This window comes from Streptomyces sp. NPDC049585 (assembly GCF_040675615.1).
GTDB classification, from domain to species: Bacteria; Actinomycetota; Actinomycetes; order Streptomycetales; family Streptomycetaceae; genus Streptomyces; species Streptomyces luteosporeus.
This window is the reverse complement of record NZ_JBFAPE010000010.1, coordinates 1-57,671: the sequence shown is the minus strand read 5'-3', so window position 1 is coordinate 57,671 and position 57,671 is coordinate 1. Positions and strand designations below refer to the sequence as shown.

Sequence of the window (57,671 nt, the reverse complement as noted above, 5' to 3'; positions counted from 1 at the left end):
GTCAGCCGTGACTGATGGCGGTCAGGACGTTCAGCCGGGCCCCGCGGCGGGCGGGCGCGATGGAGGCGATGACGCCGACCACGGCGGCTCCGACGAGGTAGGCGATCATCTGGCCCCAGGGCAGTGCGAGCTCGGTGACGCCCTGGTCCTTCATCGCGTGGGCGACCGCGAGTCCGAGGGCTGCGCCGACGACGACACCGAGGACGGCGCCGAAGAGCGAGATCACGACCGACTCCGTCATGATCATGCGGACGGTCTGGCCGCGGCTGAGGCCGATGGCCCGCAGCATGCCCATTTCCTTGGTGCGTTCGAGGATGGACAGGGCCAGGGTGTTGACGATGCCGAGGACCGCGATCAGCATCGCGACGCCCAGCAGCGCCTGGACGATGGTGAGCATCATGGCGAATCCGCTGCTGAACCTCTCGATGACCTGGCCCTTGGTCTGCACGGAGACCTCGGGACTGTCCTTGAGCAGCTGCTCGATCTTCGGCTGGACCTCGGAGACGTCGGCGTTGCCGGCGAGCTCGAAGAACGCCTGCGAGGGCAGCTTGGCCTTGAAGCCGGCCTGGGCGTCGGTGAAGGGCACGACCACGCTGTTGGCGAGGCCGGAGTCGTGGAAGGTGCCGGCGAGGCGGTAGGTGTGCGCCTCTCCGCGCTGCAGCTGCACGGTGATGCGGTCACCGACCTTGACGCCGTGGTCCTCGGCGGATTTGGCGTTCATCACGACCGTTCCCGCGGCCAGGGTGTCGATGTTGCCGTCCTGGGTGCGCAGGCCGAGGACCTTACGGGCGCTGGCCCAGTCCTGCCAGCCGGCGACCGTGGCGGTGTCCTTGCCCACGGTGGCCGTGTCGAACATCGCCGCGGCCACGGTCGTGACGCCCGGCACCTGGGCCGCGCGGGTGAGCGCGCCCGGGTCGATGGCCGCCGAGCCGGCGGATCCGCCGTCGCCCATGGCCACCAGGTCGGCCTTGAGGTCCTGGGAGATGTCCTTGGAGATGCTGCTCTCGGAGGAGGCCGCGACCGTGCTGATGGCCGTGACCAGGGCCACGCCGATCATCATCGCCGAGGCGGTGACCGCGGTGCGGCGCGGGTTGCGGGCGGAGTTGGCGCGGCCGAGCTCGCCCGGCACCGACCGGGCGAACAGCGATCCGAGCGCCCACACCGTGGGCCGGCTGATCAGCGGGGTGAGCAGGGCGATGCCGACAAAGGCGAGGAGCACCCCGGTGAGGATGGTGCCGATACCGCTGGAGCCGAAGAGGCCGAGGGCGAGCAGGAGCACGCCGAGGCCGAGGAGGATCGCGCCGGTCCAGGTCTGCTTGCGATGCTTGCCGTCGGGCACGGCCGCGGCGCGGATCACCGCGATGGGCGGGACCTTGGAGGCGCGCAGGGCCGGGAAGAGGGCGGAGAGCACGGTGACGACGATGCCGACCGCGAAGGCGGTGACCACGGCACCGGTGGGCACCCCGAGGGAGGCGACCTTCAGCCCGTCGGTCGTACCGGCCAGCATGTCCGCGCCGGCCGCGCCGATGCCGATGCCGGCGGCGAGGCCCACGGCGGAGGCGACCAGGCCCACGACGAAGGATTCGAGCAGCACCGAGCCGATCATCTGCTTGCGGCTGGCGCCGATGGCCCGCAGGAGGGCGAGTTCGCGCAGGCGCTGGGCGATGATGATGGAGAAGGTGTTGACGATGAGGAAGATGCCCACCAGGACCGCCACGCCGGCGAAGCCGAGCAGCAGCGTGTTCATCATGTCCAGGATGCCGCGGGACTTCTCCGAGTCCTTCTTGGCCAGCTCCTCGGCGGTGACGACCTGGTAGTCGTCGCCGAGTTGCTTGTCCAGCGCCTCCTTGACGCCGTCGGCGGAGGTGCCGCGGGCGATGTCGACGGCTATGCCGGAGAAGCCGCCGGCCTTGCCGAGCACCAGGCGCTGGGCGACCGGTTCGGTGAAGGCCACGGTCTGCTCGCCGCCGATGGAGTCGCGCTCCCCTGAGTAGCCGAAGATGCCGGCGACGGTGAAGGACTGGCGGGGCTCGCTGGTGAGCACCCCGATCCGGTCGCCGACGCGGTAGCCGGCCTTCTTCGCCAGTGCCGCGTTGACGGCGACCTCGTCCTCGGTGCGCGGGGCGCGGCCCTCGCGCAGTTTCAGCAGCGAGCTCTCCCCGCGCCAGGCCTCGCCGTAGCGGGGGCCGCCGGTGGAGGGCACGAGCTTGCCGTCCTTGCCCAGGGCCCGGGCGCCCTCGGCCTTGACCAGGCCGTAGGCCTTGCCGACGCCGCCGACGGCCGCCACGCGGGCGACGGTGGCCGCGTCCGCCGGGGGGATGACCGCGGCATCGTCGGCGGCCCCCGCCTCGATCTTGGGCTTGTGCGCGACGTGCAGGTCCATGTCGTCGTACGCGCCGGCGAACTGGGCGTCGATGGAGCGGCCGAGGGTGTCCTTGATGACCATGGCGCCGGAGACGAACATCACCGCGAGCACCACGGCCAGGCCCGACAGCAGCAGCCGCAGCTTGCGGGAGAGCAGGCTCTTGAGTGTTGCGCTCAGCACGCCGGTCACCGGCCCTTGACGTCGAGGGTGCGCATCATGTCCAGGACGGCGTCGGCCGTGGGCTCCCGCAGCTCGTCCACGATCCGGCCGTCGGCCAGGAAAATGACGCGGTCGGCGTAGGAGGCAGCGACGGGGTCGTGGGTGACCATGACGATGGTCTGTCCCAGCGTGCGCACCGAGTGCTGCAGGAACTTCAGCACCTCGGCACCGGAGGTGGAGTCCAGGTTGCCGGTCGGCTCGTCGGCGAAGATGACCTCCGGCTGGCCGACCAGGGCGCGGGCGCAGGCGACGCGCTGCTGCTGGCCGCCGGAGAGTTCGGTGGGCCGGTGGCCCAGGCGCTGGCCGAGGCCGACGGTCTCCACGACCCGGTCGAACCAGTCGGGCGAGGGCTTGCGGCCGGCGATCTTCAGCGGCAGCAGGATGTTCTCCTCGGCCGTGAGCGTGGGCAGCAGGTTGAACTGCTGGAAGATGAAGCCGATACGGCCGCGGCGCAGCTTGGTGAGCTCCTTGTCGGACATCCCGCTGAGCTCGGCGTCGCCGATGTAGACCGCGCCTTCGGTGATGGTGTCGAGGCCGGCCAGGCTGTGCATCAGCGTCGACTTGCCGGACCCGGAGGGGCCCATGACCGCGGTGAATTCACCGGCGGTGATGTCGACGCTCACCCCTCGCAGGGCGGCCACCTGTGCCTCTCCCTCTCCGTACAGCTTCGTTACGCCGACTGCTCGGGCGGCGATCGCGCGCTTGGTGGAAACAGTCGCGGTCACACGACTCACACTCCCCACGGTGTTCGACCTCGGACGGTGAAATGGAGACTAGAAGCGGGCCGATGGAGCCACATCTGCCAAACGGCAGAGATTGTTCCGGGTAGGCGAGCGGCGCCCCCAGCGCGCATCGAACTTTTCGATGCGCGCCTGCACCGATCGGCAGAGCGCGCCTAGCGTTCCGGCGATGGGACACGTCCCGTGGCGACGCTCGGAAGGACGCGCATGACAGGCACCCGGACCCTCTCCAAATACTGGATGCTGACGAACGAGTTCACCCAGAATCCGTATCCGGTCCTGGAATACGTGCGCCGCGAGAGCCCCGTGCGCGAGCTGTCCCTTCCGGACGGCAGCCGGGCCTTCGTGGTCACGCGGTACGACGACGCCAAGGCCGCCCTCGCCGACCCGCGGCTCAGCCGTGACATCCATGTGCACTACCGGCTGATGTCGCAGCGCACCGGGCGGACGATGACGCCGCCGCCGGAGGAGGCCAACCACCTGGCCAACCTGGAGCCGCCGCGCCACACCCCGCTGCGCCGGGCGATCAGCTTCGCCTTCACGCCACGCCGGGCGGAGGCGCTGCGGCCGCGCGTCGAGGAAATCGCCGACGACCTGCTGGAGAAGCTGGCCGGCCGGCCCCGGGCGGATCTGATCGGCGGGTACGCCGATCCGCTGCCGGTGATCACCATCGCCGAGCTGATGGGCGTGCCGGCGGACGCCTGGCCGGATTTCCTGCGCTGGTCGGCGGCGCTGCGCACGTACTCCCCCACCGACGGCTCGGGGGCGCTGGACCGCAACATCCAGGAACTGTCGCGGTACATGTCCGAGCTGATCGCCCGCAAGGAGCGCGAGCCGGGCGAGGACCTGCTCTCGGCGCTCATCCACGCGGACGAGGAGCGGCGGCTGACCCCCACCGAGATCCTCTCCACCGGCTTCGCGCTGATGACCGGTGGCAACGACACCACCGCCAGCCTGGTGGGCGGGGTGCTGGCCGCGCTGCTGACCCATCCGGCGGAGCGCACGCGGCTGCTGGCCGAGCCCGGCCGCTGGGGCGCCTCGATGGACGAGCTGATCCGGTACGTGAGCCCGATCGGCAACGCCCTGCAGCGGGTGACCACCGAGCCGGTGGAGCTGGGCGGGGTGACGATCCCGGCCGGCGAGGTCGTGGTGATCTGCGTGATGTCGACCAACCGTGACACCGCGCAGTTCCCCCACCACCCGGACCGCCTCGACCTGGACCGGCCCAAGCCGGCCCACCTGAGCTTCGGCTTCGGCATCCACTACTGCTCCGGCGCGCACCTGGCCAAGGTGATCACCGAGATCGCCGCCCGGCGGCTCTTCGAGCGCTTCCCGGACGTGCGGCTGGCCGTGGACCCGGCCGAGCTGCGCTACCAGCAGAACGTGGTCGTACGCCCGCTGGTGGAGCTGCCGGTGACGTGGTGAGGACCGCGGGGCGAGGGGCGGCGGCACCGGTCAGGCGGGCCGCCGCATCGCCGTGTACAGCGCCCTGAGCATGAGGATCGCGCTGACCGCGAGCATGTGGTAGCCGAGGACGGGGAAGAGCTCCAGCTCCTTGGTCAGGCGCGGGCCGCGGCCGGTGCCGAAGACGGTCAGGACCACCCCCATCAGCCCGGTGCAGGCGGCGACCAGGGTGATGGTCACCTGGTGGATCAGGCCGGAGACGAAGCGCCGTTCCCGCTCGTCGGCGAGCACCCGCACCCGTACGCCCAGCCGCCCCTCCTCCAAGGAGGCGCTGATCCGCTCCGCCCGCCGGGGCAGCCGGCGCAGCATGGGCAGGACGGAGAGGAACTCCTGCGCGGCGCCCTGCGCGAGCGAGGAGAAGGCCGGCGGGACGAACCCGGCCGCCCGCTCGGCGCCCGGCCCGCCCGGGGTGCCGCGCCGGCCGCCGAGCCCGAGGCGGTCGGTGAGCATCGCCATGGCGAAGGAACGGGCCTCCTCGAGCATGTTGAAGCCGGGGGCGAGCCGGGTGAGGGTGCCCTCGACGGTGGCCAGGGCCCGGAAGACGGCCGCCACCTCGGGCGGCACCGCGAGGCCGAACCGCGCGAGCATCCGGAACAGCGCCGTGAACATCTCGGTGTCGGGCTGGGCCCCGGCGCTCAGGTGCCGGGCCATGAAGCGCCCCAGCTCCCGCTCCAGCAGCAGCGGGTCGGGCATGAGTTCGTCGTCGGTGGTGGCCCGGGTGCCCAGGAGGCTGAGCAGGGCGTCGTGCAACCCGGCCGGGTCGCCGCGGTCGACGGCGATCAGCAGTTCCTGGATGGCCAGCCGCACGGAGGGGTCGATCCGGCCGACGGAGCCGAAGTCCAGCATGCCGATGTGCCCGCTGGTCAGCAGCAGCAGGTTGCCCGGGTGCGGATCGGCGTGGAAGGTGCCCACGCGCAAAATCTGGTGGAGCATGGCGTCGAAGGCGCTGCGGGCCAGCTTCTCGCGGTCCCAGCCCTCCCGGTCGGCCAGCTTGCCGGCCCGGTCGAGGGTGACGCCGTCCAGCCACTCCTGCACCAGGACGCGGGCCGAGGTGTACTCGTAGTAGACGCGCGGGATGCGCACCGGCGCCTCGGGGGCATGGCCGTCGCAGGCGTCCGCCACCGCGCTGGCGTTGCGGGCCTCGACGCGGAAGTCCAGCTCCTCGCGCACCGATTCGGCGAAACCGTCGCCCAGCTCCCGCAGGCCCATGGCCTGGGCCGCGCGGGCCCGGGCGGCCAGGCCCCGGCTGACGGTCAGCACGATGTCGAGGTCGCGCTCGACCGTCTCGCGGATGCCGGGACGCTGCACCTTGACGGCGACGGTGGGCCCGCCGGCCAGCCGGGCGCGGTGCACCTGGGCGATGGAGGCGGCGGCCAGCGGCACGTGCTCGATCCACTCGAAGACCTCGTCGACGGGCTTGCCCAGCTCCTTGCGGAGCACGGCCTCCACCTCCGGCCAGGGCGCGGCCGGCACGTCGGACTGCAGCCGGCTGAGCTCGTCGATGAAGTGCGGCGGCAGCAGGTCGCGCCGGGTGGACAGGACCTGGCCGAGCTTGATGAGCGCACCGCCGCACTCCTCCAGCGCCAGCCGCAGCGAGCGGGCGGAGCGCTCGCCGAACTCGCCCGGTTCCAGGGCGCGTTCCCAGCCGGAGCGGCCGCGCGCCAGCCGGCCGAGCCCGTGCCGGACGAAGATCCGGCTGATCTGCGAGTAGCGGCGCACCCGGGCCAGGCGGTCGCCCAGGCCCCGGACCGCCTGCAGTGGGCGGGCCCAGCTGCCGTGCGGCACGAAGACCTCGGCGAGCACGAGCGCGGCCATGGCGGCGAAGAGGGACAGGGCGAACTGCAGGAAGGTCAGCACGCCGCGGTTGTCCTCGCCGCGGATCACCTCCCCGGAGACGGTGAGCATGGCCAGCCCCACCAGACCGGCCGACAAGGCGCGCAGCGGCCCCACTCTGATGCCCAGCAGCCGGCGCGAGGCGGCGGAGACACCGAGCACGATGACGCCGAGGGCGACGCCGGCCGCCAGGACGAGGAGGAAGGTCACGGATATGTCGTCCGTCGCAGCGGCGGCCAGTCGGGTCATCACGGCTCCCTCGAGGTAGGTCGCCGGTCAGGCTAGGGCGAAGCCACCGCCGGAACCGAGCATCGTGGCAGCTTCATGCAGCAGCGGGAATTGCCGGGAGGGCAGGCCGTGCAGCCGTCGCAGGTAGGCGTCGGCGGACGGCAGGGTCTCCAGCAGGATGCGCTGCTGGCGCCGGACGCGGCTGAAGTGCTCCTGCGCGGCGCGGCGGGAGTCGGGGCGGTGGGCGAGCGGGGGGCAGGGGGCCGGGCGGCTCGTGGCCGCGGCGGCGAGCAGGGCGTAGTACGGGAGTTCGTCGGGCGCGGGCGTCAGACCGGCGCGGTAGGCGGCCGTGCTCCCGGCCAGGGCGGCCGAGGGCGGCAGGGCCTGCTGGGCGCGCCACAGGGGTGCGTCGGTGCGGGGGCCGGTGGCGTAGTGCAGGCGGGCCAGGTCGCGGGCGCGGGCGAAGCGTTCGGCGAGGGCCTGCTCGAAGCGGGCGGCCGGGGCCTCGCGGCCGGCCATGGCCGGGAAGTCGCGCACCAGCAGGTCCACGGCGCCCAGGACGTCGGCCGGGCCGGCGCCGGGCAGCGGTTCCAGGGCGTACGAGGCGGCGCCCAGCGCGACGCAGTTCCCCACCCAGGAGCGGTGGCTGCGGCCGGTGGCCAGGCGCACGTGGCGCACGGTGGCGCGGGCCGGGTCGGGCCCCCACAGCGCGCACAGGCGCCGGGCGGCCCGGTCGGGTCCGGTGAGGTCCCCGGCGTGGACGAGTCCGGTGACGACGCGGCCGGCCAGCGGCGTGCGCCAGGCCCAGCCCTCGGGGACGGCGACGAGGGTGGTGTACGGCTCGATGCCGGCCGCGGGGTCATGGGGGGTGGTGACGACGACGGCGCTGTCGCACAGCAATGCGTCCTGTGCGGGAACGAAGGGTTCGTCGAGGATGCCGGACATCAGCAGGCGTTGTTCCCCGGTGCAGTCGAGGAAGAAATCCCCTTCGACGCGCAGGCCGTCCGTCGTGTGCAGTGCGGTCAGCATTCCCTGTGCGTCGCGTTCGGCGGACTGCGGCACGCCGGTGATGCGCCGCACGCCGAGGGTACGGGTCGCCAGTTTCCGTAGGAACGCGGTGAACAAATGGGCGTCGGCGTGCCAGCCGTAGGGAAGTGCGGCACGCCCGTCCAGCCAGCGCGGTGATTTCCGCGCGTCCATGAGCGGGGGCTCGCGGAAACACGCGTAGTCGAACGGTTCGAGCGTCTCGCCGTGATGGCGGCGCGTACGCCAGTGGTCGATCAGCGGAACGTCCTCGCACAGCGGCATTTCCGCGTACGGGCGGTAGAACTGGTCGGCCCATCCGCTGGCGAGCATGTGCGGCACGGCACTCGCCGCGTGCGGGGTGCGCCAATTGACGTACCGCGTGGCGACGTCGAACGAGGCGTCGCACGCGCGCATCCACTCGCGCTCCAGGACCCCGGTGCCGTCGAAGAGCGCCTGCTGGACGCCGGGGGCGAGCCGGGCCGCTTCGATTGCCTCGATTCCCGCAGGTCCGGGGCCCGGTGCCGGGTCGAGGACGGTGATGCGGACGGTGCCGCCCAGTGCGCCGGCCAGGCGGACGGCCGCGGTCCATGCGTCGCGCCCGCCGCCGGCCACGACGACGTTTTCGATGAGATCGCCCATGCGGGCAGGCTTTTCCAGCGGCCTGTACGAAAGCTGTATTCCTCCTCCACCCGGCTATGGAAAGCGGTACGGAAGGACGCCCGATCCCGTACAGGAGCGGGGCCGAATCTGTGGATGCGGGACCTGAGAGGGGCCCGGCCCCATACGGAGGAGGAGCAATGAACAACCCACAGAACGCCCCTGCCCAGGTTCAGCACCCGCTCGAGTTCCTCAAGGAGATCGAGCAGCAGGCGTCCCTGACCCAGGAGTCCCTGCTGCGTGACAATGCGGCGCCGTGGGCCGAACTGCTGGCCCAGTACGTCGACGCGCTCACCGAGCTCGCGGCGCAGGGGAAGTTCGACAATCCCCGCGAGTACTACGGGCTCGACGACTCCCACGCGGGTGGCTGCGGCTGAGCCGGGACCGCGGAAATGCCTTCGCGGGCCGGCGCCGAAAGGCGGCCGGCCCGCGAAAGGCGAGCGGGAAAAAGGGAGATCGTTCAGAAAGAGGCGAGGACCGGGGCGGAATGCTCCTCCTGCCCGAGAAGGCGGGCCAAAGGCGCGCAGCGGTACAGCGGCCAGCCGTCCAGCAGTGCCGCGTCGGCCAGTTCCTCCAGCAGCTCCTCGGCGTCGTCGGTGCCGGTGTCCAGCAGCGCGGCGGCATCGGCGGCGTCCAGCTGCTCCAGGCCGGCCGCCGCCAGCACGGCGAAGGCGCGCCTGGCGGGTGCGGGCAGCCGGTCGAGCTCGGTGCGCAGGGCGGCCCGTACGTCCAGGCTGCCCAGGCGCAGTTCGCCGAGCCGGCGCTGCTCGGGCGCGAGGAGGGCGGCGAGCCTCGCTGCCGGCCAGTGCGGCCGGGCGGCCAGGCGGGCTCCGGCGATGCGCAGGGCCAGGGGCAGCCGGTCGCAGTACTCGGCGATGCGCGCGGCCGCCTCGGGGTCCTGCGCGAGGCGGGCGGGCCCGGCGACGGCGGCGAGCAGCCCCACCGCCGCGGCGGGCTCCAGCGGGCCGAGGCGCACGAGGTGGGCGCCCTCCAGGGCGGCGAGCGAGGCACGCACGCCGGTCACCAGGGTGCGGCTCGGGCCGGCACCCGGAAGCAGCGGCCGGACCTGGGCGTCTTCGGCGGCGTTGTCGAGGACGACCAGGACGCGGCGGCCGGCCAGCAGCGTGCGGTAGAGCTGCCCGCGCTCGTCGGCGCCGGCGGGCAGCCGGTCGGGGGCGACGCCGAGGGCGCCGAGGAACAGGCCGAGGACCTCGGCGGGTTCGCGGGGCGTGCCCTGGGCGGTGCGCAGGTCCGCGTGCAGCCGGCCGTCGGGGAAGTCCCCGGCGAGGTGCGCGGCGACCCACAGCGCCAGCGCGGACTTCCCCGTACCGGGCGCTCCGGTGACGACGACGTCGTGCCCGGCGCGCAGGGCGGCGCCCACCTCTTCGACCTCCCCCTCCCGCCCGGTGAAATCGGCAGGTGGAGCAGGGCACGTCGCCGGTTGGTGGCCAGTCGTTCCTCCCCCGGCCACCGCCGGGAGGTGCCCCCAGCGGAACGGGTGGGAACCCACCGGCCCACCGGCCGGCACCGCCCCCTGCTCCGGGGACAACGTCCCCGTGAGCACCGCCTGGTGCAGCGCCCGCAGCTCGTCCCCGGGATCGATGCCCAGCTCCTCGGCCAGGACGGCCCGCCCCTGCTCGTACACGGCCAGCGCATCCGCCTGCCGCCCGCTGCGGAAGAGCGCGGTCATCAGATGGCACCGCAGCCGCTCGCGCACCGGGTGCTGGTGCACCAGCCGCGTCAGGGCAGGCACCATCTCTCCGTGCCGCCCCAGCGCCAGCGCAGCCTCCGCATGGTGCTCGAGTGCCGCAAGGCGCGCCTCCTCCAGGCGCGGCCCCTCCGCCTCGGCGAGGTGCTCGGTCACGCCGGTGAGCGCGGGCCCGCGCCACAGGGCGAGGGCGTCGGCCAGGTGCCGCGAGGCGTCCTCGTACCGCCCGGCGGCCAGGTCGGCGCGGCCGGCCTCGGCGAGCCGGCGGAAGGCGTCCCAGTCCAGGGGCGCGTCGCCGATGTCCAGCCGGTAGCCGGCGCCCACCCGCTCCAGGGCGACGTCCGCGCCCAGGCGGGTGCGCAGGCGGGAGACGTACGTGTAGAGCTGGTTGGTGCTCGTGGCCGGCGGCTCCCAGCCCCACACCAGGGTGGTGAGGCGCTCGTCGGGCATGACCTTGCCGTGGGCGAGGAGCAGGGCCGCGAGCACGGTGCGCTGCTTGGCGCCGTCGAGGGCCACCGCGCGGTCGCCGGCCGTGGCCGCGACCTGCCCCAGGATCTGGAAGTCCATGCGCGAAACGCTATTGACCTGCGCTTTTACGGGACTGTCGGGGCGATTTCGCGGTCGCGAAAGCGAGACGAAAGCGCCGGAAAAAGGGGTCTTCCTAACGTGGTGGGCACACCGGGGCGAGCGCTCCGGAAGCAGCCGAGACCACCGTCGCGTCCCAGGAGGAACCCGTGAAGCGCCTCTCCCCCACCCTCAAGGCCCTCGCCACGACCGGAGCGGTCCTGCTGCTGTCGGCGGCCGGCACCACCGCGGCCCAGGCGGCCCCGCACGACGACCCGTGGACGGTCGCCCCGGCCCGTGCGGTGGCGAAGGACGACCCGTGGACGGTCGCCCCCGCCGGCACCATGGACGACCCGTGGACCGTCGCCCCGGCCGCCGTCAAGGACGACCCCTGGACCTGAGGCGGCCCGACCGCCCGTCCCTCACGGCTGCACCAGCGCGAACAGATCCTGCGAGCCCGGCACCGCGCCGCCCCGCACCACCTCCCCCAGCTGCCGCGCCCGCTCCTGCCAGAACGACGTGCCGATCCCGGCGAAGAGCTCGTCCGCGGCCGTGAAGCACTCCGCCGCGCCGGCCGCGTCGCCGTGCAGCAGCACCAGGCTCCCCAGCACCACGCGGGCCCGGCCCTCCAGGTAGCGGTCCGGCACCTTGCCGGCGACCCGCAGCGCCTCGCGCACCGCCTCCTCGGCCTCCAGGGTGCGCCCCTGGCACCACAGCGCCTCGCCCAGCGCGCGCAGCGCGTGGGCCTCGCCCCGGCGGTCGCCGCCGGCCCGTACCAGGTCCAGGGCCCGCCGGCCGGCCTCCTCGGCCCGCTGCCCATCACCCTGGTGGAGCAGGGCCTCCGCGAGCCGGACGGTGCTCTGCGCCTCGCCGCGGGCCGTACCGAGCGCGCGGCTGCGGGCGACGGCCTCGGACGACAGCTGCAGGCTGGCCCGGGGGTCGCCGCGCTCCAGCTCGACCTGGGCGAGCATGCCGAGGACGTGGGCCTCGGCGTACCGGTCGCCCACGGCGCGGAAGATCTCCAGTGAACGGTGTCCGAGGTCCCGGGCGTGGTCGAGCTCGCCGTCGTGGCGGGCGCACAGCGCGAGGTTGCGCAGGACCAGGGCACGGCCCTGGTCCTGCCCGAGCTCCTCGAACAGGCGCAGGGCGTCGGTGAGGTGCTCGCCGGCGCGGTCGTAGGACCACTCCACGATCTCCAGCGTGCCGAGCGAGTGCAGCATGACGGCCTCGCCGAGCCGGTCCCCGGTCTGCCGGGCGGCGGCCAGGGCCGCCTCGCAGGAGTGCCGCCAGTCCTCCAGGTAGTTGCGGTTCTGGAAGAGGGTGACGCTGGTCATGGTCAGGTCCCAGGCGAAGGCGGACTCCGCGTCGCGGGCGGCCTGTTCGACCAGGCCGGTGATGGCGGTGCGCTCGCTCTCGAACCACTCCATGGGGTCCTGCAGCAGGCTGTCGGTGAGGTGCGCCGGCAGCGGGTGCAGGGGGGCCGGGCCGTGCAGGACGGTGTAGTCGCCGCCGTAGACCCGCCGGTGGGCCTCGGCGGCCAGGGCGAGCCAGGCGCCCAGCACGCGCCGTACGGCCCGGCGCAGGTCCGGCGCCGCGTCCTGGGCGAGGGCGCGTTCGCGGGCGAAGAGGCGCGGCAGGCCCTGGAAGCGGTAGCGCACGTGCCCGGTGGTGGTGCCGACGGGCACGACGAACTGGGCGTCGACGAGTTCCTCGATGAGGTCCTCGGCGTCCAGGGGGTCGATGTCGAGCAGCGCGGCCCCGGCCCAGGCGGCGAAGTCGGGGACGTTGACGGTGGCCAGCAGCCGGAACATCCGGGCGGTGGCCTCCGGCAGGTCGCGGTAGCTCAGCCGCAGGCCGGCCCGCACGCCGCGCTCGTCGGGGCTGAGCTCGTCCAGCCTGCGGTGCTGGTCCTCCAGCCGGGCGACCAGGGAGCGCACGGTCCAGTGGGGTTTGGCGGTGAGCCGGGCGGCGGCGATGCGCAGGGCCAGCGGCAGCCCGTCGCACAGTGCGGCGAGCCGGGCGGCGGCCACGGGGTCGCCGGTGAGCCGGTCGTCGCCGACGACGCGGGAGAGCAGCGCGATGGCCTCGTCCTGGCCGAGGGCGTCGAGGTGCAGGGGGACGAAGGCGTAGTCGCCGGCGAGGGCGCCGCCCATGGGGTCGCGGCTGGTGATCAGCACGCAGCAGCGGCCGGAGCCGGGCAGCAGGGGGCGTATCTGCTGGAAGGAGCGGGCGTTGTCCAGGACGATCAGGACACGGCGGCCGTCGAGGACGCTGCGGAAGAGGGCGGTGCGCTCGTTCTGGTCGGCGGGGATCTGCGGGGCCGGTACGCCCAGGGCGCGCAGGAAGCGGTCGAGGACCGCGCTCGGCCGGCGCGGCTCCTCCTCGTCGTAGCCGCGCAGGTCGGCGAAGAGCTGGCCGTCGGGGAAGCGGACGGCGACCTGGCGGGCCCAGTGGACGGCGAGGGCCGTCTTGCCGACGCCGCCGATGCCGGTCAAGGAGCCCACGGGCAGGGCGGGGCCGCCGAGGTGGTCCAGGAGGGTGTCGAGGGCGGCCAGTTCGCGCCGGCGGCCGGTGAAGGAGGCGACGGCGGAGGGCAGCTGCGCGGGCACGGTGGCGGAGGGCACGAGCGCGACCGGTTCGGCGGGCAGGGTCAGCCGGGGGGAGTCGGCGAGGATCTCCTCGTGCAGTTCCTGCAGGGCGGGGCCGGGGTCGATGCCGAGCTCCTCGGCCAGCAGCCGCTGGCCGTCGCGGTAGGTCTCCAGCGCCTCGGCGCGCCGGCCGGAGCGGTACTGGGCGAGCATGAGATGCGCCTTGGCCGTCTCGCGCAGGGGGTGCTCGCGGACGAAGGCGGTCAGCTCGCCGATGAGTTCGCGGTGGTGGCCCATCTCCAGGCGCAGCCCGGCGTGCTCCTCGTGGACGTCCAGACGCATCTCGTTCAGCCGGGTGGCCTCGGCCTGGGCACGCTCGGCGGTGATGCCCTCCAGGGCCGGACCGCGCCACATGGCGAGGGCTTCCTCGAAGTGGGCGCAGGCCTCCTCGGGGCGCCCGCTGCGGGCGGCCTCGCGGCCGAGGGCGGCGCGCTCCTCGAACTCGACGGCGTCGATGCGGTGTTCGCCGGCGAAGAGCATGTAGCCGGGGTGGCTGGTGACGAGGACGTCGTCGGCGCCGACGGTGGCCTTGAGGGTCTTGCGCAGGGCGGAGACGCAGATGGCGATCTGGTTGCGGGCGGTGGCGGGCGGGCGGCCGTTCCAAACGGCGTCGGCGAGGGTCTCGACGGAGACGACGCGGTTGGGGGCGAGCAGCAGCATCGACATGATGGTGCGCTGCCGGGCGCCGGTGAGCGTCACCGGCGCCCCACCGGCGCTGATGTCCAGCGGTCCCAGGATCCGGAACACCATCTGTAGCACGAGCTGCCTCCCATGTCGCGGCCGCACCCGGGCTCCGTGCGACCCGGTTCATGCCGCTTCAAGTGCTTAACAAGGCGCTGTGGGGCGAGCAACGACGCTGGCAGCTTGCTGCCGTGCCGGCCCCCTCGACATCCGGCGAACCGGCGGCTACGGCGCCCCGTAGGACGTGTCCGGCGGATCTTCGTCATGCGGCACCACGGCGCCCCGTAGGGGCGCGGGGAACTGCGCGACAAGCCACGACGCGCCCGCGGACGAAGTGCCGTGCTGCTGCGGCGCAGGCCGCCGGGGACCGATCACGCCCACGCGGCGGCAGCCGCAGATCGAACACCGCCCCGCACCCCTACGGGGCGCCCCCTGACGGGGCACGACCTAGGACGTCCGCAGGGCGACGAAGTCGCACAGGGCGTCCAGGGCCCTGCGGGCCGTCAGGGGCGGCAGGACGGCGAGTGCGGCACGGGCGTCGGCCAGCCGCTGGTGCAGGATCTCCTCGGCCCGGGCGCGTGCCGGGGCGGTGCGGAACAGCTCCAGGGCCCGGCGGTGGTCGGCCGGGTCGGCGAGCGCACCGCCGGCGAGCAGGGCGCGCAGCTCCGCGCCGGCGGCCCCGGTGTCGGCGCGGGCGAGCAGCACCGGCAGGCTGGGCACGCCGGCGAGCAGGTCCTTGCCCTGTTCCTTGCCGGTGAGGGTGGCGGGGGCGGCCAGGTCGAGCAGGTCGTCGGCGATCTGGAAGGCGATGCCGAGGTGTTCGCCGTAGGCGGCGAGGGCCGCGGTGTACGGCTCGGGGGCGCCGGCCTGCAGGGCGCCGATGCCCAGGGACATCGCCAGCAGGGCGGCGGTCTTGCCCTCGGTGACGCGGAAGTAGTGCGCGACGGGGTCCTCGTCGGGGGCGGGGCCGGTCAGTTCGCGCAGTTGCCCGGAGACCAGGCGGCCGGCGGTCTCGGCGTTCAGGCGCAGCGCGTCGGCGCCGAGTCCGGCGGCGAGCTGGGCGGAACGGGCGAGCAGCCAGTCCCCGCCGAGGACGGCGGTGCGCTCGCCCCAGCGGGCGTTGGCGCTGGGCACGCCGTGCCGGGTGGCGGCCTGGTCCATCACGTCGTCGTGGTAGAGGGAGGAGAGGTGGACGAGTTCGGCCACGACGGCGGCGACGGTGACGCCCTCGTCCCACGGCTCGCCGAACTGGGCGCCCAGCAGGACGAGCAGGGGGCGCATGCGTTTGCCGCCGGCGGCCGCGATGTGGCCGGTGAGGTCGGCGACGCGGGGGTCGGGGGCGCTGCGCACACAGTCCTGCAGGGCCTTCTCCGCGGCGGCCAGGCCCTCGCGTATCGCTCTTTCGAATTCCTCGTCGCCGAGCGAGAGTTGCCCGAGAATACCGGAGGAACGGTGCGGCACCGGACCGGCTGCGGCGGCCGGGTCCATGTGAATCAGGCCCACGGGGAAACCCCTTTAGGAATCGTGGTGTGCCGGCAACGATGTCGGTCTCCCTTGAACTGCGCCAAGAGAAGTGGCAGGAAGATGCAACCTTTCTTCGCGCCGGCTGGAGTGGGCCATTCGGCGTTTACGCTCCTGGCGACGCACATCAAGAAAGGCACGTGAATTGAGCAAGCGTTTCGCATCCGTCGTGGTGGCCGCTTCCGGTCTGCTCGCCCTCATGGGCGGCACGGCCCAGGCGCAGACGGCGCAGCAGGCCCCCGACGCGGCCGCCAAGTCCTGTGACGGCGTGAAGCTGTCCGGCACCCTGCCGGCGCCTCCCGCCGGGATGGCGGTCACCCAGCAGGTGACGATCGGCGAGGACTGCAAGCCGGTGCTGGGCCCCGTGCAGTACGTGCCCGCCTCGGGCGCGGCCGCCAAGAAGGCGGCCGCCGGCGTGAAGTCGGTGGCCGCGGCCGCGGGCACGACGCGGCAGATCCGCAGCTGGAACGAGATGTTCGACTGCTGCAAGATCCGGATGACGGGCCTGTACACCACCTCGACGGTCAACACGGCGGACGGCCGTATCACCAGCGCGTCCACCGAGGCGCGCCAGGAGTTCAACCGCGAGCCGTGGGACGCGGGCTGGTCGGTGAAGTCGGCCGACCACAAGGACGACTGCCTCACCAACTGCTCGGTGGTCAACTCCGAGGCGCACGCGGAATTCGCCTACAAGGGCATCTTCGACGTGACCGGCAAGTGGTACGCCAACACGCACCACTCGTACGTCAAGCTCAACCCGGACGCGACCGCGACGTGCACCTTCGACGTGGACCTGCGCCACACCTTCATCGGCTGGAACTGGCAGCGCGGCTGCGAGTGATCCGCTCCGAGCACGACCGGTGCCCCGTGGCGAGTCCGCCGCGGGGCACCGGTGCATAACCGGCTCTCTCTCAGCAGGCCCCTTCGACGATGGCCACGGCGTTGATGCCGCCGAGCCCGAAGGCGTTGAGCTGGGCCACGTTCAGCCGCTGCCCGCCGGCGGGGGTGCCGGTGACGAAGCGGAAGGGGCCGGCGGGGCCGGAGGCGGGGCATGCCCCGACGGTGGGCGGGACCCGGCCCTCGTTGAGCGCCCGCAGCCCCACGATCAGGTTGATCAGGCCGGAGGCGCCGGAGGTGTGGCCGGTCATCGACTGCACGGCCGTCATCAGCGGGCCGCCCGCCGCGTCGCCGAGCACGTCGGCCAGGGCCACGGCCTCGGCCTCGTCGTCGCCCAGGGTGCCGTCGCCGTGCAGCATCACCAGGTCGACGTCGCCGGGGCCCACGCCGGCCATACGGTGCGCGGCGCGCATGGCCTCGGCGATGCCGGCCGGGGAGGGCGCCGTGACGTGGTGGGCGTCGCAGTTGACGGCGACGCCGCGCAGCCGGCCGTGCACCCGCAGGGCGCCGTCGCCGGTGCGGCGCAGCACGACGGCCGCGGCGCCGTCGCCCATGGGCACCGCCCGCCCGCCGGCCGGGCGCACGCGTTCGAGCAGTCCGTACAGGGACTCGGTGAGCACGTCGACCCCGGCGACGACCACCACCTCGGGGGCGTCCTCGCCGTCCTGGCCGAGCAGGTCCAGGGCCAGGGCCAGGGCGTACAGCGAGGCCGCGCAGGTGTTGGAGAAGGTGTGGGTGACGTCGGCGTTGAAGCGGGTGCGCAGCGCGGTGCCGAAGTCCAGGCCGGAGTCGGCGAAGGGCGAGCCGTCGCGCCACCACAGTTCGAGGGAGCGCAGCTCGCGCATGCCCGTGCCGACCAGGACGGGGATGCCGGCGAGGTCCTCGCCGAGGCCGGCATCGGCCACGGCCTGGCCGACGGCGTCCAGCAGCAGCCGGGTGGCGCGCCCGGGCACGTCGGAGCCGGCGACGGGCCGGTCGTCGACCTCGTAGGCGTGCCGGCCGCGGAAGCGGCTGCCGTCGAAGCCGCGGAACTCGGCGCGGCCGCTCAGGCCGGCGCACAGGCTCTCGAAGAGCTCGTCGACGCCGGCGCCGGTGGCCGCGACGGCCCCCATCCCGACGATGGGACGGCTCACCGGCTCGTCGCACACGGCAGTGGACACACCTTCACCCCGTTTCGGATGTACCTGTTTCGGACGTGCGTGTTGCGGACGTACCTCTTGCGGACGTGCGTGGTGCGGACGTGCGTGGTGCGCGGCGCGGCCCTCAGCCGCGGCCGCGGGGTCCCCTGGCACGCACGGTGGCGTCGCCGAGCTCGCAGGCGGCGTCGATGACGGCCCCGCGCAGCACCCGGCTGGGGGTGACGGCGAGCCGGGCGGGCGGCCCGGTCAGCGCGAGGGCGGCCGCGCCGCGGGTGCCCTCGGGGCGCACCGGCACGGCGATGGCGACGGCGCCGGGTACGGCGGCGTCGGGGCCGTGCGCCCAGCCGTTGCGGCGGACGAGGGCGAGCGTGGCGGCGGTGAAGCGGGCGCGGCGCAGGCCCTCGTAGAGCTCCTCGGGCTCCTCCCAGGCCAGCAGCACCTGGGCGACGGGGCCGGCGGTGGCCGGCTGGGCCGAGCCGACGGGGACGGCCTCGGCGCCGGTGAGGGGGTCGCTGGAGGCGGCGACGCAGATCTGCATGCCGCCGCGGCGCCGGAAGAGCAGGGCGTCCAGGCCGGTCAGGGCGTGCAGCCGGTTCAGGACGGGCCCCGCGGTGCGCACCAGCCGGTCCCGCTGGACCTCGCCGGCGGCGCTGCTCAGGCGCGCGCCGAGCACGAAGCGGCCCTGGGCGTCGCGGGTGAGCAGGTCCAGGCGTTCCATGGCCAGGGCGATGCGGTGGACGGTGGGGCGGGCCAGGCCGCTGTGGGCCACCATGGCCGCCAGCGTCGCCGGGCCCTTCTCGACCACGCTGAGCAGCAGGGACGCCTTGTCGAGCACGCCGACTCCACTCACGGTCGGCTGCCGGGTCGCGGTGGCGCTCATCGGGCCGGCACCGCCGCCCGCTCCAGGGCGCCCGGTCCGTCGACGCTTGTCACGTCGATGTCCGGGACGATGCGGCGGATCAGCCCGGCCAGGGTGCGGCCGGGGCCGATCTCGACGAGCCGGCGGCAGCCGAGCTGTGCGGTCAGGGTGTGCACGCTCTGCTCCCACAGCACGGGCGAGGTGAGCTGCTGTACGCCCAGTTCGGGCCAGTCGCAGTCGCCGTCGTAGGGGCGGGCGTCGGCGTTGGCGACCACGGGCAGGTGCCGGGGCGCGAAGCGGGCGGCGCGCAGGGCGCCGCTCAGGGCCGCGGCGGCGGGGGCCATGTACGGGCTGTGGAAGGCGCCGCCGACGGGCAGGGCGAGCATGCGGGCGCCGATGACGGGTGCCTTGGCGGCGACGGCCGCGACTCCTTCGGGGGAGCCGGAGACCACGGTCTGGCCGGGGGCGTTGACGTTGGCGACCCACACGTCGGCGCCTTCCTCGCGCACCTCGCGGACCATGGCGACGACCTCGGCGAGGGGGGCGGCGACCAGGACGCCCATGGTGCCCTCGCGGTGCCGGGCCGCCTCCCGCATGGCCCGGCCGCGGGCGGCGACCAGGGCGGCGCCCTCGGCGACGGTCAGGGCGCCGGCGGCGGTCAGGGCGGTGTACTCGCCGAGGCTGTGCCCGGCCAGGGCAGCGACGGGGCCGTCGAGGAAGCCGGTGCGCACGGCCTCGGCGTGGGCGATCACCGAGACGGTGAAGACGGTGAGCTGGGCGAGGTCGGTGCGCCGCAGGTGCTCGGCCGGGGTGCTCAGCAGGAGTTCGGGGAGGTCCTCGCCGGTGACGGCGGAGATCTCCGCGGTGAGCTCCCACGACGGGGTGTCCCGCCAGGGCTCGCCCATGTTGTGCTTCTGTGTTCCCTGGCCCGGGAACACGAGACCGATCGGCAGCTGATTCATGGAACGACCCTCCACTGGTTCTTCCCGCTGGTGTTCCGCCGAAAGGCACGGGGGCCGGATACATGCGTCGCCGTGCGTGCGTCGCGGGAGTGTCCGGTCCCCGTGCGCCGACGGCATAACGGGGGAATCAGCCGCCGGGGAAGGAAGGCGCACCCTGGGGCGTGCATGTGCGCACGGCGTCCGTCGGGTGTCGCTCTCCCTTTCCTGACGGGTCATACAACTGGCCGGTGCTCTCCCGCGGCAACGTCCGTTTCAGGAAGATGCCAGCGCACAGGAAGCTGCCAGCGTTTTACCTGCGGCCGCCGCCGAACTGGCTGCCGGCGGGCGGCAGCAGGCCCAGTTCGGCGGCGCGCACGCCGGCCTGGAAGCGGGAGCTGGCACCGAGCAGCGCCATGATCTCGGCGACGTAGCGCCGGTAGGTGCGCACGGAGACGGCCAGCTCGCGGGCGGCGACCTCGTCGGTGACCCCGGCCCGCAGGGCGCCGAGCACCTGCCGGGCCAGGGCGGCGCGGTCGCGGTCGCCGAAGACGAGGGGTTCGCCCGCGGGCACGGCGTTGGCCCACACGCTCTCGAAGAGGGTCTGCAGGGTGTGCAGCACCTCGGGCAGCCGGATGACCGACGCCCGCCGCCCGACAGCCGACTCGGCCACCACGAGGGCGGCCCGGCCGTCGACGACCAGGGCCTGCAGGGGCGGCACCCTGGCCACCCGGATGGCCACCGGCCGGTTCCGGGCGAGTTGTTCGCGCACGAACTCCTCGTCCAGCAGGGCCGGCGAGCTCAGCAGCCGTACGGTGATGCGCTCGGCGGCGCCGTAGATCAGTCCCCGTTCCGAGCGGCCGGTCTGCTCCTCGGCCGCCAGGTGCCGGGCATGCACGATGTCGATGCTCTCGCGGGCACCGCGGATGAGTGCTTCCGCGGTGTCGAGGACGACGCCGTAGTCGTTGTCGACGACGGTGATGAGCCGTTCCTGGGTGCTGCGGTCGCGGTGAATGGCGACGGTCGACTCGATCAACGCCTGTACCTGGAGCAGGGCATGCTCCAGTTCGTCCTCTGCACTGCTGGACACGTCCTGCTCTCACCATCCGTTTTCTCGTGTGCCCCTCGACGTTCCGCTTGCGCTGAACGCTGCTCACTCCGACAGCAGGCCGGCCTCGACGGCCCGTACGCCCGCCTGGAAGCGGGAGTTGGCGTCCAGCTCGCGCATGATCTCGGCGACGTGGCGCCGGTAGGTGCGCAAGGAGACGTTCAGTTCGCGGGCGGCGGTCTCGTCGGTCTTTCCGGCGCGCAGCCGTTCGAGGATGCTGCGGGCGAGCTCGGTGCGCAGGCGCGGGCTGAGCCGCAGGTGGTCGGTCAGGTCGCGGCCGCGGGACCAGGCGCCGGCGAAGAGCAGTTCCAGGGCGCGGACGGCGGCGGTGTCGTTGACCACGGCAGCCTGTTCGCGGCCGGCGCCGGCGCGGACGAGGGCGGTGGTGCCGTCGACGATGAGGACCTCGCGCAGTTCCCGTTCGGAGACGCGGGCCTCGACGCGGTTCTCCGGGAGCCTGTCGAGCCGTTCGAGCGCACTGTCGGGGGCCTCGGCGGTGCACAGCACCCGTACGGAGACCCGGGGTGGGAGCGCGGCGAGCGAGCGCAGGACGGCGTCGGCGAACTCCCCGGCGCCGGTGAGGGCGACGCAGACGGTGTGCCGGGCGCGTCCGATGAGTTCGTCGAGGGAGTGGCCGATGAGTGCGGCGTCGGTGTGCTCGACGGCGGAGGGCGCACCGGCCCGCTGCCGGTACAGGGAGACGGTGGATTCGATAAGGGCGCGGGCTTGGAGCAGCGCCTGTTCCAGATGGGCGGCGTGCTCCTCGTCCCCCGCGGCCGGTGCGGTCGCCGCGGCGTCCGGCCCGCGGACGCCCGATGGTGGGTCAACTGTCAGGCCTGTCATACGTCCCCCTCGCGTGCCCAGGCGCTCCCGTCGCCGCAGCCGCGCGTGAACGCCGCAGTGCCGTGGCGCGGACTCGGCGGGGAACGATTTCCCACCCCTTTACGCAGACAACCGGAATGACGGCTTTTCGCTTCGGGCGGCGGCAACGAGAAGATCGTCTTGATCTGGGCAGACATTAGTTCGCATTGCGAGACCCAGTCAACGAGCCATCATGGGGATGGCCGGATTCCGGTCAGTGCAGCAGGTTTACCCAACGTTCCCACCAGCCTCTTCCTTCCCCGCTGACAACAAGCTGCACTGCACCCTCGGAAGCGGTACCTCCTCTTGCTGGTTGGGTCACGAGAGGTCGAACACCCCTGTACACACAGTCACTTCGCTGTCCGGTAAAGGCCATCCACATGCTGATACTGGTCGCGTGTCGCCTACAGTCGCGGCGTGACCACGACACCGCCGCAGTCCACAGCGGTCCGGCGAAGGCCGCGCAACCGCAGGCCCAAGGAGGGCCCGTCCGATCCGGCGGTGCGGAATCAGTGGCAACGCATCGATTGATTCAAGCCACATTCGGAATTCAACCAGTGGCCATTTTCAGTTCCTTCCCGAGTGGTTGACCAAAGCAATCACCGGAAGAGCACTTCCTTCGACGCCGCGCGGGACCCGCACGTCCCGGCGCGCCTTGAAGCAACGGGGAAAACATGACAACTGCACGCCCGCGGAGCATCGCCGACCTGCTCCTCGACGCAAGCCGGCACCATCCGGACACGGGGATCCGCTACTGCTCCGGCGGCGCCGGGGCCGACTACCAGGACCAGACCCACGTCCAGCTGTTGGACGACGCCACTCACCTGCTGGACGGGCTGCGCGAGCGCGGCCTGCGCCCCGGCGACCGGGTCGTCCTCGTCCTCGAGCACCCCCGCGACTTCCTCACCGCCTTCTGGGCCGCCGTCCTCGGCGGTTTCGTCCCCTGTCCCCTGGTTCCGCTGCGCGGCGACGCCGAGCGCTGGGCCGCCCAGCTGGCGCACGTGACCGCGCTGCTCGACGGGCCCCTGCTGATTGCCGGCGACGAACTGGCCGCCGAACTGCCGCCCGTGGACGGCCTGGTGGCCGTGCCCCTGAGCGCGCTGCGTGCCGCCGCCGACGCGGGCCGCCCCACCGCCGGCACCCCCACCCCGTACCCCGCTGCACCCGACGACACCGCGGTGCTCTTCCTGACCTCCGGCTCCACCGGCGCGGCCAAGGCCGTGATGCTCAGCCACGCCAACCTGCTGGCCTCCATGGCCGGCAAGAACGGCCACCACCGCCTCGGCCCCGGCGACACCACCTTGAACTGGGTCTCCTTCGACCACGTGGCCGCGCTGCTGGAGTGCCACCTGCTGCCGCTGTCCACCGGCAGCCGCCAGCTGCACGTGCCCGCCCCCGTGATCCTCGGCGAGCCGCTGGAGTTCCTGCGCCTGGTCTCCCGGCACGAGGTCACCATGACCTTCGCACCCAACTTCCTGATCGGACTGCTCACTTCCGCCGCCGAGCGCCTGGACGCCTGCGGGGAGCGGCTCGACCTGGGCCGGCTGCGGCACATCATCAGCGGCGGCGAGGCCGTGGTGTGCGCCACCGGCGAGGCCTTCCTCGCCCGGTACGCCGACCACGGGCTGGCCCCCGACGCACTGTGGCCGGCCTTCGGCATGACCGAGACCTGCGCCGGCAGCGTCTACTCCCGCGCCTTCCCCGCCGTCGACCGCGGCAAGGAGTTCGCCTGCCTGGGCACCCCCGTCGAGGGACTGCGCCTGCGCATCGCCGGCGAGGACGACGAGGTGCTGCCCGACGGCGAGACCGGCGAACTCCAGCTGGCCGGCCCGATGATCACCCCGGGCTACTACAACGACGCGCGGGCCACCCGCGAGGCGTTCACCGCCGACGGCTGGTTCCGCAGCGGCGACCTGGGCCGCCTGGAGGACGGCCGGCTCACCCTGGTCGGCCGCAGCAAGGACAGCGTCATCGTCAACGGCGTCAACTACTTCAGCCACGACATCGAGGCCGCCCTCGAACGGCTCGACGGCGTCGCCGCCTCCTACGTCGCGGCCTTCCCGCTGCGCCCGGCCGGCAGCGACACCGAGCAGCTGGTGATCGCCTTCCACCCGGAGGTCCCCGCCGGGGATCCGGGCGCGCTGTACCGCGTACTGATCGCCGTGCGCAGCACCGTGGTCATGCACTGGGGGTTCCGCCCCGCCCTCGTCCTGCCGCTGCCCGCAAAGGCCTTCCCCAAGACCAGCCTGGGCAAGATCCAGCGCGCGCTGATGCGCCGCCGGCTGGAGTCGGGGGCCTACGCCGCCGAGCAGCGCGCGGTCGCGGAGCTGACCGAGCGCATGCTCGGCGGGCACACCGAGCCCGAGGGGCGCACCGAGCGGATCCTGGCGGAGATCTACGCCGAGCTGTTCGGCACCGACCCGGCCGCGGTCAGCGCCACCGCGAACTTCTTCGACCTCGGCGGCACCTCGCTGGACCTGCTGCGGCTGCGCGCCAAGGTCTCGCAGCGCCTGGGCGTCGCCGGGCCGGAGATCATCACCCTGCTGACCGCCCCCACCGTCCGGGCGCTCGCCGCCCGCCTGAGCGCGCCGGAGCAGGCGGCCGGGCAGGCGTACGACCCGGTGGTGCCGCTGCAGACGTCCGGCGACGGGACGCCGCTGTTCTGCGTGCATCCGGGGGTCGGCGAGGTCCTCGTCTTCGCCAACCTCGCCCAGTACTTCACCGGCGACCGGCCCTTCTACGCCCTGCGGGCCCGCGGCTTCGGCGAGCACGAGAAGCCCTTCGCCACCTTCGAGCAGATGGTCGACGCCTACGTGGACGCCATCCGCGCCCGGCAGCCGCACGGCCCCTATGCGCTGGCCGGCTACTCCTTCGGTGCCGCCGTCGCCTTCGAGATCGCCAAGGTGCTGGAGGCGGCCGGCGAGCGGGTGGACTTCCTCGGCAGCTTCAACCTGCCCCCGCACATCAAGTACCGCATGAACGAGCTGGACTTCCCCGAGACCGCCGCCAACCTGGCCCTCTTCCTGGACCTGGTCGACCGGCGCACGGCCCGGGAGCTGCCGGGCCTGCTGCGCGGCCTGCCCCGGGAGGAGCAGACCCGCCGCATTCTTCGACTCGCCCCCGCCGAGCGGCTGCGCGAGCTGGACCTCGACGAGGAGCGGTTCGGCACCTGGGCGGAGCTGGCCGACTCCCTGACCGACCTGGGCCGCAGCTACGAGCCCGCCGGGCGCGTGCGCTCCATGACCGTCTTCTGCGCCGTCCCCCTGCGGGGCACCAAAGAAGAGTGGGTGGAGCGGGAACTGCGCCGCTGGGACGACTTCACCACCGGTCCCAACCGCTACCTCGACATCCCCGGGGAGCACTACACCCTGATGGGACCGCGGCACGTCGCCGCGTTCCAGTCCATCCTGCGCCGGGAGCTCGACCGCGCCCTGGCCGCCGCCGACGCCGACCGCATGGGGCAGCCCGCATGAACCTCTCCGCACTCACCGGCAAGAAGATCCTGATCACCGGCGGCACCGGGCAGGTCGCCCGCCCCGTCGCCGAGGCCCTCGCCCGCAACAACGAGGTGTGGTGCCTGGGCCGCTTCGGCACCCCCGGCGTGGCCCGGGAGCTGACCCGGCAGGGCGTCACCACCTGGTACTGGGACATGGCCGACGCCTCCCCCGACGCCCTCAAGGGCGTCCCGCAGGACTTCACCCACGTCCTGCACTCCGCCGTGCACCGGGGCGAGGACGGCGACGTCACCGCCGCCGTCGAGATCAACTCGGTGGCCACCGGCCGCCTGATGACCCACTGCCGCACCGCGGAGGCGTTCCTGTACGTCTCCACCGGCGCCCTGTACGCCCGCAGCACCCTGGACCACGCCTACACCGAGTCCGACCCGGTCGACGGTGTCGCCGACTGGCTGCCGGCCTACCCCGTCGGCAAGATCGCCGCGGAGGGCACGGCCCGCGCGTTCGCCCGCGTCCTGGGCCTGCCCACCACCATCGCCCGGCTGAACATCGCCTACGGTCCCGGCGGCTACGGCGGCGTGCCGATGCTGTACTTCGCCCGCATGCTCGCCGGCGAGCCCATCGCGGTGCCCCTGACCGGCCAGAACTGGTGCTCGCCCCTGCACACCGACGACCTCGTGGCGCAGGTGCCGCACCTGTGGCGGGCCGCCGGCATTCCAGCCACGCTCGTCAACTGGGGCGGCGACGAGGCGATGGGGATGACCGACTGCGTACGTCATCTGGAGGAGCTCACCGGTATCGAGGCGCACCTCGTGCCGAGCGCGGTCACGCGCGAGACGTACCGCTTCGACCCCACCCTGCGCCGCTCGCTCACCGGCCCGTGCACGGTCGGCTGGCGCGAGGGGATCCGCAGCACCCTCGAAGCCCTGTACCCGCAGTACGCCCGCAGCCTCGCGACCGCCGGCTAGGAGGAAGCCCACCCATGACCTCGTCCGAGAACCTCGCACTGGTCCGCACGGCCTACGCCGCGCACCGCGACCGTGACCTCGACGCCTTCCTCGGCGTCTTCGCCGCCGACGCCGAGTGGGTCCACCCCGACGGCATGGCCGACTACGGCCTGGGCGGCACCCAGCGGGGCCACGCCGGCATCAAGGAGTTCCTCGCCCGCGTCCCGCAGCACGTCGGCGGGATGGTGCTCGACCCGCAGGAGTTCATCGTCTCCGGCGACCGCGTCGTCGTCCTCGGCGTCAGGGAGGTGACGAACAGGCGCGGCCGCACGCGGACCTTGAAGTTCCTGCATGCGTGGACGATCCGCGACGGCAAGGCGGTACGCATGGAGGACGTCTTCGACACCGTCGCCTTCCAGCGCCTGCTGCAGGAGTGACCGTCCGCGGACCGGTGCCCGGCCGAAAGGGGCCGGGCACCGGTCCGCGGCGCCAGAGGGTCACTTCTGCTTGTTGGAGACCTGCACCAGGATCGTCAGGACGGCCAGGCCCAGGATGAGCCACAGGCCCGGGTAGAGCATGTCCAGCTCGGTGCCCGGCAGGATCGTCGCGGTGACGACGGCGAGCCCGAAGGCGCCGCCGACCTGCAGCGAGCTGTTGAGCAGCCCGGCCGCCAGGCCCTGCTCCTCGTCCGGCACGCCGTTGGTGCCGGCGACCATCAGCGTGGCGATGCTCAGGGCGAAGCCGACGCCCCACAGCACGGAGGCGGGCAGCAGCACGCCCCACAGGTTCGGCTCGGAGCCGATGAAGAGCATGAGCACGTAGCACGGGAGGAAGGCCAGGAGCCCGGTCATCAGCACCTTGGTGACACCGAACCGGTCCATCAGGGCGCCCAGCTTGGGGCCGATGACGACGACCATGAGGCCCGCCGGCAGCAGCACCAGGGCCATCTGCCACGGCTTCCACCCCATCAGGTCCTGCAGGTACAGGCCGAGGAGGAACTGGAAGCCCATCGCGCCGCCGTACAGCACGCCGATGCTGATGTTCGCGGTCACCAGGCCCCGGTTGCGGAAGAGGTCGAGGCGGATCAGGGGCTCCTTGACGGTGCGCTCGATCAGCAGGAAGCCGCCGAGCAGCAGCGCGGAGAGCACGTACCCGCCGATGGTGCGCCACGAGCCCCAGCCCACCTCGGCCGCCTGGACGGTGGTGAAGACCAGCGTGAGGGTGCCGCCGACCAGGGTGACGGCGCCGCCGAGGTCCAGGCGCTGCCGCTCGGTGCGCGGGGGGTCCGGCGGCAGGATGCGCAGGGCGCCGAAGAGCATGAGCAGGGAGAGGGGGATCGGCAGGATGAAGATCGAGCGCCAGTCCAGTGCCGCGAGCAGGCCGCCCACCAGCAGGCCGGAGGAGTAGCCGGACGCCTCGAAGACGTTGAAGATGCCGAAGGCCTTGTTGCGCTGCGGGCCTTCGGGGAAGGTCGTGGTCAGCAGCGACATGGCCGCGGGGGCGGCGAAGCCGGCCGCCATGCCCTTGACGAACCGCGAGACGATCAGCAGGGTCGAGTCGTCGGCGAGGGCGCCGAGCGTGGAGACGACCGCGAAGGCCGCCATGGCCAGCACCAGCACCCGCCGGCGGCCGAAGAGGTCGGCGACGCGCCCGCCGAGCAGCAGGAAGCTGCCGAAGGCCAGGATGTAGGCGCCGGCCAGCCACTGCGCGGTGCCCGCGCTCATCCCGAATTCGCTCTGGATCTCGGGGATGGCCACGACGATCATCGAGACGTCGAGGCCGTCCAGCAGGATCACCCCGCTGAAGATGAGCAGTGAGACCCATAACCGGGCCGACCACCGCACGGGGCCCTGGAGCCCCGGAGCCGCTGCCTCGGGAGCCGCCAAGGCCTCGCCTCCCGTTTTCTGTTCACTCGGAGCCGAGCTGCCCGACATGTGGGACGTCCTCTCCCCATAGACTGATCCGGAGAGCGCACAACAACCCGCGTCCGCGATAGTTGCGCGCGCGTTATATTTCAGGAGCCTGATGTTGCCGCATCCAGGCAGACGTTCGCAAGGGGGTGTTGGGCCCGATGTCGATCAACGACAACTCCGCCCTGGCCCGCGCGCAGGGCTGGCGCACGCTGGCCGCACTGCACGCGCGGATCGAGGACGCGCTCGAACGGGCGCTGCAGCACGAACACGGCCTGTCCGTCAGCGAGTACGGGGTCCTGGAGACGCTGTCGCAGGAGGGCGGCTACCGCCTGCGGATGAACCAGCTCTCCAAGGCCGTGGTGCTCAGCCAGTCCGCCACCACCCGGCTGGTGACCCGGCTGGAGCAACGCGGCCTGCTGGAGCGGTACATCTGCGAGGAGGACCGCCGCGGCATCTACACCCGCGTCACCGCCGACGGCCATGCCGTGCTCGACCGGGCCCGGCCGACCCACGACGCCTCACTGGCCGAGGCCCTGGAGGGAGCCGGCGCCCTGCCCGAACTCGCGCCGCTGGCCGAGGCCCTGACGACCCTTCCCCTGCGTGCCACCGACGGCGCCCCGTAGGGGCGCGGGGCAGCGTTCGATCTGCGGCTGCCGCCGCGTGGGCGCGACCGGCCATCAACGGCGCCCGTCAGGGGCGCCGTGGTGGCCGCCGACGGAGTGTAGCCCATTCCCCGCGCCATTACCGGCCCGTATTCACGGCCCTGTGTGACGTATCTTCCGCGACCTGACAGATCGTCGTCGCACTTCTCCGGGCCCCGTCCCGGCTGTGGTTAGCATCGCCCGACGGACAGGGCAACGGCAATCCGTTGCGAAACCCCCTGCCGCGCCCTGGGACTTCCTTCCACCGGCGCGCGTCCGTCCTTTTCCGAGCCCAGAAGTCGGCCATTGATGCGATGCGGAGATGCGGAATGCGGCTTGCGCAAATGATGGCGAGTGTATTGGAGCGCTACGCGGAGCGGCCCGCCCTCGGCGAACGCGCCAAGGAATTCGTGACGGACCCGGCGACCGGCCGCGTCTCGCTGCGTCTCCTCCCCCGGTACGAGACGACCAGCTTCGCCGACGTGCTCGGCCGCGTACGGGCCGTGGCCCGTGAATGGCACCACCACCGCGAGCACGCCCTCGCGCCCGGCGAGCGCGTCGCCCTGCTGGGCTTCGCGAGCGGCGACTACGCCACCGTCGACCTGGCCTGCGTCCACCTCGGCGCGGTCACCGTACCCCTGCAGACCAGCGCGCCCATGCCGCAGCTGGAGGCGATCGTGGCGGAGACCGAGCCCTTCACGGTCGCCTCCAGCCTCGAACGCCTGGACGTGGCGGTCTCCTTGACCCTGAAGAACGCCTCCGTCCGGCGCCTGGTGGTCTTCGACTTCCACGAGCAGGTCGACGCGGACCGCGAGGCGCTGTCGGCCGCGCGCGAGCGCCTGGCGGAGGCCGGCCGCGACGTGCCCGTCGACGTCCTGCCGGACCTCCTCGCGCGGGGCGCCGACCTGCCCGACGCCCCCTTGTACACACCGGCGGACGACGACGATCCGCTGGCCATGCTCGTCTACACCTCGGGCAGCACCGGAACGCCCAAGGGTGCCATGTACACCAATCGGCTGGCCGCGGCGATGTGGGGCGGCGCGTGGGCGAAGCTCTTCTCGGACGAGCACGCGATCACGTTCCATTACATGCCGATGAGTCATGTCGCCGGCCACTCCTCCCTCAAAAACACGATGGCCCGCGGCGGCATCACCTATTTCACGGCCAGCAGCGACCTTTCCACCTTCTTCGAGGACATCGCGCTCGCCCGGCCGACCGAGTTGTCCCTGGTGCCGCGCGTGTGCGAAATGCTCCACCAGAAATACCGCAGCGAGCTCGACCGGCGGGTGCTGGCCGGCGCCGACCGCGAGGCGGCAGAGGAAGAGGTCAAGGCACAGATGCGTACCGCCGTCCTCGGCGGCCGCATCGGCTGGGCCAGTTGCGGCTCGGCGCCCCTGTCGGCGGACCTGGCCGCGTTCGTCGAGTCCCTCCTGGGCATCGAGCTGCACATCATCTACGGCTCCACCGAGGCCGCGGCCGTGTGGGTCGACGGCGCGCTGCTGCGCCCGCCGGTGACCGACTACAAGCTGGCCGACGTGCCCGAACTCGGCTACTTCCGCACCGACTCCCCCCATCCGCGCGGCGAGCTCCTGCTGAAGACCGAGGCCCTGGTGCCCGGGTACTACAAGCAGCCCGAGCTGTCCGCCCGGATCCTGGACGAGGACGGCTACTACAAGACGGGCGACATCGTCGCGCAGACCGGCCCGGACCGGCTCGCCGTCGTCGACCGCCGCTCCAGCGTACTGAAGCTCTCGCAGGGCGAGTTCGTGGCGACCGCGACGCTGGAGGCCGTCTTCGCCGCGAGCCCGCTGGTGCGGCAGATCTTCGTCTACGGCAACGGCGAACGCTCCTACCTCCTCGCGGTGGTCGTCCCCACCGCCGAGGCCCTGGCGGAGGCGGACGGCGTGCCGGAGAGCCTGGAGCAGCGGCTGAGCGAATCGTTCCAGCAGATCGCCAAGGACGCGGGGCTGAACTCCTACGAGGTCCCCCGCGGTCTGCTGATCGAGACCGAGCCGTTCAGTCAGGCCAACGGCCTGCTGTCGGACCATCGCAAGCTGCTGCGGCCGCAGCTGCTGGAGCGCTACCGCGAGCGCCTGGAGGAGCTGTACGTCCGGACGACCGAGCGCGAGGCCGAGGAGCTGCTGGAGGTGCGCCGCGGCGCCGCGGACCGACCGGTGCTGGAGACGGTGCAGCGGGCAGCCCGGGCACTGCTGGGCACCTCCACCATCGAGGTGGGCCCGGCGGCCCGCTTCCGCGACCTCGGCGGGGACTCGCTGTCGGCGGTGTCCTTCTCCGACCTGCTCCAGGAGATCTTCGCCGTCCGGGTGCCGGTCGACATGATCATCAGCCCCGCGTACGACCTGCAGCAGCTGGCCGGCCACATCGAGACCCGGCGCGCGACCGGGAGCGACCGGCCCACCGCCGCCTCCGTGCACGGCGCGGACGTCACCGAGGTCCGCGCCGCGGACCTCACCCTGGAGGCGTTCCTGGACGCGCCGACCCTCGCCGCCGCGAGCGGGCTGCCCCGGCCCACCGGTGAGCCCCGGCACGTCCTGCTGACGGGGGCCAACGGCTACCTCGGGCGCTTCCTGTGCCTGGAGTGGCTGCAGAAGCTCGCGGCCACGGGCGGGAAACTGACCTGCGTGGTGCGCGGCAAGGACGCCGCCGCGGCCCGCGAGCGGCTCGCCGGCGCCTTCGCCGGCGGCGACGCCGACCTCGTGCGCGCCTTCGAGACGCTGGCGGAGCACCTGGAGGTCGTGGCCGGCGACGTCGCCGAGCCCCGGCTCGGCCTGGACGAGGCGACGTGGCAGCGGCTGGCGCGCGAGACCGACCTGATCGTCCACGCGGGCGCCCTGGTCAACCACGTCCTGCCGTACCACCACCTCTTCGACGCCAACGTGCTGGGCACCGCCGAGCTCGTCCGGCTCGCGCTGACCGAGCGGATCAAGCCGTTCACCTACATCTCCAGCGTCGCCGTCGCCACCTCGCTGCCCGGAGGGAGGGCCCTCGGCGAGGACGCCGACGTACGGACCGCCCTGCCCGTCCAGCCGGTCGACGGCGGGTACGCGGCCGGGTACGCCACGAGCAAGTGGGCCGGCGAGGTCCTGCTGCGGGAGGCCCACGACCGCTGCGGCCTGCCCGTCACCACCTTCCGGTCGAACATGATCCTCGCGCACAGCCGGTACGGCGGGCAGCTCAACGTCCCGGACATGTTCAGCCGCCTGCTGTTCAGCGTCATCGCCACCGGCCTGGCACCGCGTTCCTTCTACCGCGCGGGCGCCGACGGCACCCGTCCGCGCGCCCACTACGACGGCCTGCCCGTCGACTTCACCGCCGCGGCCGTCGTGGCCCTCGGCAGCGGCACCGCACCCGGCTACCGGACGTTCAGCCTGGTCAACCCGCACGACGACGGGATATCGCTCGACACCTTCGTCGACTGGCTCCAGGATGCCGGCCACAGGATCACGCGCATCGACGACCACGGCGACTGGCTCACGCGCTTCGAGGCCGCCCTGCGCGCCCTGCCCGAAGCACAGCGCCGCCACTCGGCGCTGCCCCTGCTGCACGGCTTCGCGCAGCCCGAGGAGGCCGTCGCCGGCTCCGCCATTCCCTCCGACCGCTTCCGGGCCGCCGTACGGGCCGCGGGGCTCGGCCCCGGCGGCGACATCCCGCACCTGACACCGGCCCTCATCGCGAAGTACGCCGCCGACCTGGAGCACCTGAAGTCCGCCTGAACCGCGCCCGACCCGATCGCACAGGGAGAGCCATGCAGTCCACGGAGCAGCACACGGAAGACTTCGACGGCAGGTACCGCCTCGGGCGCAAGCTCGTCGAGGAACTGGGCACCGCCGACGGCCCCGAGCCCACCGCCTTCGACCTCCTGGGCAAGCAGTGGGACGTGGTTCCCGGGACGTACGCACCCCACCCGGGCACCGGCACCGAGTGGTACACCACCGCCATCCCCTACCCCTTGGGCGGCCGCTTCCTGGAGATCGGCTGCGGGGCGGGCGTCACCGCCGTGTGGGCGGCCCTGCACGGCTGCGCCGAGGTGACCGCGACCGACATCGTGCAGAGCGCGGTCGACAGCACCCTGCTCAATGCCGCGCGGCACGGCGTCGCCGACCGCGTACGGGCCCTGCGCAGCGACCTGTTCGACGAGCTCGGCCCGGACGAACGCTTCGACGCCGTCTTCTGGAACTGCAGCGTCTTCGAGGCCCCGGCCGACTTCGAGTTCACCCGGGACTTCGAGTGGGCGATCTTCGACCGGGGCTACTCCGCCCTCGGTCGCTACCTCTCCCAGGTGCACGGGCGGCTGCTGCCCGGCGGCCGGGCGCTGGTCACCTTCAACAGCTTCGGCGACATCGACCGGATCACCGAGGTCGCCGCCAAGGCGGGCACGCGTCTCGCGCCCCTGGGCACGGCCGACCGGAAGCTGGCGGGCGAGCAGGTCACGTACAAGCTCTTCGAGGTCCTGCCCGCCTGACGCGACGGACCGCCGCTGCGGCCCCCGGCACACGCTCGTGCGTGCCGGGGGCCGCAGCCGTTGCGTCAACTGCCCTTCACCCCGCTGAAGTCGACCGCGAACGTCTCCTCGCCGTCCTGGGTGCCGGTGACGTGCACGGCGTAGCGGCCCGGCGCGGCCGCCGGCAGCGGTGTCGCCTCGATCCAGCAGGGCCGGTCGAACTCGACGTACTTCCGGTAGCTCGCGGCGATCCTCAGGGTGACCGGGGAGGCGGGCGCGAGCAGTGCGTGGGCGGCCTGGTCGGCGGCCTCCAGCAGGGCCAACCCCGGTACGTGGTCCACGGGATGGTCGAACAGCGCGGTGTTGGCCGTGTCGTTGCGCAGCAGCCAGCGGTGCGGCGCATCCCCGGGGGCGAGGACGACGTCGGCGGCCGAGGCCCGTCCGGCGAGGCCGGCGGGTATCGGCTCGGGCAGCGGCCAGGAGCCCCAGTCGACGGTCGCGTGGGAGCCGCGCACCCGCGCGTAGACCCGCGGCGCAATCCAGCGGAACTCGGAGTGCGCCCGGGCCGCCGTCACCCCGTCGCGCAGGATGTGGAAGCCCATGCGCAGGTTCCGCGCCGAGCCGCGGCTGTCGGCCGGTTCGGCGACGGTGACCTCGACGGCGAGCGCGCAGGGCCGGTCGGCTGCGCGCAGGTCCGGCGCGACGGTGAACTCCAGGGCGTTCAGCATGGTTTGGTGCGTGAGCGGGACGCCGTAGGCGCCGTGCGCGACGACCAGTCCGGTCTGCCGGACGGTCTGCGCGAGGACGCGCGGGTCGTAGGGAAGGGGTCCGCCGGCCGCGGGCCAGCGGACGGCGAGGGCGAACTCGTGGGCTCCGGTGGGTTCCCAGTCGGTGACCAGGAGGGATTCCGGGCGTCTGAGGTGCGCGTACGCACCGAGGAGAGCATGTGGCGGCGGCGTGGAGGACTGGGCTTCCACAGTGGCCGGTGGTTCCAGAGTGACGTCGGGCAAGGCCCCCCCTAGGTGTGCCAGGTCTGCGCAACTCCATACCTCGGGCTGTTAAAGTACCGGCCCTCCGGTCTGTTTTGACCTTGAGTAAGTGTGAGTTCAAGCACTAGTAAAGGAATGTCCAGGAGGTGTGCGGTGCCGAGGCAGGAGCGGGCGATCCAGACCCGCCGGATCATCCTTGAGGCGGCGGCCGAGATGTTCGACCAACTCGGCTACGACGCCACGACCATCGGCGGCCTCATCGACCGGACCCGGCTCACCCGCGGCGGCCTGTACTTCCACTTCACCTCCAAGGAAGAGCTGGCCCGCGCCGTGCTCGACGAGGCGGTGACCATGGAGGGGCTCACCCCGCAGACGTTCAAGCTGCAGGAGTGGGTGGACCTGGCCCTGCTGCTGGCCCATCGCCTGCCCAGGGAACCGCTGCTCAGCGCCTCCATCCGGCTGTCCGTCGACGTCAAGGCCCGCGGCCTGTTCGGCACCCGCTGGCCGGACTGGATCGCCATCGGCCAGGACCTGCTCACCGCGGCCCGCGAGCGCGGGGAGCTGCTCGTGCACGTCGACCCGCAGGAGACGGCACGGATGTTCGTCGGCGCCTGGACCGGCATACAACTGGTCACCGAGAGCCTGCCCGGGTGCGACCTGTCCACGGAGGTCTCCGGCTTCCTGCGGCTCACCCTGCCCAACATCGCCCGCCCCGGGGTGCTGGCGAAGCTGGACACCTCCCCCACGCGCGCGGCGCGCCTGCTGGCGCCGGGGGCCGACTCCACCGCAACCGGGCGCCCCTGACGCCCGCGTGGCCTGAATGGTTCGGTCCCCCATGGCAAAGTCCCGGTATAAATAAACAGGACGTGAGTCCGGTTTTCGGGGCGCCCGGGGTCTTCGGCACCGGGCGGCACGGCGTTCCGTCCACCCGCCGGGTGGCGGGCAACGGGGGGTTACACGATGCCAGAGCTGGGTGGACGCACGCGCGCCGCGGCCGGGACGCATGCACCGGCGGCCCTGGACGACGCGCTCGGCCGGCACCTGTTCGCCTCCCTGCAGCGCAGCGGGCAACGGGCGAAGGCCGAACAGTACGTCCGCGGCCTGCTGTCGGTGCCCGGCCGCAAGACGCTGCGCAACATCGCCGCCCGGTTCGACGGCGCGGCGGCGCAGCAAAGCGTGCACCACTTCATCAGCTCCTCCCCGTGGGAGTGGACGCCGGTGCGGCACGCCCTGGCCCGTCACGCGTACCGGACGCTGGCGCCCGAGGCGTGGGTGATCCGGCACACCCTGATCCCCAAGGTCGGCTCGCACTCCGTCGGCGTGGACCTGCAGCCCACACCGTACGGCAGCGTCAACGCCCAACGGGCGGTCGGTTCCTGGCTGGTCTCGCCACGGGCCGCCGTGCCCGTCGACTGGCAACTGCACCTCTCCGAGCGCTGGATGACCGACCCACTGCGGCGGCGCGCGAGCGTTCCGGAGGACGCCGCGGTGTGCAGCACCGAGGAGTGCGTGCGCGAGACGGTCTTCAGCGTCCTCGGCATCGACGGCGGGCTGCGCCTGCCGGTCGTCGTGGACATCCCCGGCCTGGACGGCGCGTCGACCGCGCGCTTCCTGTCGTCGCTGGGGCTTCCGTTCCTCGTGCGCGTGGGGCGGGCGACGCCGTTGCGGCTCGACCGCGCCGAACTGCCCCGCTACGGCGACCTGGAGCGCACCGCCGGGGACCTGGCCGAGTTCCTCCCGCGCCTGCGACGGCGGGTGGACCCCGGTGACGGTCCCACGACGGCCGCGGCCATACCGGTGGTGCCGCCGCCCGCGGAGGGCGAGGGGATGGTGCTGCTGTGCGAGTGGAACGCGGCCGGGCGCCGGCGGTTGTGGCTGACCAACACCACCGCCCCCTCCCCCGTTCCGGCGCTGCGGTTGACCCGGCTGCCGGCGGCCGTCGTGCGCGACTTCACCGCCGTCTCCGAGCGGGTGGGCGTGCGCGACTTCGCGGGACGCTCGTTCCCCGGCTGGCACCGGCACATCACGCTCGCCTCGGTGGCCCATCTGATCGCCGTGACCACGACAACAGAACTACCGTCCGGTAACTTGACACTCTCCTAGGACGGACAGTGGTCACCCCGCACATCGGTCCTTACTGTCGGGGCGCAGGCTCCCCAGCACCGACACGGGCCACGGGGGCGAAGGAATGGCAGGTCCTCACCACACGGACCCGAGCCATCCGGCAATGCCACGCATTCGGCCCGGGCAGGAGTGAAGAGAACCCATGCTCAATCTCGACCTGCGCCTCGCGCACCCCGCACCACACATCCCGGCGTCCACCCTGCGGTCCTCGTCCCAGGACGCGGTCCTCGCCGAACTCTCCTCGACCCTGTTCACCTCCCTGACGCGCAGCGACCAGTGCCGAAAGGGAATGCAGTACATACGCGGCCTGTTGCGGACCCCGGGGCGCAAGTCCGTTCGCAACATCGCGGCGACGCTGGCCGACGAGCAGGTGTCCGAACAGAACCTGCACCACTTCATTTCCGCTTCCACCTGGGACTGGGTGCCGTTGCGCCGCGCCCTTGCCCATCATCTGACCGGCGCCTTCCCCCCGCGGGCCTGGGTGGTGAAGACAATGATCATCCCCAAGACCGGACGGCATTCCGTGGGCGTCGACAAGCATTACTTCCCCACCCTGGGCCAGGTGCTCAACGCGCAGCGGGCCGTCGGCGTCTGGGCGGCCTGCGAGGACGTCAGCGCCCCCGTCAACTGGCGGCTGCACCTGCCCAAGGCGTGGCTCAAGGACGACATCCGGCGCAGCCAGGTCGCGATCCCGGACGCCGCGGATGTCGAGACCCTCACCGAGTGCGTCATCGAGGCGTTGCGGGAGACCTCGGCGGAGTGGGAACTGCCGCTGCGGCCGGTGGTGCTGGACGCCTGCGAGGCGCACACGGCGACGATGTTCGAGCGGCTCGGCGCCGCCGGCGTACCGCTGCTGATGCGCATCCGGGGCGACCTCCTGCTCGACGTGGCGGACCCCGCCCTGCCCGTCCGGGGCCGCAGGGCGCTGTCCGCCCAGCAGATCATGGGCCTGGCCAAGGACATGCGCCGGCCGCTGGTGGAGACCGAGCGCGCCGGCGGCGCGGCGCGGCCCCGGCGGTTCGCCGCCGCCGTCCGCGTCGGGCTGCCGCCGCTGTCCCCGGCCGCCGTCGCACGCGAGCAGCTGGTGCTGCTGGGCGTCGGGGAGGAGGGCGGCCCCTGGCCCGGGGGCCTGTGGCTGACGAACCTGACCACGACCTCGCCGGCGTCCCTGGCACGGCTGACGCGCCTGACCCGCAAGGTGGACCGGGACTTCACCGAGATCGCGGACCGGGTGGGCATCCGGGATTTCACGGGCCGTTCGTTCGGCGGATGGCACCGGCACGTCACCCTCGCCTCGGCCGCCCATGCGGTGGTCGCCCTCGCGAACGGCAGTTAGAGGGCCTTCCCCCGGCAATTCACGCGTCGCCCGGGAATGGGGCGGGCTCGGCAGGCAGACGGTCGTCGCACCGTCTGCCTGCTGCTTTTTTTTGCGGTCCTGTGAAGACCCGTGACGACATGACGGACTGCCGTCCACCTGACACATACCTGCGCACCTGACGCATGCCCGGTCACTTGACGCATGACCGGTCACCTGACGCATGCCGCATCACCTGACGGAGTACGGCCGGCCCGCTTGGCGCCCCGCATCCTGTCCACGAGGATCACGGTCGCGGCGGGTTCGGCGGCATTCGCCCCCGCGCGCACCCTTCCCTTCCGTCCTTCCCCCTGCGATTTCCCGGTTCCCCGCCCGAGTGCGGCTGTTTCACCGGCCTTTCGCGATTGGAGAAAACAGTGGACGACGCCGTTCCCGGCATCCGGTACGAACAGGCGCTGCACCAGCCGCCGTGGGAGGACGCCGAGCACGTCCGGCAGGTGCGCAAGGAGCTGGCGACGCGTGCTCCGCTCGTCGCCGCCGACGACGTGGACGTGCTGCGCACGCAGCTGGCCCGCGTCGCCGCGGGTCAGGCCCACGTCGTCCAGGCGGGCGACTGCGCGGAGGACCCCGCGGAGTCGACCCGGGCCGCGGTGGCCCGCAAGGCAGGGCTTGTCAACCTCCTGGCCGGCGCCCTGCAGTTGGACACGGGCCGGCCCGTGGTGCGCGCCGGCAGGATGGCCGGCCAGTACGGCAAGCCCCGCTCGAACCCCACCGAGCGCATCGGCGGCGTCGACCTGCCCGTCTACCGGGGCCACATGGTCAACGGCCCGGAGCCCGACCCCGCCGTGCGGCGCCCCGACCCCGAGCGTCTGCTCGCCGGCTACGAGGCCGCCCGCGCGGTCATGGGCCACCTCGGCTGGCGCGGCCCGGGCGGGCCCGCGCGCATCGGTGCGCCCGTGTGGACGAGCCACGAGGCGCTGCTGCTCGACTACGAGCTGCCCATGGTCCGCCGGGACGAGCAGGACCGGCTGCTGCTGACCTCCACGCACTGGCCCTGGATCGGTGAGCGCACCCGGCAGGCCGACGGGGCGCACGTGCGGCTGCTGGCCGCGGTCGCCAACCCCGTGGCCTGCAAGGTGGGTCCGGGTACGACCCCCGGCGAGCTGCTGGCCCTGTGCGAGCGGCTCGACCCGCGCCGCGAGCCCGGCCGGCTCACCCTCATCGCGCGGATGGGCGCCGGCACCGCTGCCGGGCGGCTGCCCGCGCTCGTCACGGCCGTACGCGCCGCGGGCCACCCGGTGATCTGGCTCACCGACCCCATGCACGGCAACACCGTCGCCACCCCGGAGGGGTTCAAGACCCGCTTCCTCGCCACCGTGGCGCGCGAGGCCGAGGAGTTCCGGGGCGCGGTGCTGGCCGCGGGCGGCGTCGCGGGCGGGCTGCACCTGGAGACCACCCCCGACGACGTGACCGAGTGCGTGCACGGCGCGGAGCAGGCCGGCCGGGTGGGCGAGCGCTACACGAGTTTCTGCGACCCCCGGCTCAACCCCGCCCAGGCCCTGTCCGTGGTCTCCGCCTGGTGGGCGGCCGGCCGGACGACCCCGGCCGCCGCCGCCTGACCCGGCGCACCGCCCCGGCCCCCGAGCCCCTGCCCCGACAGCGAAGGAGAGCACCGCCATGGCCGGCATACCTCCCATCGAGCCCTACCCCCTGCCCTCGGCGCGGGACCTGCCCGGCAACACCGCCGCCTGGCGCGTGGATCCGCGGCGTGCCGTGCTGCTCGTGCACGACATGCAGCGCTACTTCCTGCGGCCGCTGCCCGCCGCCGTCCGCGACCCGCTCGTGCGCAACGCCACCGCCCTGCGCGTACGCGGCGCGGCGGCCGGCCTGCCCGTCGCATACACGGCGCAGCCCGGCGGCATGACCGACGAACAGCGCGGCCTGCTCAAGGACTTCTGGGGTCCGGGCATGCGCGTGGACCCCGCCGACCGGCAGGTCGTCGAGGTGCTGGCGCCGCGCGGCGACGACATGGTGTTCACCAAGTGGCGCTACAGCGCCTTCTTCGGATCCGGCCTGCTGCGCTGGATGCGCGAGCGCGGCCGCGACCAGCTCGTGGTGTGCGGCGTCTACGCGCACGTGGGCGTCCTGATGACCGCGGTCGAGGCGTTCACCAACGACATCGAGACCTTCCTGGTGGCGGACGCCGTGGCGGACTTCTCCGCCGAGCACCACTGGATGGCCCTGCAGTACGCCGCCCAGCGCTGTGCCGTCGTCTGCACGACGGACACCGTCCTGGCCGGGCTCGGTGCGCAGGCCGCGCTGGAGGTGGGCGCGTGACCGGCACCCCCGGCGCTGCCGCGGACCTCCTCGCACGCGTCCTGTCCCCGGACCCGCCCGCGTTCGCCCTGCTGCACCGCCCCGAGGCGACCGGCCCCGGGCACCTGGACGTCCTGGTCGGCGAGATCTCCACGCCGGCCGCACTCGCGGACCTGCCCCTGCCCGGGCAGGCCCCCGGCGGCGGGGCCCGGCACGAGGTGCTGGCGCTCGTGCCGTACCGGCAGATCGCCGAGCGCGGCTTCGCCTGCGTCGACGACGGCGAGCCGCTGATCGCCATGAGTGTCACGGGCCAGGGCCTGCTGCCGGTGCCCGAGGCGCTGCGGCGCCTGCCGGACGTACCGATCACCGTGGCCGGCGGCCGCTTCGACGTCGACGACGAGGCCTACGCCGAGACGGTGCGCCGGGTCGTCGCCGACGAGATCGGCCGCGGCGAGGGCGCCAACTTCGTCATCAAGCGCTCGTTCGTCACCGACATCACCGGCTACACGCCGCACAGCGCCCTGTCGTTCTTCCGGCGGCTGCTGCAGGGCGAGTCCGGCGCGTACTGGACGTTCGTCGTCCACACCGGCTCGCGCACCTTCGTGGGCGCGACCCCCGAGCGCCATGTCAGCCTCACCGGCGGCACCGCCGTGATGAACCCCATCAGCGGCACCTACCGCTACCCGCCGGCGGGGCCCGACCTGGAGGGGGTCATGGACTTCCTCGCCGACCGCAAGGAGGCCGACGAGCTGTACATGGTGGTGGACGAGGAACTGAAGATGACGGCCCGGTTCTGCGACGCGGGCGGCCGGGTGGTCGGGCCCCGCCTCAAGGAGATGGGACGCCTCGCCCACACCGAGTACTTCATCGAGGGCCGCAGCTCCCGCGACCCCCGCGCGATCCTGCGCGAGGCGATGTTCGCCCCCACCGTCACCGGCAGCCCGCTGCAGAGTGCCTGCCGCGTCATCGGCCGGTACGAGCCGCAGGGCCGCGGCTACTACAGCGGCGTGCTGGCCCTCGTCGGCCGTGACGCGCACGGCGAGCGGGCCATGGACTCCGCCATCCTCATCCGCACCGCCGACATCGACGCCGGCGGCCGGGTGCGCATCGGGGTGGGCGCCACGCTCGTCCGCCACTCCGACCCGGCCTCCGAGGTCGCCGAGACCGCCGCGAAGGCGGCCGGGCTGCTCGCCGCCCTGCGGGGCGAGCCGGCGCCCGCCGCGCCGGCCCACGGCCCCCGCCGCTTCGACGATCATCCCGACGTGCGCGCCGCGCTGGAGCGCCGCAACGCGACGCTCGCCGGCTTCTGGCTCACCGAGCAGGAGCGGCGGCAGCGGCCCGACCCGGCGCTGGCCGGCCGCCGGGTGCTGGTCGTGGACGCCGAGGACACCTTCACCTCGATGATCGACCACCAGCTGCGCTCCCTGGGACTTGGCGTGACGGTCCGGCGCTTCGACGAGCCGTACGCCTTCGACGGCCACGACCTCGTCGTGATGGGCCCCGGCCCCGGCGACCCCCGCGCCGCGGACCACCCCAAGATCGCCCATCTGACCTCGGCGATCGACACCCTGCTCCAGGAGCAGCGGCCCTTCCTCGCGGTGTGCCTGAGCCACCAGGTGCTCGGGCTGCGGCTCGGCCTGCCGCTGGTGCGCCGGGACGCCCCCAACCAGGGCGTGCAGCGGGAGATCGACTTCTTCGGGGCCCGCGAACGCGTCGGCTTCTACAACACCTTCGCCGTCCGCTCGGCCGAGGACAAGACCGAGCCGCCGGGCGTGGGCGTGGTGGAGGTCAGCCGGGACACCGGTACGGGCGAGGTGCACGCGCTGCGCGGTCCGCACTTCGCCTCCCTGCAGTTCCATGCCGAGTCGGTGCTCACCGAGGACGGCGTCCGGCTGGTCGGCTCGCTGCTGACCGAGGTCCTGGAACGGGCCCGCCCCTGAAAGGGGCCCGACTCAGCCGACGGTGATCTTCATGATCCGCCCGGACGCCTCGGAGACGAACAGCTCGCGCCGCGGGTCGGCGCCGCCGAACCCGCGCGGAACCCGCACGCTGGTGGGCATGTGCAGGCCGTCCACCAGCGTGCAGGACCGTCCCGTGGCCGGGTCGACCTCGACGAGCCGGCCGTAGCGGAAGCTCGCGACGACCAGGCTGCCGTCGTGGAAGGCGGTCAGGTCGTCGAGGAGCCGGGTGTGCAGCAGACCGTCGCTGAGCCGGGCGACGACGGTGTGCCGCTCGGGCGCCGCGAGCGGGATGCGCACCACCCGTGAGGTGGCGTCGGCGAGGACACTGGCGTACAGCTGGTCGCCGACGATCTCCAGTCCATTGGTACCGAAGACGCCTGCCCGCCGCGTCCAGTCGTCGTCCCTGCTGCCGTCGGGCCGGACCTTGAGGATTCCGGTGGCGAGTTCACGGCTGAGGTAGAAGTTGCCCTCGCCGTCGATGGCGAGGCCGTTGATGCCGTGCAGGCCGCCCACGACCTTCTGCGGTCGCGGCTGCGCGGCGGTGGGGTCGAACCGCAGGATGCCGCCGTCCCATGCGAGCGGGTGCACGCCGTAGTTGACGTACATCATGCCGTCGCTTCCGCGCCGCAGCGCCCCAGGGCCGACGACCGGGAGGCTCGCCCTGAGCCTGCCGTCCGGCCCGTAGCCCTCGACCCTGCCCTTGCCGGAGTGCGAGACCCACAGGGTGCCCCGGCCGTCGAACTCGAGGTTCTCCCGCCAGTCGAGGACCGGTACGCCGCCCTCGCGGAACACCTCGGCCCGCGCGGGCCGCGCGCAGGAGTCGGTCCCCGCCGCCGAGGCCGGCTGCGGCCCGCCCGCGACCAGGGCGCCGACCAGGGCCGCCACGGCCGCCCACGACCTCATGCGCACGATGTGCCGCCTCCTCGACTCCGCCTGTTGCACGGGATCCGAAAAGCTACCCGCCGGCGGCTACCGTTCGGTAGCACAGCCGGCGGGCAGCGTCGTTTTCCGGACAACGGCGGTGGGAGGCCCGGCGGTTCAGCCGGTGGGCGTCGTCCCGCTCATCGCGCGCGCCTGGGCGCGCACGCGCCGGACGCTCAGCGCGAGGGCCAGAGCGGAGGCGATGGCCAGCTGGACGACGGCGCCGGCCTGCGCGGCGTGCGGGGAGACGACGGACTGCCACAGCAGCGGCGCGGCGACGGCCGTGCACATCAGGGTGGGGGCCGCGTACCAGATGAGGAAGGGCAGGACGGCGTACCAGTCCGGCGAGAGGAACATCAGGTCGTAGCGCATGGCGCCCCGGTACGCCGTCATGAGCGCGGCACCGACCGCGGCCGGGGCGCCGATCGTGGTGACCAGGGCCCACTGGTGCCAGGCGACTGCCGGCAGGCCGGTCAGCAGGCAGGTGACCCAGGAGACCGCGGGCCCGAGCAGGCACAGGGCCGCGGTGGGCACGACGAAATGACTGGTCGCCACCGTGTGCGGGGCGAAGGGCAGCAGGCGGGTGCGGGTGAGGTTGTCGGTGTCCTGGCGGGCGCCCTCGGTCAGGGCGCAGGCGGCCAGGTAGAGGGGGAGGACCAGGATCCAGCCGAACAGCGCGGCCTGGGGGCCGCCGACCGACGGGTGGTCCGGGGCCTGCCCCCACTGCTGCACCAGGTGCAGCAGGAGCACGCCCGCCACCTGGCAGACCACGGCCGCGGCGATCCGGGCGGGCCGGCGCAGCAACGCGAGCGCGTCGCGCCACAGCAGGACGAGCCGCGGATTGCCGGCCGGGAGGGGCAGGCGCAACCGGGCCCGGCCGCGTCCGGCGCGCGCCACCGACTGGGCGACGAGGGCGATGCCGCGGACGTCCAGCAGGGCGGCGCCCTGCCCGGCGCGGGAGCCGTGCTGCGCCCGGGCGGCGAGTTCGGCCGCGGGCAGCTCGCCCAGCAGGCCGAAGGCGCGGGCCAGGAGCGCCGCGGCGCAGCCGACGACGGCCGTGGTGAACGCAGCGGCGGGCAGGAGGTCGCCGCGGGCGGCGTCGGCCACCGCCCGGCCGGTCCAGCCCCACGGGCCGCTCCACGCGAGGACGCTGCCGAGCAGCGGGAAGGACGCGCAGGTGGCGACCGTGGCCGCGCCGAGGGCGCCGACGACGGCCGCGGCGGTGCGCAGCGCGCGGGAACGGGCGGGCCGGGCCTGGGTGAGGACGCCGAGGGCCGCGGCGAGCAGGGCCGCGGCCACCGTCGCCGGGACGGCGACCAGGACGGCCGCCGGCGCGGCCGCGCCGAGGGCCGCCTGGGCGACGGCGGCGAGCGGGACGGCGCCGACGGCACCGACCGCGGCGGCCACGCCGAGGCCGGCCAGCAGCCGCGGCCGCAGCATGCGGCCGCGGTCACCGGGCAGGGGCAGCAGCCAGGTGACCTCGTGGCTGCTCAGCAGCACCGGGCCCAGCCAGGTCGCCAGCCACAGCGCGGCGGCCGTCAGCAGCGCGCCGGTGCCGGTGGTCAGGGCGAGGGCGGTGGCGGAGGAGGCGGGGGCGCCCACGGCCCGTCCGGCGCCGGGCGCGGTGTGCAGGACGCCGGCCACGACGAGCACGAAGGCGGTGAGGGCGAGCAGCAGTTGCCAGCCGCCGGCGAACCGGGGGCGGCCGGAGCGCCCCGCGCGCTCGCGCCGGGCGTCGTGCGCCCCGCGCAGTGCCTCGGTGGTGGCGCCGGTCAGGTCGAGCAGCGGGTCGGGGGCTCCGGGAGCGGCGTAACCGGCCGTACGGGCCCCGGTCGTGTTCTTCACCGCCACGGCGCGGCCTCCTCGGCGAGGACGCGGGCGGGTTCGCCCTGGGCGACGCAGCGCCCGGAGGCGAGCAGGACGACGTGGTCGGCGACGGCCTCCACCAGGGAGCGTTCGTGCGAGACGAGGACGATGCCGGTGCCCGCCTCCTTCGCCGCGCCGAGGACGGCGGCGAGCCGTTCCTTGGCGCGGGCGTCCAGGCGCTGTTCGGGCTCGTCCAGCATGAGCAGCCGGGCGGGGCGCACCAGGGCGGCGCTCAGCAGCAGGGCCTGGCGCTGTCCTGCGGAGAGGGTGGCGGGGAAGGCGTCGTGGTGCGCCGCGAGCCCGAGGTGGTCCAGGACGTCGGCGGCGGCCGCGGCGGCGCGGCGGCCGAGGCCGTGGGCGGCGGCGACCATGCGCACGTGCTCGGCGACGGTGAGGTCGGGGAAGCACTCGCCGCCGTCCATCGACACCGCGACGTCGCGGCGGAAGCGGGGGTCGCTCTCGCGTACGGGTTCACCGTCGAGGAGCACGCTGCCGCCGTCGGCCTCCTGCCGTCCGGCCAGCACCCGCAGCACGGTGGACTTGCCGGATCCGTTCGCCCCCGCGAGGGCCACGCATCTGCCCGGTTCGACCTGCAGGCTGACGCCCGCGACGACGGGGGCGCCGCCGTAGTGGACGGTGAGGTCTTCGGCCAGGAGCAAAGGAGGCATGGGGGGAGCTTTCCTGCGGTGGGTGGTACGGAAAGGGGCGGTCGGTGCGCCGGGGGCTCAGGCCCCCGCGGGCACCGGCAGCAGAAAGCGGGCCGTCTCGATGAGCGCGAACTCGTCGTGCACCAGCAGCCCGAGCCGGTTGAGGGTCATGTGGCTGTGGGAGATGCACAGGCTCTCCCGGCGCGCGGCGGCGTCGGGCCCGTCGGCGACGCCGTCCAGGACGGCGGCCAGGGCGGTGTCCCAGGCGGCCAGCGGGCCGCCGCGCCGGATGAGCCGGTCGGCGGTGACGCCGGCGCGCTCGCGCAGGACGGTGGCCCACTGCACCGCCTCGGCGGCCAGCCGGTCGGCGGGGAAGACGGCGGTGGGGGCGAGCCCGGCCCACGTACGCCAGTACGCGGCGTAGCGCTGCAGCCAGCCGTCCACGTCGTGCGGGCGGGCGCGGTGGGCGGCCTTGCAGATCGTCTCGATGCCCAGCAGGCGCAGTTGCACCGCGCTCGGGGACTGCCCGGCGGACAGCACGGCGAGGTCGCTGGAGGCGGCGAAGGCGGCCTCGGAGAGGGCCAGCCGTTCGCCGGTGCCGTAGCGGTCGGTCTCGGGGGTGTAGACGGCGCGGTGGACGCCCGGGTCGAGGACGACGCCCGCGAGGTGCGGGTCGACCGTGGGGTCGGCGCGCAGGCTGGCGCGGGCGAGGTCGCGGACGCCGTCGAGGTAGACGGCGGGGTCGTGACCCGTGGTCGGCACGTCGCGGAAGGCGGCGTGCACGGCGGCGTCCAGCGGGCCGGCGTCGTCCGCCGCGGTGGGCAGGATGCGCAGGCGCAGGTGGGGGCCGCCCTCCCAGTAGCGGATGAAGAACCAGTTCCGCACACGGCCCGCCGCGCGCTGAGCGGCGATCAGCTCCGCGAGGGGGCCGGCTATGAGCGGGGCGAGGTGGTCGGTGCCGGTCGGGTCGGCGGCCACGTGGACGTGCCAGGACAGCCATCCCGGCGCCGGTCGCTGCTCGGACGGGATGGCGGTCACGCCGTTGCTCCTTCGAGTTCGGGGGGCGTGGGGCGGGCATCCAGCCCCGGTTCGTCGAACCGGCCGCTGCCGCAGGCCAGTTGGTAGATCGCCTGCTGGTGCGGGGGAAGTCCCAGTGCCTCGGCCGCGAGGTCACCGCGGAAGCTGCGCAGCGGCCGGGCGAACATCCCGTGCGCCGCGGCGGCCAGGGACAGGTGCTGGGCCAGCCACCCGGTGGCGGCCAGCACGTCGTCGGCGACGCGGGCGGGGTCGGGGGCGGTGCCGGCGGACCCGGTGCCGGTGGCCTGCAGGCCGGCGGCGGCGTCGAGGTCGGCGACGAACATCCACACCATTGTGCACCGGTCGAGGTCGAAGGCGAGCGAGGGGACGGGGGCGGCATCGATCAGCAGCCCGCCGCTCGCAGGCGCGCAGTCGCCCACGCGGTGGGCCTCGGTGCCGTCGACGCGGTACAGACCGTCGCGCAGCCCCTCGACGCCGCGCACCCAGCAGTACAGGTGCAGCACGGACCGGGCCTGCGCGAGCACGCCCAGGCCGGTGCCGGCGGCGGACAGCACGGCCAGCGCCCGGCGGAAGGCGTCCGCGGGCACGGTGGTGCGCGTGGCGGTGAAGCCGGCGAAACCCCGGGGCACCCGGCCGCTGTTGCGCGCCCACACCGTCCGCGCCCAGCTCGGCCCGGAGCCGGCCGGGTCGGCGGACGCGGGCAGGGCGGCGTCCGTCATGCGGTAGCCCGGTACGACGTCCCCGCCCGTCAGCGCCTCCAGCCAGCCGGCCCACTGCTCCCCCGCCCGGCCCGTCACCTCGACCGGGCGGCCGAGGGCGGCGCCCAGCAGCGCCACGGAGGCGAGCAGGTGCCCGGTCTCCAGCCCGGCCAGCACCCGGCGCAGCGGCCCGTAGAAGTCGGGCAGCGTGCGCAGCGCGGAGCCGGTCTCGATCGCCCGGCCCTGCGGCCGGACGTCCTGCGGCAGGGGCAGGTAGGCGTCGGCCTCGGGGGCCAGCAGGTGCCCGTCGGCGACGACGCGTACGGGGAACTTGGCGCGCGGCGACGGGTAGGGGCGGTGCTCGGGGTAGGGGTTGTCGGTCTCGAAGCGGACGGGCGCGCAGGCGGTGGCCACGACGTCCGCGAGGTCCACCGTGCGCTGCGGGCCGGGCTGCGGCCAGGGCAGTGCGTCCAGCAGGTCCCAGCGCGGCTGCGGGGCTGGCAGGTCGCGTCCCGCGGCCGCGCCGGCCACGGCCCGGCGGACGGGGTTGAGGTGGGGTGCCGCCTGCGGGTCGCGGCGGGTGTCGCCGCTGGGCTGGGCGCCCAGGATCTCCCGCAGCGCCCGGACGCGGCCGGACGGCGGATGCGTGGGGTGGGACATGGTCTGCGCTGCTCCTACGGGACGGGCGGGGCGGGCTGGCTGGCTGACTGACTGACTGACTGGAACGTCGGCGGGTTCTTCGGTGGCCCAGGGCGTGTCCGGCGGATCTTCGTCATGCGGCACCACGGGCGCCCCGTCAGGGGCGCGGGGAACTGCGCGACAAGCCACGACGCGCCTAGGGAAAGGGATGCACCGTGAGCCGGTCGGCGAGCACGCCGTCCTGCGGTCCGGCGAACCGGGCCAGCCGCGGCAGGCCGAACACGCGCTGATGCGCGTAGCCGAAGGTCAGCGGGATCGCCCCGGGGACCAGGACGCGGGCCGCGTGCAGCCCGGCCGCCCGGTGTTCGGGCCCGGTCTGGTCGAGCACCAGCACCTCCCCGAGCCCCGCCGCGGCCAGCCGGGCGGTGAGGTCCTCGCGGACCTCGGCGAGCGGCCGCCGGCGCCGCGGCAGCCGGTGTGCGGCGGGGAAGGCCTCGTCGAGCGTGCCGAGGGGACCGGACAGGAACGGTTCGAACGCCGGTGCCGCCTCGGGTACGGAGTACCAGCGCACGTGGTCGTCGAGGTCGGTCACCTGCCAGGGGTCCTCGCGCAGGGCGAGGGCGCGCTGCCGGTCGGGCGCCGTGAGGTCGCCGAGCACGATGGGGGCCAGTTCGGTGACGGCCGCCCGGACCGCGCTCACCGGATCGGGGTGGGCGGCGGCCGCCGTGAGGCTGTACTTGTCACGGGAGGAGGTGTTGATCGCCAGCGCCCACACCACGGGAAGCGCGATGTCCTGGGTGACGGCGCACAGGTGGATCTCGTAGCCGGCCCGGCGGATCAGGGCGCGCAGTTCGCGGGTGGTCGGGTCGGTCACCGACCGCCAGTCGATGCGCGGGACCGGGCGCCCGGACCACCAGGTGTGCAGGAAGGCGTCGCGTTCGACCACCTCCAGCAGCGCGTGCACGGCGGCCTCGTCGGGGCTCGCACCCAGGGCGCAGCCGTTGGAGGACTCGTAGGCCACGCGCCCCCACCGCTGGCCGGGGACCGGCCGCGGGTGCAGGTGGTAGGAGGCCGACTCCAGCGGTACGTACCGCTCCTGACCGGTGCCCCAGACGCGGGCCGGCGTCCAGGACATCGGCTGGTCCTCGGTGAAGGGGTCCACGCGGCAGTTGGGGTGGGCGAGTTGCTCGGCGGAGAGCATGCCCAGGCGGCGCGGGTCGACGGCCTGCCCGGCGATGTCGCGGTAGGCGGCCACCAGCGGCCGGGCGGTGCGCGCGACGTGCTGGGAGCCGGCGCGCTCCAGCCGTTCTAGCAGCGCCAGACGGGAGGCGCGGCCCAGGGTGCGGCCGCGGCCGTACCCCGCGGTCTCCTTGGCCCGCTCCTCGCGGGAGTGCATGGCACCGACGAGGGCGGCCGGCACGTCGGGCATGGGGCGCAGGGCGAGGACGGGGCCGTAGCGCAGGTCGACGAGCTGCCGGTGCAGGTGCTCCAGGGACAGGTCCGGGCCGTCGACGTGGCGCAGTTCGGCGTCGAGGTCGCCGAGGCGGGGTTCCCCGGCGGCCTCCGTCGTGCCGGCGGGTGCACAGGCGGGGCAGCCGCTCTGGCGCAGCAGGCGGTGCCGGCTGCTGCCGGTCGCGCAGACGGTCAGCGTCCCCGCTTCCGGCAGCGGTTCCTGCGCGGCGAGGGCGAGGGCCTCGCGCAGCAGGCCGTGGGCGGCCTCGGCGGTGCCCCCGGAGGCCCGCAGCGCCGCGGGCGCCTGCTCCTTGCCGCGGGTGCGGAACTGGGCGGTGACCTGGCACACCGGGCAACCGGCGGCCGTAGCGGGCGACCACAGCGGGCCGACCTCGGCCTCCTCGGACCAGATGCGCACGGTCAGCAGGGCGCGGCCGTCGCGCGTGGCCGCGTGCACGGCCTCCGACTCCCAGGCCAGGTCGTGGCCGGCGATCACCAGGACGCGGGCGTCCTCGCGGTCCGCCAGGGCGCGGCAGCCCTCGACGAGGGCGGGCGGCAGGCGGAGTGCGGGGTGGAGGTGCACGTCGGCCGCGGTGAGGGTGCTGCTCGTACCGGTCATGCCCGGGCCTCCGTGACGACCAGGTGGCCCGCGACCAGCGGGGCGTGGCCGGTGAGCACGTCCTCGGCGTCGGGGCGGAAGGTCACCGGGGCGCCCAGCAGCGTCCCGGCAAGGGCGTACGCCTCGTCGGCGGTGGCGGTGATGCCGGTGGCGCCGGTGGTGTCGATCCTCACGCCGTTGCCGTCGACTCCCTGACGCAGGGCCAGGTAGGCGCAGGCGGCGTGGTCCAGGGCGGTGGCGGCGTCGGTGGCCCAGGCCGCGGCGCGCCCGTGCTCCCCGGCGGCCTCGGCCAGGACGAGTCCGGCCGGGCCCCGGTACGTACGGCAGGTCAGGCCGGTGACGTCCTCGGCCACGACGGGCACCGGCGCGTCCTCGTGCCAGGGGGTGTCCGGGGCGCCGGACAGGCGGCGGGCGGCTTCGCGCAGGGCGGCGTCCACGACGGCGGCCTGCAGTGTGACGCCCGCTCCGCGGTGGGGGCCGTCGCCGCGCAGGAAGGCGGCGAGGGCCCGGGCCTTGGCCTCGTTGCGGATGGTGCCCCAGCCGGCGGCCGGCGTGCGCTCGACCGTGCCGGGGCCGGTGCCCGGGCCGGGGAGGACGCGGGCCAGGGCCAGGGGGATCTGCTGCCAGTCGTCGGGGGTGTCCCAGCGGTAGCAGCCCACCAGGTCGTCGGCGCCGGGGTGCGCCTGCTCGTCGAGGGCGTCGAGGACGTCCTCGACCGGTCCTGCGGCCCGCTCGATGCGCCGGCTGCGCCAGCCCAGGGGTGCGGAGTCGACGACGTGCACGGTGCCGGGCGCCTGCGCCAGCTCCAGCAGTTCGCGGAATGCCTGTTCGGCGGCGAGGCCGGCGGCCAGGCGCCGGGCGGCGGGCCGGGGCCGGCCGGGCACGGCGAGCCGGCGCTCCAGCTCCGCCACGGCCCGCGGGTCGGCGCCGAGGTCGCTGGCGGCGACCCACAGCCGCTCGCCGGCGTACCGAAGTTCGACCGCGAGGCGGCCGTCGGCGTCCCGGACGGTCAGGCCCGTACGGTCGCCGTCGTCCTCGGTGGTGTGGGTGATGCCGCGGTCGGCGAGGGCGTCGGCGGCGGCGCGGACGAGGTCCGCTTCGCCGCGCAGCGTCAGCGTGGTCCGCGCCAGGCGGCGCAGGGCGGCGTAGGGGTCGCCCGGGCAGTGGCTCTCCGCGTAGGCGACCGCGGCGGCGGGGACGTGCTCCGGTGCTGCTTCCGCGGGGAGGTCCAGCAGCACGCCGTGGCCCCGCAGGTGCCGCAGCACCTTCTCCAGGGCGGGCGCCGCCTTGGGCCCGCCGGCGGCGGCGAGCAGTTCCTGCTCGGTGGCCGGCCGCTGCAGGGCCTCCAGCCAGGCGGCCACCGGATCGATCAGCGGCGCGGGGAGGTTGAGGGTGAAGGCGCCTCGCGGCGACTGCACGAACACCGACGTCTGCGTGGTGCCGTACAGGATGCTCGGGCGCAGCTTGAGCCGCCGTATCTCGGTGGGGTGCATGTCAGTTGGGCCTCGTCTTCAGGCGGTCCTGCCATGCCTCGCCGAGCCGTTCGTCGACGGCGCGGGCCGTGCAGTAGCAGTACAGGTAACGGTGGACAGTGGTGACGTCCAGCACCGGGAGCAGCTCGTAGAGCCAGTTCACCAGGACGCGATAGGGCAGGAAGCCCTCGGGCGGCCTGCTGTGGAATCCGCTGTGCTGCAAGGTGGCGTGGAAGGCGCTCATCCGGCCGGGCTGCGGCAGGGCGGCGGTCTCGTCGGCGGCGCCGAGCAGCGCGCGGACGGGGCCGTCCAGGTCCGGCTCGCGCAGCCGTGCGTACGCCTGCGCGAACGTCCCGTATGCCGGGAGCGCCGCGGGGGTGGCGAGCGCGTCGGCGACGAGCTGGTCCAGTGCCCCGGCGCGCTGCTGGTACGCCTGCTCGAAGCGTTCCCGCAGCGGGTGTTCGTGGGGGGAGGCGGCCAGGTACGCCTCGGCGTGCGAGCGGTACGACAAGGAACCGAACCGCAGCCCGCCGGGGAAGACGGAACCGGCCGCCAGCATCAGCTGCAGCACCAGGCCCGGGCCGGACTCGTCGGCGTCCGCGAGCACGCGGGTCAGACCGGTCAGCATCGCGTGCCGTACGGCCTCGAGCGGTGCGGGGTCGTCCTGCACGTCGGCGCGTACGGTGCCGTGGGGGAACGGTGAGGCGTGCCGGGCGGTGCGCTCCTCGACGGCCTCGTACTCCCGCCTCCGGGCGGCGTACTCCGCCTCGCTCCAGGCCTCGCCCGGCTCGCCGAGCGCGGCCGCCCGCTCGCCCAGCAGGGCCGCGGCGTCCGCGCGGACGGGGCCGGGGCCGAGGTGCAGGGCGAGGTGGGAGCCGCCGTCCCAGTGGCGGGTGACGAAGGCGACCTCGTGGCCCTCCGCCCGCCGCAGATCGTCCAGGAAAGGCAGCACGGCGCGGGTGAGCAGCCCTGCCTTGCGCGGGGCGTAGTGGTACGCCCGCAGAACGGTCAGCATGCCGCGCCTCCTGTCGTGCGGTCGAATCCGGTGCGGTCGAACTCGTGGACGTATTCCCGGGCGTGCGCGCCCTCGCGGGGCGCGGGCAGGCACTCCTCCAGGAAGGGATGGGTGAAGGCGGCCGCGTCGCGGGCCAGCGACTTCAGGCCCAGCGGGCTGGCCAGGTGCAGATAGCGGGGCTTGGGCTGCAGGGGCGCGGTGGTCGTCAGGTCGGGCATCGAGCCGCCGGCGCGCTGCCATGCGGCGAGTTGTTTGCAGAAGACCTCGTCGGGCACGCTGTGCTCGGTGGCGAGGGCCAGCAGCCGGCGCACCCCCGCCTCGCTGCCGTCCGCCGCGCCGGTCAGGTGGCTCAGGTCGGGCAGGTACCAGCGCCGCCGCTGCAGGACGAGGTCGCCGTGACGGATGCGCGGCACACGCGTGACGCCGGCGGTGCGGCGGAGGTACTGGTCGAAGGTGGGCTGCACCAGCCCGCCGCCCTGCAGCCACAGCGCGATGCGGCTGGGCGCGGGCAGCAGGTCCCAGCGGGTGGAGGTGATCACCACCGGCCGGTGGCCGTCGCGGGTGGTCACCCGCACGTCGCCCGGTGCGTCACCGCTCTCGATGACCGCGTCCGCCCAGTCGTCGGCGGTCATGGCCTCGCGCAGCAGCGGCGGATGGACGCCGGTGTTGAGCCCGTGGCAGCCGCGGTCCTCCAGCACGCGCGGGCCGAGGAAACGGTGCAGGCGCTCGCGCAGCTCCTCCGTGGCCCGGCCCCCGGCGAGGGAGTCCAGGTGCAGGAAGCGCGCGAGGGTGGCGCCGGCGCCGGCGAAGATGCCGTTGCAGACCCACTGCGGCCCGGTGGTGGCGGGCTGGAGCATGAGGGCGTAGGAGGCGTCGGGCCGGTCGGTCCAGGCGGGCAGCGCCTCGCGCCAGGCGGCGACGAGGGAGTCAGGCAGGGCGACGTCGTCGTGGTCCTCGTGGTTCTCGTGTGTGTCGCTGCCGATGAGCTCGGCGATGTCGGTGAGCACCCGCTGCCGGAAGCGCCACAGCTGTCCGAGCGCCTCGTTGAGCGCGGGATCGGCGAGCCGCGGCGTGAAGGTAGTGGTGTCGGTACCGGTGACGGCACGGGCGGCCTCGGCGGCGAGGTCCTCGGCGGTGGCGGTGAGGGACAGCCGCGTCCCGCGGGCGCGCACGGCGTCGTGCAGCGCCAGCCGCAGATCGTGCTTGAGGTCGAAGGCGCTGAGAACGGGAAGGAGCTTGCGGACGCTGTCCAGCACGCCCTGCGGCAGATCGGGGGCACCGAGGGCAACAGCGGCATCCTCGTACAACCCGAGCCCCAGCTGGTCGGCGTGGGGCAACTGGTGGGCAGCCTGCGCGACGTCCTCCAGCAGCGCCCTGCGCCGCTCGGGGAGCGCGCCGACGGCGGCGGCGATGCGCCGCAGCGGCTCCCGCACCTCGGCGCCGTCCGGCAGGGCGTCCACGGTGTCGTCGAGGAACCGGGGCGACTGCTCGTCGACAGCCAGCGCGGGCAGCAGGACCTTGGCGCGCAACGCGCCGTCCACGACCCGCTCGGCAGCGCCCTCGGCACAACCGAGGCGCACGGCAAGCCGCTTGACGACGTCACGACGCTCGTGCACGCCGAAGCGGGCCACGGCGACAAGGGCATCGAGATGGGGCGTACGCCCGACGGTCACCCGGCGCGGCCCCTCGTCCCCGATGCGCAGAAACCCCAGCCGCCCGTCACCGGCGGGCAGCAGCGGGGCGAGACGTACGTGTACGGCGGAGCCGTGGTCGAGCGCGCTCTCACTGATGGTCTGAACGGCCCCCCGCTGAACGTCGAAAGCACTGAGGAGCAGGGTGGGCTTCTCCTGGTCCGCACCCGGCGTAGCGAACCCGACCCCGGTGAACCGGGCCCGAGGACTGGTCCGCAGCATGGCCCGGTGGGCATAGGCGACGAGCCCGGCCTCACTCTTGCGGTCACCCCGCGACCAGCGCCCGACATTGCCGGCGTACCGGGCACGAGCCGTGTCCAGGTCGAGGCTGACGAGGGCGAGTGAGGAGGCGAAGTCCTCCTGCCGGCACACGGCGGCGAGCTGCGCCCGCTCGGAGCCGGTGACGTCGGGAATGCGGGAGAGGAATTCCTCCAGGAGCCCGGCGAATTCCCGGACGGCGAACTCCCACCGGGCGACGACCTCCCCCACGTCGGCCACGGAATCGGCCGGCGACGAGGTCGGCTTCTGCCGAATCCGCCGCCGCAACCGCACGAGTTCCGCACGAACTCCGGAATCACCGGATTCACCGGATTCGCCGGCTTCCCCGACTTCTCCGACTTCCCCGATGCGCCGGTGCAGGAATTCATCCGCAGCACCAGCAGCCCGGAGAACCTCTTCATGGGCGGCGCCCAGAGCTTCCCAGGCACTCCGGTGGGACGACGGTGCAAGGTGCTCGAAAGGAACCGGATTGGCCCTGACCACCACACGCTGATCGACTCTGAATTCCACGGCATCCTGCACTAGGTCCGGCGGCTTCCATCCAAAAAAGCGCCCGGGGGGCGGCCGAACGCCGCCCCCGGGTCACACCTCAGCTGCTGCTGGAGCAGCAGGAGCAGCTGGCCGCGCAGCAGGAAGCACCCTTGGAAGCACCCATGGCCGGCAGACCGGTGGTGTCGGGAAGCTCCTCGGTGGAAATCTCGTCGATGGCGAACTCGTCGAACTCGATGGTGGCGTCCATGATGGACCTCATTTCCGTCTTGACTGATTAGGACGGAGCACCGGAGGGAACCGCACTCTGCGAGCCGCACCCCCCGTGGCTCATGACCAGTACTTAACACGATCACGGAATGCGGAGTCAACACCGATCGACCCGATAAAACGCCTCGGGAATTCTTTAGGAGGCCGATAACGAGGCGATAAGCGGGCGCGGTAAATTGAATTACGCGAGCGACTGGAAAGCGCCGGCTGCATTTCTCCGTGCTGTCTTCAACGGCCGGCCGACCAGCCGCTGGCATCGGGAGGCGTCAGGAGCCCCTCGCCACTGGCATGAGGTTGCTGCCGGCGCCCCAACTCCGCTCGCGGTAGGATCACTTGCGCTGCCCGCCTTCCCGGAGGGGTACGCGGTCCACGTTCACGCGCAGGCTCGCCCGGTCGTGAGTGGGGATGGTCATCCGTCGTGTGCGTGCACGCGGCGTGAGTGCGGATGCCCGGTAGGGCTGTCCCTGCCATTCCCAACTCACTGTCAGGAGTGGCCAAGCATGAACCCGGACGAGTACCAGTGCGAGTGTCGTATCCGGTTCCGTAGGATCCTGGTCGACGTCGCGGCCGGCGCCGCCTCCAGTCTTCTGGCGACGGTGCTGGCATCGGCAGCACGCCTGCTCTTCTGAGTCAGGCCAGTGGCGGGCCCGGAGAGCCCGCCACACCATCTCGCCCCGCTTGTCTCAGAACAGCGTTTGCTGTCCCTTCTTCACCTGCACCTGCGACCTGCGCCGCGCCCGCCGGCCCCTGCCTCGCCCGGGTCGCCCTTGATGCGGCACACGTGCCTCGAGCGGAATGCTGTCCCACGTGGGACGAAGACCGTGGATCTGCACATCGCCGACCATGCACTCGAGGTATTCCCGGGTCTCCGCGTCCGTGGAGTAGAGCACCGTGGCTCGGCTCGCGCGGGTCAGCAGCACGTTGTACGCGTGGCGCACGCAACGGGCGAAGTCTTCGTCGTCCAGGTTCTTCTTCCGCACTTCGGGGTCGAGCGAACCGGGGACCGCAACGCGGTTCACTCCTGCTTCCTTGTCCCTGCGCTGCTTCCCCCGCCGGAAGACCCAGCGACCGTCACGCCGGACCATGTCGTCACCCATGATGACCCCGCACCAGTCCCATTCGAGGCCCTGAGCGGTGTAGACACAGCCGATCTGGCCGAGACCGCCCTCGTGCACCGACCAGATCTTGGACGGCGGCGCGCCGTTCTCGCAGAAGCTCTCGCTGTAGGCGTTCCACGGCCTGTGCCAGTCCCCGATACGGACATCGGCCTCGAGGCGCTTCTCCTTTCCGCGGGGCTTGGTCCACGGCCAGCAGAATCCCGCGACCATGCGTGCGGAGGCCCCGGCCCGGGCCTCCTGCACGATGATCCGCTCGAGCTCCTCGGGGGTGTCCGCCACCTCGATGTGCATCAGCCCGTCGGGTACCCACTGGCCGGGTTCCCGGCCGGAGATGCCGAGGAGGTCCCGTACCCAGCGCACGTATGCGTCGCTGCCGCCGCACCGGTACTGCTGGCGGAGGTCGTAGTGGGCGAAGTCGGCTCCACGCCGTCGTGCGGCATCCTTGATCAGGGCCACGGTGCCGACGTCGTTCGGCCGAACGGACTGCCCTTCGTCCAGGAAGAACAGGCTGAGGCGGGACGCATCGAGCAGTTCGTCCACCTGGGGGCGCTTCCCCTGCTTCTCCGCCGACCAGCGCCTGTTGGTGGAACGTTCCCGCAATCGGTGCGCCTCGTCGCAGATCAGGACGTCCAGCGGCTCGTCCGGGGTGGCGACGAAGCTGCTGAAGTACGTGAAGCTCTCCTTGAACTCGCGGTCGCCGTAGCCCACGTGCTCCTGCATGGCGCCGTTGAAGGCTCTCGATCCGCTCGCGTATTTGACGCTTCGCCCTTCGGCTTCGAACTGCGCCTTGAGCTGCAGACCGATGGCACTCTTGCCCGTTCCCGCTCCTCCGGTGATGACGAACACGGCGCGCCTCGGGTTCGGGACGAGCGCCTCCTGATCGGGACCGTCGAGCACCATGGTGGAGGCCTCGACGACATGGTCCGCCACTTCCCGCTGCTGCTTGCGCAGGGCGAAGACGGTGTCCTCGCCCCTCGACTTGATCATGGCATCGAGCAGGGGCGTGTTCCGTAGGTTCATGCGAGCCAGCAGGATCTCGGCGTGCGACTGGCCCTCGTCGTGGACGAAGTGCCGACGCAGGTCCCGCATCAACCGCTCGCGCCTGTCCTGAGTGTAGATGTGCGCGTATGCCCCGGTGGGGGCGCCCGGACCGACGAGCGGCCAGACGGTGCTCTCGGTCGCGTTGTGCAGGTAGGTGAACCCTCCGCACTCGTAGGACAGACCGTGAAGGGGACCCGCCTCGCTGCCGAATGCCGCGAAACTCGCGGCCAGCTGCAAGGCCGGGTGTTTTTTCGGCTTCATGCCCGGAACATGAACCATGTCGGATGCGGCCGCCTCCACGCGCGTGACGGTGGACCAGCGTTTCAGCTCGACGAGCTGCACCGAGAGATGGCCGCTCTCCGGGTGCCGCCCGACCAGCACGACGTCGATGACGTGTCTGTCCTCGGGGTCGTCCGGCTCGTCCACGGTCGCCGAGCACTCGACGATCATCTCGACGTTTCCCCGGCCGGCGGCCACCATGTCCTCGGCCAGCGCGACGAGGCTCTCCGCCCACGCCAACCGCTCGGTGACCGACGCCTCGCTCCCGCGGAAGTACTGCCACCGTGCGGCCAAGTGAGGAACCATGCGGCGCCTGGCGTTGAGTTCCAGGAGATCGTTGGCCGAGAGCTTCAGCAGGAGCATGGACACGAGGTGACTTCCCCCAGGGCACGAGTGACTCGCGCGGGTGGGGGCATGTCCTGTCCAGGAAGCCCGTCGGGCCGCAACCGATGGCGCCGATCTTAGACGTCATTTCAGTTGGCGTGATCTTGCGGCAGTCTGGGGTGATGACTGCTGCGCTTGTCCAGCGGATGGCGCCGGATGACCTGTGGACGTTGT

General features: G+C 73.4%; 42 protein-coding genes. 17 read left to right on the top strand and 25 right to left on the bottom strand.

The window, feature by feature from the left end:
- Position 1: 1 nt before the first annotated feature.
- On the bottom strand, positions 2–2,545 hold the full coding sequence (locus AB0K17_RS13910; RefSeq protein ID WP_365964389.1) for an FtsX-like permease family protein: 2,544 nt from the start codon (positions 2,543–2,545) through the stop codon (positions 2–4).
- A 5-nt stretch (positions 2,546–2,550) separates the two neighbouring features.
- On the bottom strand, positions 2,551–3,309 hold the full coding sequence (locus AB0K17_RS13905) for an ABC transporter ATP-binding protein (RefSeq protein WP_365964390.1): 759 nt from the start codon (positions 3,307–3,309) through the stop codon (positions 2,551–2,553).
- 222 nt (positions 3,310–3,531) lie between these two features.
- Between AB0K17_RS13905 and AB0K17_RS13900 the strand changes: the two genes are divergently transcribed.
- Positions 3,532–4,749: a cytochrome P450 gene (locus AB0K17_RS13900; protein ID WP_365983092.1), complete on the top strand. Its 1,218-nt coding sequence runs from the start codon at positions 3,532–3,534 to the stop codon at positions 4,747–4,749.
- Between the two features lie 30 nt (positions 4,750–4,779).
- Here the strand turns inward: AB0K17_RS13900 and AB0K17_RS13895 are convergent, their stop codons facing one another.
- Both AB0K17_RS13895 and AB0K17_RS13890 read right to left on the bottom strand, forming a co-directional pair.
- The gene (locus AB0K17_RS13895) at positions 4,780–6,870 is read right to left on the bottom strand and encodes an AarF/UbiB family protein (protein WP_365983091.1); all 2,091 of its coding nucleotides are present in this window, start codon (positions 6,868–6,870) and stop codon (positions 4,780–4,782) included.
- Positions 6,871–6,897: 27 nt separating this feature from the next.
- Entirely contained in the window at positions 6,898–8,514 is a 1,617-nt protein-coding gene (locus tag AB0K17_RS13890) for a tryptophan 7-halogenase (protein ID WP_365983090.1), read from the bottom strand.
- A gap of 158 nt (positions 8,515–8,672) precedes the next feature.
- On the opposite strand from AB0K17_RS13890, the gene AB0K17_RS13885 reads away from it, so the two are divergent.
- The gene (locus tag AB0K17_RS13885) at positions 8,673–8,909 is read left to right on the top strand and encodes a DUF6269 family protein (RefSeq protein ID WP_365983089.1); all 237 of its coding nucleotides are present in this window, start codon (positions 8,673–8,675) and stop codon (positions 8,907–8,909) included.
- Positions 8,910–8,992: 83 nt separating this feature from the next.
- Here AB0K17_RS13885 and AB0K17_RS13880 read toward each other — a convergent pair whose 3' ends face one another.
- A complete protein-coding gene (locus AB0K17_RS13880; protein ID WP_365983088.1) occupies positions 8,993–10,807 on the bottom strand; it encodes a transcriptional regulator in 1,815 nt (604 codons plus the stop codon).
- Positions 10,808–10,974: 167 nt separating this feature from the next.
- Here AB0K17_RS13880 and AB0K17_RS13875 point away from each other — a divergent pair, with 167 nt between their 5' ends.
- Positions 10,975–11,205, top strand: coding sequence for a hypothetical protein (locus tag AB0K17_RS13875; protein WP_365964396.1), 231 nt, complete (start codon positions 10,975–10,977; stop codon positions 11,203–11,205).
- A 21-nt stretch (positions 11,206–11,226) separates the two neighbouring features.
- Here AB0K17_RS13875 and AB0K17_RS13870 read toward each other — a convergent pair whose 3' ends face one another.
- Both AB0K17_RS13870 and AB0K17_RS13865 read right to left on the bottom strand, forming a co-directional pair.
- Positions 11,227–14,202: a BTAD domain-containing putative transcriptional regulator gene (locus tag AB0K17_RS13870; protein ID WP_365983133.1), complete on the bottom strand. Its 2,976-nt coding sequence runs from the start codon at positions 14,200–14,202 to the stop codon at positions 11,227–11,229.
- 378 nt (positions 14,203–14,580) lie between these two features.
- A complete protein-coding gene (locus AB0K17_RS13865; RefSeq protein ID WP_365983087.1) occupies positions 14,581–15,636 on the bottom strand; it encodes a polyprenyl synthetase family protein in 1,056 nt (351 codons plus the stop codon).
- Positions 15,637–15,799: 163 nt separating this feature from the next.
- Here AB0K17_RS13865 and AB0K17_RS13860 point away from each other — a divergent pair, with 163 nt between their 5' ends.
- Positions 15,800–16,495 (top strand): hypothetical protein, encoded by a 696-nt coding sequence (locus tag AB0K17_RS13860; protein ID WP_365983086.1) that lies wholly within the window; start codon positions 15,800–15,802, stop codon positions 16,493–16,495.
- Between the two features lie 70 nt (positions 16,496–16,565).
- On the opposite strand, the gene AB0K17_RS13855 is transcribed toward AB0K17_RS13860, so the two are convergent.
- The 5 genes from AB0K17_RS13855 to AB0K17_RS13835 form a co-directional block, all read right to left on the bottom strand.
- Positions 16,566–17,684, bottom strand: coding sequence for a beta-ketoacyl synthase N-terminal-like domain-containing protein (locus tag AB0K17_RS13855; protein WP_365983132.1), 1,119 nt, complete (start codon positions 17,682–17,684; stop codon positions 16,566–16,568).
- Positions 17,685–17,814: 130 nt separating this feature from the next.
- Positions 17,815–18,570, bottom strand: coding sequence for an IclR family transcriptional regulator C-terminal domain-containing protein (locus AB0K17_RS13850; protein WP_365964399.1), 756 nt, complete (start codon positions 18,568–18,570; stop codon positions 17,815–17,817).
- The gene (locus AB0K17_RS13845; protein ID WP_365964400.1) at positions 18,567–19,511 is read right to left on the bottom strand and encodes an ACP S-malonyltransferase; all 945 of its coding nucleotides are present in this window, start codon (positions 19,509–19,511) and stop codon (positions 18,567–18,569) included. The genes AB0K17_RS13850 and AB0K17_RS13845 overlap by 4 nt, the downstream gene beginning before the upstream one ends.
- 289 nt (positions 19,512–19,800) lie before the next feature.
- Entirely contained in the window at positions 19,801–20,577 is a 777-nt protein-coding gene (locus AB0K17_RS13840) for a LuxR family transcriptional regulator (RefSeq protein WP_365964401.1), read from the bottom strand.
- A 63-nt stretch (positions 20,578–20,640) separates the two neighbouring features.
- Positions 20,641–21,438: a LuxR C-terminal-related transcriptional regulator gene (locus AB0K17_RS13835; protein WP_365964402.1), complete on the bottom strand. Its 798-nt coding sequence runs from the start codon at positions 21,436–21,438 to the stop codon at positions 20,641–20,643.
- Positions 21,439–22,130: 692 nt separating this feature from the next.
- Here AB0K17_RS13835 and AB0K17_RS13830 point away from each other — a divergent pair.
- Genes AB0K17_RS13830 through AB0K17_RS13820 form a run of 3 tightly spaced genes read left to right on the top strand, consistent with a single transcriptional unit; the run spans position 22,131 to position 26,295 of the window.
- On the top strand, positions 22,131–24,929 hold the full coding sequence (locus tag AB0K17_RS13830) for a non-ribosomal peptide synthetase (RefSeq protein WP_365983085.1): 2,799 nt from the start codon (positions 22,131–22,133) through the stop codon (positions 24,927–24,929).
- Entirely contained in the window at positions 24,926–25,879 is a 954-nt protein-coding gene (locus tag AB0K17_RS13825) for an NAD(P)-dependent oxidoreductase (protein WP_365983084.1), read from the top strand. Before AB0K17_RS13830 ends, AB0K17_RS13825 begins: the two co-directional genes overlap by 4 nt.
- A gap of 14 nt (positions 25,880–25,893) precedes the next feature.
- The gene (locus tag AB0K17_RS13820) at positions 25,894–26,295 is read left to right on the top strand and encodes a nuclear transport factor 2 family protein (RefSeq protein ID WP_365964405.1); all 402 of its coding nucleotides are present in this window, start codon (positions 25,894–25,896) and stop codon (positions 26,293–26,295) included.
- Positions 26,296–26,355: 60 nt separating this feature from the next.
- Here AB0K17_RS13820 and AB0K17_RS13815 read toward each other — a convergent pair whose 3' ends face one another.
- The gene (locus AB0K17_RS13815; protein ID WP_365964406.1) at positions 26,356–27,744 is read right to left on the bottom strand and encodes an MFS transporter; all 1,389 of its coding nucleotides are present in this window, start codon (positions 27,742–27,744) and stop codon (positions 26,356–26,358) included.
- A 185-nt stretch (positions 27,745–27,929) separates the two neighbouring features.
- Between AB0K17_RS13815 and AB0K17_RS13810 the strand changes: the two genes are divergently transcribed.
- The 3 genes from AB0K17_RS13810 to AB0K17_RS13800 all read left to right on the top strand — a co-directional run bounded on the left by AB0K17_RS13810 (position 27,930) and on the right by AB0K17_RS13800 (position 32,895).
- Positions 27,930–28,394 carry a MarR family transcriptional regulator gene (locus tag AB0K17_RS13810; RefSeq protein WP_365964407.1) on the top strand — a complete coding sequence of 155 codons (465 nt, stop codon included), beginning with the start codon at positions 27,930–27,932 and terminating at the stop codon, positions 28,392–28,394.
- Positions 28,395–28,639: 245 nt separating this feature from the next.
- Positions 28,640–32,146: a carboxylic acid reductase gene (gene car / locus AB0K17_RS13805; protein ID WP_365983083.1), complete on the top strand. Its 3,507-nt coding sequence runs from the start codon at positions 28,640–28,642 to the stop codon at positions 32,144–32,146.
- Between the two features lie 32 nt (positions 32,147–32,178).
- Entirely contained in the window at positions 32,179–32,895 is a 717-nt protein-coding gene (locus tag AB0K17_RS13800) for a methyltransferase domain-containing protein (RefSeq protein ID WP_365964409.1), read from the top strand.
- A gap of 65 nt (positions 32,896–32,960) precedes the next feature.
- On the opposite strand, the gene AB0K17_RS13795 is transcribed toward AB0K17_RS13800, so the two are convergent.
- Positions 32,961–33,884, bottom strand: a complete 924-nt coding sequence (locus tag AB0K17_RS13795; protein WP_365983082.1) for a ScbA/BarX family gamma-butyrolactone biosynthesis protein — start codon at positions 33,882–33,884, stop codon at positions 32,961–32,963.
- Positions 33,885–34,016: 132 nt separating this feature from the next.
- Here AB0K17_RS13795 and AB0K17_RS13790 point away from each other — a divergent pair, with 132 nt between their 5' ends.
- The 6 genes from AB0K17_RS13790 to AB0K17_RS13765 all read left to right on the top strand — a co-directional run bounded on the left by AB0K17_RS13790 (position 34,017) and on the right by AB0K17_RS13765 (position 41,558).
- Positions 34,017–34,667, top strand: coding sequence for a ScbR family autoregulator-binding transcription factor (locus tag AB0K17_RS13790; RefSeq protein ID WP_365964411.1), 651 nt, complete (start codon positions 34,017–34,019; stop codon positions 34,665–34,667).
- A gap of 156 nt (positions 34,668–34,823) precedes the next feature.
- Complete coding sequence (locus AB0K17_RS13785; RefSeq protein ID WP_365964412.1) at positions 34,824–35,966, top strand: transposase; 1,143 nt, start codon at positions 34,824–34,826, stop codon at positions 35,964–35,966.
- A gap of 163 nt (positions 35,967–36,129) precedes the next feature.
- A complete protein-coding gene (locus tag AB0K17_RS13780; protein WP_365964413.1) occupies positions 36,130–37,323 on the top strand; it encodes a transposase in 1,194 nt (397 codons plus the stop codon).
- A gap of 395 nt (positions 37,324–37,718) precedes the next feature.
- Positions 37,719–38,921 (top strand): 3-deoxy-7-phosphoheptulonate synthase, encoded by a 1,203-nt coding sequence (locus tag AB0K17_RS13775; protein WP_365983081.1) that lies wholly within the window; start codon positions 37,719–37,721, stop codon positions 38,919–38,921.
- A gap of 58 nt (positions 38,922–38,979) precedes the next feature.
- The gene (locus AB0K17_RS13770; RefSeq protein WP_365983080.1) at positions 38,980–39,639 is read left to right on the top strand and encodes an isochorismatase family protein; all 660 of its coding nucleotides are present in this window, start codon (positions 38,980–38,982) and stop codon (positions 39,637–39,639) included.
- Positions 39,636–41,558 (top strand): anthranilate synthase family protein, encoded by a 1,923-nt coding sequence (locus AB0K17_RS13765; RefSeq protein WP_365983079.1) that lies wholly within the window; start codon positions 39,636–39,638, stop codon positions 41,556–41,558. Before AB0K17_RS13770 ends, AB0K17_RS13765 begins: the two co-directional genes overlap by 4 nt.
- A gap of 12 nt (positions 41,559–41,570) precedes the next feature.
- Here the strand turns inward: AB0K17_RS13765 and AB0K17_RS13760 are convergent, their stop codons facing one another.
- From AB0K17_RS13760 to AB0K17_RS13715, 10 genes are all read right to left on the bottom strand, one after another.
- Positions 41,571–42,488: a hypothetical protein gene (locus AB0K17_RS13760; protein ID WP_365983078.1), complete on the bottom strand. Its 918-nt coding sequence runs from the start codon at positions 42,486–42,488 to the stop codon at positions 41,571–41,573.
- A gap of 129 nt (positions 42,489–42,617) precedes the next feature.
- Positions 42,618–44,351 (bottom strand): DUF6297 family protein, encoded by a 1,734-nt coding sequence (locus AB0K17_RS13755; protein WP_365983077.1) that lies wholly within the window; start codon positions 44,349–44,351, stop codon positions 42,618–42,620.
- A complete protein-coding gene (locus tag AB0K17_RS13750; RefSeq protein WP_365983076.1) occupies positions 44,342–45,034 on the bottom strand; it encodes an ABC transporter ATP-binding protein in 693 nt (230 codons plus the stop codon). Before AB0K17_RS13750 ends, AB0K17_RS13755 begins: the two co-directional genes overlap by 10 nt.
- 57 nt (positions 45,035–45,091) lie before the next feature.
- Complete coding sequence (locus AB0K17_RS13745; protein WP_365983075.1) at positions 45,092–46,051, bottom strand: lantibiotic dehydratase C-terminal domain-containing protein; 960 nt, start codon at positions 46,049–46,051, stop codon at positions 45,092–45,094.
- Positions 46,048–47,409 carry a hypothetical protein gene (locus AB0K17_RS13740; RefSeq protein WP_365983074.1) on the bottom strand — a complete coding sequence of 454 codons (1,362 nt, stop codon included), beginning with the start codon at positions 47,407–47,409 and terminating at the stop codon, positions 46,048–46,050. Before AB0K17_RS13740 ends, AB0K17_RS13745 begins: the two co-directional genes overlap by 4 nt.
- 175 nt (positions 47,410–47,584) lie before the next feature.
- Positions 47,585–49,459 carry a YcaO-like family protein gene (locus AB0K17_RS13735; protein ID WP_365983073.1) on the bottom strand — a complete coding sequence of 625 codons (1,875 nt, stop codon included), beginning with the start codon at positions 49,457–49,459 and terminating at the stop codon, positions 47,585–47,587.
- Positions 49,456–50,952 carry a hypothetical protein gene (locus AB0K17_RS13730; protein WP_365983072.1) on the bottom strand — a complete coding sequence of 499 codons (1,497 nt, stop codon included), beginning with the start codon at positions 50,950–50,952 and terminating at the stop codon, positions 49,456–49,458. The genes AB0K17_RS13735 and AB0K17_RS13730 overlap by 4 nt, the downstream gene beginning before the upstream one ends.
- 1 nt (position 50,953) lies before the next feature.
- A complete protein-coding gene (locus tag AB0K17_RS13725) occupies positions 50,954–51,946 on the bottom strand; it encodes a lantibiotic dehydratase C-terminal domain-containing protein (RefSeq protein ID WP_365983071.1) in 993 nt (330 codons plus the stop codon).
- Positions 51,940–54,135: a lantibiotic dehydratase gene (locus AB0K17_RS13720; protein WP_365983070.1), complete on the bottom strand. Its 2,196-nt coding sequence runs from the start codon at positions 54,133–54,135 to the stop codon at positions 51,940–51,942. Before AB0K17_RS13720 ends, AB0K17_RS13725 begins: the two co-directional genes overlap by 7 nt.
- A 370-nt stretch (positions 54,136–54,505) precedes the next feature.
- Positions 54,506–54,655, bottom strand: coding sequence for a thiazolylpeptide-type bacteriocin (locus tag AB0K17_RS13715; RefSeq protein WP_361746921.1), 150 nt, complete (start codon positions 54,653–54,655; stop codon positions 54,506–54,508).
- A 520-nt stretch (positions 54,656–55,175) separates the two neighbouring features.
- On the opposite strand from AB0K17_RS13715, the gene AB0K17_RS13710 reads away from it, so the two are divergent.
- Entirely contained in the window at positions 55,176–55,304 is a 129-nt protein-coding gene (locus AB0K17_RS13710) for a DUF6408 family protein (RefSeq protein ID WP_365983069.1), read from the top strand.
- Positions 55,305–55,358: 54 nt separating this feature from the next.
- On the opposite strand, the gene AB0K17_RS13705 is transcribed toward AB0K17_RS13710, so the two are convergent.
- On the bottom strand, positions 55,359–57,476 hold the full coding sequence (locus tag AB0K17_RS13705) for a DUF2075 domain-containing protein (RefSeq protein WP_365983131.1): 2,118 nt from the start codon (positions 57,474–57,476) through the stop codon (positions 55,359–55,361).
- Positions 57,477–57,671: the final 195 nt, after the last annotated feature.

What these genes read in the sequence shown, in the direction of transcription:
- AB0K17_RS13900 (WP_365983092.1), top strand. Translation starts at nt 3,532, where the DNA reads ATGACAGGCACCCGGACCCTCTCCAAATACTGGATGCTGACGAACGAG.
- AB0K17_RS13895 (WP_365983091.1), bottom strand. Translation starts at nt 6,870, where the DNA reads ATGACCCGACTGGCCGCCGCTGCGACGGACGACATATCCGTGACCTTC.
- AB0K17_RS13890 (WP_365983090.1), bottom strand. Translation starts at nt 8,514, where the DNA reads ATGGGCGATCTCATCGAAAACGTCGTCGTGGCCGGCGGCGGGCGCGAC.
- AB0K17_RS13885 (WP_365983089.1), top strand. Translation starts at nt 8,673, where the DNA reads ATGAACAACCCACAGAACGCCCCTGCCCAGGTTCAGCACCCGCTCGAG.
- AB0K17_RS13880 (WP_365983088.1), bottom strand. Translation starts at nt 10,807, where the DNA reads ATGGACTTCCAGATCCTGGGGCAGGTCGCGGCCACGGCCGGCGACCGC.
- AB0K17_RS13870 (WP_365983133.1), bottom strand. Translation starts at nt 14,202, where the DNA reads ATGGTGTTCCGGATCCTGGGACCGCTGGACATCAGCGCCGGTGGGGCG.
- AB0K17_RS13850 (WP_365964399.1), bottom strand. Translation starts at nt 18,570, where the DNA reads ATGAGCGCCACCGCGACCCGGCAGCCGACCGTGAGTGGAGTCGGCGTG.
- AB0K17_RS13845 (WP_365964400.1), bottom strand. Translation starts at nt 19,511, where the DNA reads ATGAATCAGCTGCCGATCGGTCTCGTGTTCCCGGGCCAGGGAACACAG.
- AB0K17_RS13835 (WP_365964402.1), bottom strand. Translation starts at nt 21,438, where the DNA reads ATGACAGGCCTGACAGTTGACCCACCATCGGGCGTCCGCGGGCCGGAC.
- AB0K17_RS13830 (WP_365983085.1), top strand. Translation starts at nt 22,131, where the DNA reads ATGACAACTGCACGCCCGCGGAGCATCGCCGACCTGCTCCTCGACGCA.
- AB0K17_RS13825 (WP_365983084.1), top strand. Translation starts at nt 24,926, where the DNA reads ATGAACCTCTCCGCACTCACCGGCAAGAAGATCCTGATCACCGGCGGC.
- AB0K17_RS13820 (WP_365964405.1), top strand. Translation starts at nt 25,894, where the DNA reads ATGACCTCGTCCGAGAACCTCGCACTGGTCCGCACGGCCTACGCCGCG.
- AB0K17_RS13810 (WP_365964407.1), top strand. Translation starts at nt 27,930, where the DNA reads ATGTCGATCAACGACAACTCCGCCCTGGCCCGCGCGCAGGGCTGGCGC.
- AB0K17_RS13800 (WP_365964409.1), top strand. Translation starts at nt 32,179, where the DNA reads ATGCAGTCCACGGAGCAGCACACGGAAGACTTCGACGGCAGGTACCGC.
- AB0K17_RS13785 (WP_365964412.1), top strand. Translation starts at nt 34,824, where the DNA reads ATGCCAGAGCTGGGTGGACGCACGCGCGCCGCGGCCGGGACGCATGCA.
- AB0K17_RS13780 (WP_365964413.1), top strand. Translation starts at nt 36,130, where the DNA reads ATGCTCAATCTCGACCTGCGCCTCGCGCACCCCGCACCACACATCCCG.
- AB0K17_RS13770 (WP_365983080.1), top strand. Translation starts at nt 38,980, where the DNA reads ATGGCCGGCATACCTCCCATCGAGCCCTACCCCCTGCCCTCGGCGCGG.
- AB0K17_RS13750 (WP_365983076.1), bottom strand. Translation starts at nt 45,034, where the DNA reads ATGCCTCCTTTGCTCCTGGCCGAAGACCTCACCGTCCACTACGGCGGC.
- AB0K17_RS13740 (WP_365983074.1), bottom strand. Translation starts at nt 47,409, where the DNA reads ATGTCCCACCCCACGCATCCGCCGTCCGGCCGCGTCCGGGCGCTGCGG.
- AB0K17_RS13735 (WP_365983073.1), bottom strand. Translation starts at nt 49,459, where the DNA reads ATGACCGGTACGAGCAGCACCCTCACCGCGGCCGACGTGCACCTCCAC.
- AB0K17_RS13730 (WP_365983072.1), bottom strand. Translation starts at nt 50,952, where the DNA reads ATGCACCCCACCGAGATACGGCGGCTCAAGCTGCGCCCGAGCATCCTG.
- AB0K17_RS13725 (WP_365983071.1), bottom strand. Translation starts at nt 51,946, where the DNA reads ATGCTGACCGTTCTGCGGGCGTACCACTACGCCCCGCGCAAGGCAGGG.
- AB0K17_RS13715 (WP_361746921.1), bottom strand. Translation starts at nt 54,655, where the DNA reads ATGGACGCCACCATCGAGTTCGACGAGTTCGCCATCGACGAGATTTCC.
- AB0K17_RS13710 (WP_365983069.1), top strand. Translation starts at nt 55,176, where the DNA reads ATGAACCCGGACGAGTACCAGTGCGAGTGTCGTATCCGGTTCCGTAGG.
- AB0K17_RS13705 (WP_365983131.1), bottom strand. Translation starts at nt 57,476, where the DNA reads ATGCTCCTGCTGAAGCTCTCGGCCAACGATCTCCTGGAACTCAACGCC.